Annotated in this window: 48 protein-coding genes (1 of these 48 running past the window's edge); 15 read left to right on the top strand and 33 right to left on the bottom strand. The window is 34.0% G+C overall.

Annotation, left to right across the window (positions count from 1 at the left end; genetic code table 11):
• The 3 genes from DFQ02_RS07790 to DFQ02_RS07780 all read right to left on the bottom strand — a co-directional run.
• Nucleotides 1–346 carry the 5' end (the start) of a M28 family metallopeptidase gene (locus DFQ02_RS07790; RefSeq protein WP_116523869.1) on the bottom strand. Its footprint begins 707 nt before the window's first position, so only the first 346 of its 1,053 coding nucleotides appear in the window; the start codon lies at nt 344–346; the stop codon falls past the left edge of the window.
• Between the two features lie 102 nt (nt 347–448).
• Nucleotides 449–817, bottom strand: coding sequence for an FUSC family protein (locus DFQ02_RS07785; RefSeq protein WP_116523868.1), 369 nt, complete (start codon nt 815–817; stop codon nt 449–451).
• Nucleotides 818–821: 4 nt separating this feature from the next.
• Nucleotides 822–1,586 (bottom strand): DUF3108 domain-containing protein, encoded by a 765-nt coding sequence (locus tag DFQ02_RS07780; RefSeq protein ID WP_245940228.1) that lies wholly within the window; start codon nt 1,584–1,586, stop codon nt 822–824.
• A 181-nt stretch (nt 1,587–1,767) separates the two neighbouring features.
• Between DFQ02_RS07780 and DFQ02_RS07775 the strand changes: the two genes are divergently transcribed.
• A complete protein-coding gene (locus DFQ02_RS07775) occupies nt 1,768–2,613 on the top strand; it encodes a universal stress protein (RefSeq protein WP_116523866.1) in 846 nt (281 codons plus the stop codon).
• 229 nt (nt 2,614–2,842) lie between these two features.
• Nucleotides 2,843–6,073, top strand: a complete 3,231-nt coding sequence (locus tag DFQ02_RS07770) for a tetratricopeptide repeat protein (RefSeq protein WP_147297748.1) — start codon at nt 2,843–2,845, stop codon at nt 6,071–6,073.
• Between the two features lie 23 nt (nt 6,074–6,096).
• Here the strand turns inward: DFQ02_RS07770 and DFQ02_RS07765 are convergent, their stop codons facing one another.
• The 4 genes from DFQ02_RS07765 to DFQ02_RS07750 form a co-directional block, all read right to left on the bottom strand.
• Complete coding sequence (locus tag DFQ02_RS07765; protein WP_116523864.1) at nt 6,097–7,425, bottom strand: adenylate/guanylate cyclase domain-containing protein; 1,329 nt, start codon at nt 7,423–7,425, stop codon at nt 6,097–6,099.
• A 167-nt stretch (nt 7,426–7,592) separates the two neighbouring features.
• Entirely contained in the window at nt 7,593–11,078 is a 3,486-nt protein-coding gene (locus tag DFQ02_RS07760) for a 4Fe-4S binding protein (RefSeq protein ID WP_116523863.1), read from the bottom strand.
• 78 nt (nt 11,079–11,156) lie between these two features.
• Nucleotides 11,157–11,711: an OsmC family protein gene (locus DFQ02_RS07755; RefSeq protein ID WP_116523862.1), complete on the bottom strand. Its 555-nt coding sequence runs from the start codon at nt 11,709–11,711 to the stop codon at nt 11,157–11,159.
• 185 nt (nt 11,712–11,896) lie between these two features.
• Nucleotides 11,897–13,744: a sigma 54-interacting transcriptional regulator gene (locus DFQ02_RS07750; protein ID WP_116523861.1), complete on the bottom strand. Its 1,848-nt coding sequence runs from the start codon at nt 13,742–13,744 to the stop codon at nt 11,897–11,899.
• Nucleotides 13,745–13,888: 144 nt separating this feature from the next.
• Between DFQ02_RS07750 and DFQ02_RS07745 the strand changes: the two genes are divergently transcribed.
• On the top strand, nt 13,889–14,227 hold the full coding sequence (locus tag DFQ02_RS07745) for a DUF4870 domain-containing protein (RefSeq protein ID WP_116524137.1): 339 nt from the start codon (nt 13,889–13,891) through the stop codon (nt 14,225–14,227).
• Nucleotides 14,228–14,307: 80 nt separating this feature from the next.
• Here DFQ02_RS07745 and dnaN read toward each other — a convergent pair whose 3' ends face one another.
• The 7 genes from dnaN to DFQ02_RS07710 all read right to left on the bottom strand — a co-directional run bounded on the left by dnaN (nt 14,308) and on the right by DFQ02_RS07710 (nt 20,431).
• Nucleotides 14,308–15,426 (bottom strand): DNA polymerase III subunit beta, encoded by a 1,119-nt coding sequence (gene dnaN / locus DFQ02_RS07740; protein ID WP_116523860.1) that lies wholly within the window; start codon nt 15,424–15,426, stop codon nt 14,308–14,310.
• Between the two features lie 87 nt (nt 15,427–15,513).
• Nucleotides 15,514–17,181: a gliding motility-associated ABC transporter substrate-binding protein GldG gene (gene gldG / locus DFQ02_RS07735; RefSeq protein ID WP_116523859.1), complete on the bottom strand. Its 1,668-nt coding sequence runs from the start codon at nt 17,179–17,181 to the stop codon at nt 15,514–15,516.
• Nucleotides 17,165–17,659 carry a hypothetical protein gene (locus DFQ02_RS07730; RefSeq protein ID WP_116523858.1) on the bottom strand — a complete coding sequence of 165 codons (495 nt, stop codon included), beginning with the start codon at nt 17,657–17,659 and terminating at the stop codon, nt 17,165–17,167. The genes gldG and DFQ02_RS07730 overlap by 17 nt, the downstream gene beginning before the upstream one ends.
• Nucleotides 17,660–18,373 carry a gliding motility-associated ABC transporter permease subunit GldF gene (gene gldF / locus DFQ02_RS07725; protein ID WP_116523857.1) on the bottom strand — a complete coding sequence of 238 codons (714 nt, stop codon included), beginning with the start codon at nt 18,371–18,373 and terminating at the stop codon, nt 17,660–17,662. It lies immediately after the preceding gene.
• Nucleotides 18,373–19,203: a class I SAM-dependent methyltransferase gene (locus DFQ02_RS07720; RefSeq protein ID WP_116523856.1), complete on the bottom strand. Its 831-nt coding sequence runs from the start codon at nt 19,201–19,203 to the stop codon at nt 18,373–18,375. The genes gldF and DFQ02_RS07720 overlap by 1 nt, the downstream gene beginning before the upstream one ends.
• A gap of 90 nt (nt 19,204–19,293) precedes the next feature.
• Nucleotides 19,294–19,590: a putative quinol monooxygenase gene (locus DFQ02_RS07715; RefSeq protein ID WP_116523855.1), complete on the bottom strand. Its 297-nt coding sequence runs from the start codon at nt 19,588–19,590 to the stop codon at nt 19,294–19,296.
• Complete coding sequence (locus DFQ02_RS07710; protein WP_116523854.1) at nt 19,580–20,431, bottom strand: SAM hydrolase/SAM-dependent halogenase family protein; 852 nt, start codon at nt 20,429–20,431, stop codon at nt 19,580–19,582. Before DFQ02_RS07710 ends, DFQ02_RS07715 begins: the two co-directional genes overlap by 11 nt.
• Nucleotides 20,432–20,617: 186 nt before the next feature.
• On the opposite strand from DFQ02_RS07710, the gene DFQ02_RS07705 reads away from it, so the two are divergent.
• Nucleotides 20,618–21,571: a PhoH family protein gene (locus DFQ02_RS07705; protein ID WP_116523853.1), complete on the top strand. Its 954-nt coding sequence runs from the start codon at nt 20,618–20,620 to the stop codon at nt 21,569–21,571.
• Nucleotides 21,572–21,839: 268 nt separating this feature from the next.
• On the top strand, nt 21,840–22,787 hold the full coding sequence (locus DFQ02_RS07700) for a phosphoribosylaminoimidazolesuccinocarboxamide synthase (RefSeq protein WP_116523852.1): 948 nt from the start codon (nt 21,840–21,842) through the stop codon (nt 22,785–22,787).
• A 178-nt stretch (nt 22,788–22,965) separates the two neighbouring features.
• Here the strand turns inward: DFQ02_RS07700 and DFQ02_RS07695 are convergent, their stop codons facing one another.
• On the bottom strand, nt 22,966–24,285 hold the full coding sequence (locus DFQ02_RS07695) for a coiled-coil domain-containing protein (RefSeq protein ID WP_116523851.1): 1,320 nt from the start codon (nt 24,283–24,285) through the stop codon (nt 22,966–22,968).
• A 254-nt stretch (nt 24,286–24,539) separates the two neighbouring features.
• Here DFQ02_RS07695 and DFQ02_RS07690 point away from each other — a divergent pair, with 254 nt between their 5' ends.
• Complete coding sequence (locus DFQ02_RS07690) at nt 24,540–25,169, top strand: 2OG-Fe(II) oxygenase (RefSeq protein WP_245940227.1); 630 nt, start codon at nt 24,540–24,542, stop codon at nt 25,167–25,169.
• A gap of 59 nt (nt 25,170–25,228) precedes the next feature.
• Here the strand turns inward: DFQ02_RS07690 and DFQ02_RS07685 are convergent, their stop codons facing one another.
• The 11 genes from DFQ02_RS07685 to DFQ02_RS07635 form a co-directional block, all read right to left on the bottom strand.
• Nucleotides 25,229–25,576 carry a hypothetical protein gene (locus DFQ02_RS07685; protein ID WP_147297747.1) on the bottom strand — a complete coding sequence of 116 codons (348 nt, stop codon included), beginning with the start codon at nt 25,574–25,576 and terminating at the stop codon, nt 25,229–25,231.
• Between the two features lie 63 nt (nt 25,577–25,639).
• Nucleotides 25,640–27,274, bottom strand: coding sequence for a hypothetical protein (locus DFQ02_RS07680; RefSeq protein WP_116523848.1), 1,635 nt, complete (start codon nt 27,272–27,274; stop codon nt 25,640–25,642).
• A gap of 9 nt (nt 27,275–27,283) precedes the next feature.
• A complete protein-coding gene (locus tag DFQ02_RS07675; RefSeq protein WP_116523847.1) occupies nt 27,284–28,942 on the bottom strand; it encodes a SulP family inorganic anion transporter in 1,659 nt (552 codons plus the stop codon).
• Nucleotides 28,943–29,111: 169 nt separating this feature from the next.
• The gene (locus DFQ02_RS07670) at nt 29,112–29,759 is read right to left on the bottom strand and encodes an HAD family hydrolase (protein WP_116523846.1); all 648 of its coding nucleotides are present in this window, start codon (nt 29,757–29,759) and stop codon (nt 29,112–29,114) included.
• 9 nt (nt 29,760–29,768) lie between these two features.
• A complete protein-coding gene (locus tag DFQ02_RS07665; RefSeq protein WP_116523845.1) occupies nt 29,769–30,554 on the bottom strand; it encodes a carbonic anhydrase in 786 nt (261 codons plus the stop codon).
• 185 nt (nt 30,555–30,739) lie between these two features.
• Nucleotides 30,740–33,898, bottom strand: a complete 3,159-nt coding sequence (gene ccsA / locus DFQ02_RS07660; RefSeq protein ID WP_116524136.1) for a cytochrome c biogenesis protein CcsA — start codon at nt 33,896–33,898, stop codon at nt 30,740–30,742.
• A gap of 93 nt (nt 33,899–33,991) precedes the next feature.
• On the bottom strand, nt 33,992–35,488 hold the full coding sequence (gene nrfA / locus DFQ02_RS07655) for an ammonia-forming cytochrome c nitrite reductase (RefSeq protein WP_116523844.1): 1,497 nt from the start codon (nt 35,486–35,488) through the stop codon (nt 33,992–33,994).
• A 27-nt stretch (nt 35,489–35,515) separates the two neighbouring features.
• Entirely contained in the window at nt 35,516–36,121 is a 606-nt protein-coding gene (nrfH, locus tag DFQ02_RS07650; RefSeq protein WP_245940226.1) for a cytochrome c nitrite reductase small subunit, read from the bottom strand.
• 242 nt (nt 36,122–36,363) lie between these two features.
• Entirely contained in the window at nt 36,364–36,735 is a 372-nt protein-coding gene (locus tag DFQ02_RS07645; protein ID WP_116523842.1) for a TfoX/Sxy family protein, read from the bottom strand.
• A gap of 136 nt (nt 36,736–36,871) precedes the next feature.
• Nucleotides 36,872–37,762, bottom strand: coding sequence for an alpha/beta hydrolase (locus DFQ02_RS07640; protein ID WP_116523841.1), 891 nt, complete (start codon nt 37,760–37,762; stop codon nt 36,872–36,874).
• Nucleotides 37,763–37,784: 22 nt separating this feature from the next.
• The gene (locus tag DFQ02_RS07635) at nt 37,785–38,879 is read right to left on the bottom strand and encodes a heparan-alpha-glucosaminide N-acetyltransferase domain-containing protein (protein ID WP_116523840.1); all 1,095 of its coding nucleotides are present in this window, start codon (nt 38,877–38,879) and stop codon (nt 37,785–37,787) included.
• 512 nt (nt 38,880–39,391) lie between these two features.
• Between DFQ02_RS07635 and DFQ02_RS07630 the strand changes: the two genes are divergently transcribed.
• Entirely contained in the window at nt 39,392–39,649 is a 258-nt protein-coding gene (locus DFQ02_RS07630) for a DUF4212 domain-containing protein (RefSeq protein WP_116523839.1), read from the top strand.
• Between the two features lie 16 nt (nt 39,650–39,665).
• Nucleotides 39,666–41,363, top strand: coding sequence for a sodium:solute symporter family protein (locus DFQ02_RS07625; protein ID WP_116524135.1), 1,698 nt, complete (start codon nt 39,666–39,668; stop codon nt 41,361–41,363).
• A gap of 54 nt (nt 41,364–41,417) precedes the next feature.
• Here the strand turns inward: DFQ02_RS07625 and DFQ02_RS07620 are convergent, their stop codons facing one another.
• Complete coding sequence (locus DFQ02_RS07620; RefSeq protein WP_116523838.1) at nt 41,418–42,005, bottom strand: outer membrane beta-barrel protein; 588 nt, start codon at nt 42,003–42,005, stop codon at nt 41,418–41,420.
• Nucleotides 42,006–42,130: 125 nt separating this feature from the next.
• Here DFQ02_RS07620 and tgt point away from each other — a divergent pair, with 125 nt between their 5' ends.
• The 6 genes from tgt to DFQ02_RS07590 all read left to right on the top strand — a co-directional run bounded on the left by tgt (nt 42,131) and on the right by DFQ02_RS07590 (nt 49,376).
• Nucleotides 42,131–43,261 carry a tRNA guanosine(34) transglycosylase Tgt gene (gene tgt / locus DFQ02_RS07615; RefSeq protein WP_116523837.1) on the top strand — a complete coding sequence of 377 codons (1,131 nt, stop codon included), beginning with the start codon at nt 42,131–42,133 and terminating at the stop codon, nt 43,259–43,261.
• A 6-nt stretch (nt 43,262–43,267) separates the two neighbouring features.
• Nucleotides 43,268–44,344: an LptF/LptG family permease gene (locus DFQ02_RS07610; protein WP_116523836.1), complete on the top strand. Its 1,077-nt coding sequence runs from the start codon at nt 43,268–43,270 to the stop codon at nt 44,342–44,344.
• A gap of 72 nt (nt 44,345–44,416) precedes the next feature.
• Entirely contained in the window at nt 44,417–45,328 is a 912-nt protein-coding gene (locus tag DFQ02_RS07605) for a DMT family transporter (protein ID WP_116523835.1), read from the top strand.
• Between the two features lie 67 nt (nt 45,329–45,395).
• Complete coding sequence (locus DFQ02_RS07600) at nt 45,396–46,349, top strand: acetyl-CoA carboxylase carboxyltransferase subunit alpha (protein WP_116523834.1); 954 nt, start codon at nt 45,396–45,398, stop codon at nt 46,347–46,349.
• A gap of 167 nt (nt 46,350–46,516) precedes the next feature.
• Entirely contained in the window at nt 46,517–48,058 is a 1,542-nt protein-coding gene (gene dnaB, locus DFQ02_RS07595) for a replicative DNA helicase (RefSeq protein ID WP_116523833.1), read from the top strand.
• Between the two features lie 133 nt (nt 48,059–48,191).
• Nucleotides 48,192–49,376, top strand: a complete 1,185-nt coding sequence (locus DFQ02_RS07590) for an asparagine synthetase B (protein ID WP_116524134.1) — start codon at nt 48,192–48,194, stop codon at nt 49,374–49,376.
• Here the strand turns inward: DFQ02_RS07590 and DFQ02_RS07585 are convergent.
• Nucleotides 49,373–49,816 (bottom strand): hypothetical protein, encoded by a 444-nt coding sequence (locus DFQ02_RS07585; protein WP_147297746.1) that lies wholly within the window; start codon nt 49,814–49,816, stop codon nt 49,373–49,375. The two genes, DFQ02_RS07590 and DFQ02_RS07585, sit on opposite strands and share 4 nt — an antisense overlap.
• Before the next feature lie 99 nt (nt 49,817–49,915).
• Here DFQ02_RS07585 and DFQ02_RS07580 point away from each other — a divergent pair, with 99 nt between their 5' ends.
• The gene (locus DFQ02_RS07580) at nt 49,916–50,338 is read left to right on the top strand and encodes a secondary thiamine-phosphate synthase enzyme YjbQ (RefSeq protein WP_116523831.1); all 423 of its coding nucleotides are present in this window, start codon (nt 49,916–49,918) and stop codon (nt 50,336–50,338) included.
• A 13-nt stretch (nt 50,339–50,351) separates the two neighbouring features.
• On the opposite strand, the gene DFQ02_RS07575 is transcribed toward DFQ02_RS07580, so the two are convergent.
• The 5 genes from DFQ02_RS07575 to thrS all read right to left on the bottom strand — a co-directional run bounded on the left by DFQ02_RS07575 (nt 50,352) and on the right by thrS (nt 57,032).
• Entirely contained in the window at nt 50,352–53,639 is a 3,288-nt protein-coding gene (locus DFQ02_RS07575; protein WP_116523830.1) for an amidohydrolase family protein, read from the bottom strand.
• A 147-nt stretch (nt 53,640–53,786) separates the two neighbouring features.
• Nucleotides 53,787–54,131: a 50S ribosomal protein L20 gene (gene rplT, locus DFQ02_RS07570; protein WP_116523829.1), complete on the bottom strand. Its 345-nt coding sequence runs from the start codon at nt 54,129–54,131 to the stop codon at nt 53,787–53,789.
• Between the two features lie 103 nt (nt 54,132–54,234).
• Nucleotides 54,235–54,432, bottom strand: coding sequence for a 50S ribosomal protein L35 (rpmI, locus tag DFQ02_RS07565; protein ID WP_102754533.1), 198 nt, complete (start codon nt 54,430–54,432; stop codon nt 54,235–54,237).
• 73 nt (nt 54,433–54,505) lie between these two features.
• Nucleotides 54,506–55,024 (bottom strand): translation initiation factor IF-3, encoded by a 519-nt coding sequence (infC, locus tag DFQ02_RS07560; RefSeq protein WP_116523828.1) that lies wholly within the window; start codon nt 55,022–55,024, stop codon nt 54,506–54,508.
• Nucleotides 55,025–55,097: 73 nt separating this feature from the next.
• On the bottom strand, nt 55,098–57,032 hold the full coding sequence (gene thrS / locus DFQ02_RS07555) for a threonine--tRNA ligase (RefSeq protein ID WP_116523827.1): 1,935 nt from the start codon (nt 57,030–57,032) through the stop codon (nt 55,098–55,100).
• Nucleotides 57,033–57,671 lie beyond the last annotated feature (639 nt).

Genomic DNA, 57,671 nt, shown 5'->3' with positions numbered 1-57,671 from the left:
CTGTGTCCTTGGCTTTATTGGATAGAAATTCAGACGGAATGGTTTGAAAATAATTGTTACCTCCGTAAGCAGACTCAATACTCTCATTTTGATAATATGTCTTCAAAAAATTAGCAGCTAGCACATGACCTTTTTCACCAGCTTTTCTACCCTCAAATTTATCAGAAGAAAATGTATAAAGATGTGTTTTTAGCTCACTAGCTGTTATGGTGTTGGCATATTTTATAACAGCAGCACTATCTACAAGTTGAATACTATCTTTTAAATTTTTAATTTTGGTAGTGTATTTTGGGGTAGCACAAGTACCTACAAGGGTTAGCATTGAGAGGATGCATATGATTTTCATCTGTGTATAATCTGTATGTTTTTAATCAGATGTATTAACACGCTAAAACGTGCTAATTTTTAGTTTGCTCAAAGATACAAATAATAGCGAAAAAACTTACTCCTATAGTTCTATATCTTCTAATTCGGAGGTGTCAATATCTATATCCTCAATTTCTAAATCTTCAAGTTCTTCCAGAGCTTCTTCTTTTGATTGTGATTCTGTAGCTTTTAACTCCTGGGTGTCAGCTACTTCAGTTATTGAAAATAACGCTTTATATGTAGTGATTGCCAGAGCTATGATGGTTAAAAAGAAAGTAAATTGAATTATTTTTTTTACTTGTCCGGTTTTTTTTGAAAGGTAAAAAGCCAATAAACCAAATACAAGTGCCAAGATTGATGGTATGATTGCTAAATTGGAAACAGGTAAAACAGCTAGTATAATTGCTAAAAACGAAGCGATAATTGCCAGTACAGTGAATAGTTTTTTCATTTTATTAATTTTTTAATCCAGAAGCTGATTTTATTTTTAGCTCCCCGTTACCAACAGGAATTTTAAATTTTCCAAAGACTATAATTTTATTGGCATCTGCCGTAAGCCATAACAAATTGGAGTTACCGCCCTCTAAGGCCTTTGAATCACTTCCAATTGAAATCTTGTAACATGTTTTTGTCCCAATTGCGGTATTTAAAGTCTCTTTACCTAAATAGGTAATGTATCCTTTGGTTTCTTTTCTATCAAAAATAACATGAATTGTTTTTTGTTGCCCAACCCTCATGGTTTCGTAGTCTAGCGTTCTTAACTTATATAGTGTTGAAACAATATCGTTAGACCCGGCATTAAAAGTGAAATCTTTGTTTTGAACCTGATTATTCTTTTTAGTTTGAACAGACTTTATAGTATTTGTTTTATGACTGTAAGTATACTTCATAGCTTTGAAATAGCTCCCTTCATTAATATTTCGTTTATATAAATAGGGTGTTAAGGTTTTGGGGTTTACGTAGCTTTCATATAGGTCTCTAATCTTAAAAAAATTATCCCATTTACTATAGGTTGCAGCGGTACACTTTAATCTTAAAAGTGTAGCTTTAGAGGTTTGCACATTACTAGTTTCCATGGTTACTTGTGCAATATCATTAAGTATCCCAGACATATTATAAGATGCTGTGTATACTAATTTTTCTCCTGGGGCTATGGCAGTGTTTTGAGCGTTACATGTAAATGACCAACAAAGGATAACTAAGAAAAGAAAACGCATCATAAAAAGGTGTTTTTAGATTATAAGAGTAAGGGGTACCATTTATTGTGCCGAAAATACAATGCTTTGATATATTTTACTAATTTTTATTTGTAATACTGTAACGTGTTGTACAACTGATAATTGTCATAGTTTTTATTATATCCTAGATATATATTTACGTATCATCAAAGTTTTTGTAGCAATGAAAACCATACTATTACCTACAGATTTTTCGAAGAATTCCATAAACGCCATTAAGTATGCTACCAAGTTGCTTAAAAATGAGGAGTGTGATTTTTATATTCTTAATGTTCAAAAAGCATCCTCATTCATTTCCGATGATATGATGTCGGTGTCGTCATCTACCACAATCTATTCTACCTTAATAGATGCTGCCAAAAAATCTATTACAAACATTATATCTGGTCTTAAAATAAAGCAACATAATGATAAACATCAATTTCATTCTATTGTTGATTACGACAATTTTATAGATTCTATAAACCAGATTTCAGACAAACATCAAGTAGATTTAATTATTATGGGAACCAAAGGAGCTTCTGGTCTACAGCGCGTTCTATTTGGAAGTAATACAGCAAGAGTTATGCAACGATGCCATGTGCCTGTTTTGGCAATACCTGATGGTTGTAGATATACCTCTTTAAAGAAAATAGCTTTTACAACCAACCATATAAACTTGTTTTCTATTGAAGAATTAAAGATACTAAAGGATATTTTAGTGCTTAATAATTCTAAACTTTATATTTTACATGTAGCTGATGAACATCATTTGGCACAAAAGCAATTACAGAATATGGGTTTCTTTAATACGTATTTTCCAGAGGCAACCCATGAATTTATTGATGTAAATAAGAAAGATATGTTTGAAATAGTGCATCAGTATATTTTTGAAAATAATATAGATATGCTATCTATGATTAGTGAAAAACACTCATTCATAGATAGATTATTTACTAGGCATGCGCTTGAAACCTTTGCTTTCAGTATTGATGTTCCCTTCTTGGTGGTAGAGAGTTCTAATGAATAATATGTAATAGCGCCATCCCTTCCGTTCAAAATTTTATTTTACATACCTTTATAAAATATAATCAACGGTTTTATCTTACTTGACGAAATACAAACTTACATTATTAGTCTGCATTGTTTTTTTTAATTTTTCGATTTGTCAAATCGAAAAATTAGATAGCCTAAAGACTATTTTTGAAAATCAAAAAGAAATAGATTCAATTCGATTTGAAGCTGGGTTAGATGCTTTTATGGTACTTTTTAGGAAAGATCTAGATTCAGCTAGGGCTTTTGGTAATAAAGTTTTAAAATTTTCTGAAGACAAAGAAAACAAGAAATGGGAAGCCACTTCATTACGTTTTGTAGGTAATACATATGCCATACAGGGAAGATATAGAGAGGCATTGAAATACTTTACTAGGAGTCACGAATTGCATGCTCAATTGTCTGATGAAAAAGCAATGGCAACTACTTATAACAATATTGGTACTGTTCATTACGAGTTGGGTAATTTTACAGAGGCTTTAGATAATTTGTTGAAAGGCTTAAAAATAGCAGATAAAATTGATGATAAACCCAATTTAGCAAGGTTGTCTAATAATTTAGGAAATGTTTATATCAGACAAAAAAATCAGGAAAAAGCCTTAGAATATTATTATTATAGTTTAAAATTAAAAAAAGAATCTGGAAATAAATATTCTATTTCGCATGCGTACAATAATGTAGGATTAGTATATACTAACTTAAAGGATTTTGATAAGGCTCTCGATAATTTGTTAAAATCAGCAGAACTTGCTATTGCTGTTGAAGACAAAAGAGGGCAAACACGTGCTTATGGTAATATAGGCCAATTATATAACATGTTCGGTAAATTTCAGGAGGCACTAGAGTACCTTAATAAATCTATTAAAATAAAAGAAGAGATAGGTGATAAAGAAGGATTAATTTCAAATTATTTATATAGGGGAGGAGGTAATTATTTCTATACCAATAATTATCAGTTAGCGAAAGCAGACTGTGAAAAGAGCTTAAAGTTAGCTCGAGAAATGAATGTGTTGATTGCAGAGCAAGAAGCTTGCGAATGTTTAAGCCGAGTTTGGGAAAAATTGGGGAATTATAATAAATCATTACAATATTTTAAACTTTCAGCAGTAGCAAAAGATTCATTATTTAATAATGAAAAATCGCAAGAGATTGCACGTCAAGAATTACAATATCAATATGAAAAACAGCAATTAGCAGATAGTTTAGAATTTAATAAGCAAAAGGCAGCGCGAGAATTACAATTTGTAAATGATTTAAATAAACAACGTAATAAAGTTAATTGGGTCATTTTTGGAACACTGGGACTACTTGTAATAGGAGGTGTTTATTGGAGGTCTAGACAAAAAAGTATAAAACTAAGGCAAGAACGAAATGTTATAAATAAGCTTAAGCAAGTAGATAAACTAAAAGATGAATTTTTAGCAAATACCTCACACGAACTACGTACACCTTTAAATGGTATCATAGGGCTATCTGAATCATTAAAGGATGGTGTTGCTGGTAAATTACCTTCAAAGGCCATAGAGAACTTAGACATGATTGCTAATAGTGGTAAACGTTTATCTCATTTGGTGAATGATATTCTGGATTTTTCAAAACTTAAGAATAAAGATATTACCTTGTCTTTACGACCAGTAGATTTGTATACAGTTGTAGATATGGCATTGAAAATTTCTGAGGTATTTGTTAAAGACAAACCAGTAAAGTTGATAAACACCGTGCCAAAAGATATTCCTTTGGTTGATGCTGATGAGAATAGACTACAACAAGTTCTTTATAATATTATAGGTAATGCCATCAAGTTTACTGAAAAAGGAAACATTGAAATTAGGGCTGAGGTTAATGATAGGTTTATAAAGACTTCTATAATAGATACGGGTATAGGCATTCCAGAAGAAAAGTTTGAAACCATATTTAAGTCTTTTGAACAAGTTGACGGTTCGACAGAACGGGAATATGGAGGTACGGGATTAGGTTTATCGGTTACCAAACAATTGATAGAATTACATGGCGGTGAAATTAAAGTAAATTCAATAGTTGGAAAAGGATCTACATTTAGTTTTACAGTTCCTAAGAGTTCGGAAAATCGTGGTGACTATTCATCTTTTAAACCAACCAATGAAAATCAAAAAGTTCAGTCTTTAGTGAATCAGGATTCTTCAGAATCTAAAGAGGAAATACCTCAATTAAAAGCCCATATAAATATTTTAATTGTTGACGATGAGCCTATCAACCGTCGTGTTTTAGAAAATCACCTCACAGTAGCTGGATATAAGGTTCACGAAGTTGGAAGTGGCAAGGAAGCATTAGATCTTTTAGATAAGGGCTATGTATTTAATTTAGTGTTACTAGATATTATGATGCCTAATATGTCTGGTTATGAGGTATGTGAAATTATTAGGACACGTTACCTAAGTAGTGAACTACCAATAGTATTATTAACTGCAAAGAACAGGGTAAGCGATTTGGTAACTGGGTTTAATGCTGGAGCTAATGACTATTTAACAAAACCTTTTTCAAAAAATGAATTGTTGAGTAGAATTAAAACGCATTTACGATTATGTAGTATTCACAGAGCGACGAGTAAGTTTGTTCCCTATGAATTTTTAAAATCAGTTGGAAGGGAGGCTATAACTGATGTGGTTTTGGGAGATTATACCGAAAAGGAAATCACAGTTTTATTTACAGACGTGAGAGATTATACTCGCTTGGCAGAATCTATGACTCCTGAACAGAATTTTAAATTTGTTAACGCCTATGTGGGTAGGATGGGACCTGTGATTCATGATAATAATGGGTTTGTAAATCAGTATTTGGGAGATGGCATTATGGCGTTATTCCCCAATCATGCCGAAGACGCACTTAAAGCATGTATAGATATGCAAAAAGTGATACAGCAATATAACGAAAGAAGACAAGGCGAAGGTTATGAAACTATTCAAGTGGGTATGGGCTTGCATACTGGTCAGTTGGTAATGGGTATTATTGGAGACCCTAACAGAAATGATACAGCCATTATTGCAGATACAGTTAATACGGCGTCTCGTATGGAAGGAGTGACCAAGTACTATGGTGCTAATATTATTTTAAGTGAAGCCAGTATTGATACTATCACAAATAAAAAAGATTTTAATTTTAGGTTTTTAGGAAAAGTCATGGTTAAAGGAAAGCAGAATGCTATGCGCATTTATGAGTGCTTTGATGGTGATGATTCAGAACAAATAGAACTTAAGAAGAAGACGTTTGAAAATTTTGAAAAGGGTTTGAAATGTTTTTTAAACAAAGAATTTCCTAAGGCCTCAGCCATGTTTGATAAAATAATACGTGTTAACCCTAAAGATGAAGTGGCTCATTATTTTTTGACTAAATCTGCCGAATATACTTTTTCTGGTGTACCAGAAGATTGGGAAGTGATTAATAAAATGGATATGAAATAGCTTAATAAAATATGTGTTTAGTTTTATTTGGCATATCGTTTCATTTCAGAGGTTACAGTTTCCAGAGCTTGTTTCCAAGCCTTTAAAAGTTGTGGGTTACTCATGCTTCCCAATTCTTCCTTAATGGTTTCCATAAGACACTCTAAAACAACAGGATAATGTTCTTCATGAACACCATATCGTAAATGACTTTCTCCTAAGAGTTTGAGTCCTAAAGTAAGATGTTCTGGTCTGCTCATAGAATAAACAATACCTCCCAGCATGTGGGTTAGAAGTCTTCCTTGCGAAGCCATATTGTTTTTAAATAGCGCTTTAGCATCTGGAGCTTTAGTAAATACTTTATCGTAGAATTTGCTTGCAAAGGCATCTTCATTTCTCAGTAAATAATCAAGAGACTGTTGTAATTCCAATTGAATATCCATCTCCTTAAAACTTAGCAGTTCATGTAATACAGTATCATAATCATGACCAGCCATTTGGTTAGTAAAAGTTCTACCTATTTTTAAGGTGTTGAGAGGAACACTTTTAAAAACAGAATCTGATATAAGGATATTAGTTTTTACTTCTTTATTAAATGACTGAATTCTACTGGCCGTATTTACAGGGTCTCCAACCACAGCAAATTGTTTATGTTTTGGGTGACCTAAATGCCCTATGTAAGCCCTTCCAAAATTAATACCTATTCCTAATTTTAGATTAACATTAAAGTCAACCAATTCAATATGATTAAGTCTTTCTACAGCATATTGCATGCCTAGTGCAGCTCTAACAGCATCTTTACAGTTTTTATGTTTCATACCACCTGAAACTCCAAATAAGCCAATAATCTCATCACCAACATATTGGTAAATGACACCATTATTAACCAAAATAGGATCTCCTAAAACCGTGTAAAACCTGTTTAAAATATGAGCTACATCAAAAGAGCTATTTTCAGAAGCTAGTTTTGTAAACCCTCTAATATCACAGAATAAAATGGCAATAGGACGTTCTTCAGCTACTCCTTCAGGAATGGTTTCAAGTTGTAATCTGTTAACTTCAGAATTAGTCCAAACCAAGCGTTGAATACTTACAGGACCTTTAGCGTAGCATTGACAGGCTAAACGAATGGAAGGGTCCCATTTGCGCACTCTTGCAACTTCTTGTTCCTTTAAGGTGCGAGGGTTTAAATTACTATGGCCGTCCATCACTCTAATACGGCAGGTTGTACACAAACCATTGCCTCCGCATTCATGAATGTGTGGAATTTGGTTCATTATAGAACATTCCAAAAGCGAAGCATCAAGATCATGATGTTCAACTTGTTGGTTAATTCCCGTATAAGTTATAATAGGCGCTTTTACTTCAGGCATATCAAAAGATTGAAGTTAAAGTTACTAAAAAACTTTTTTGGGTTAATGATTAAACGCAAAATGTGTACAATAATGCTTTTTTTGTAATGAGTTAACCATTAAAATTAAGCCTATGAGAACATAAATAATTATCTAAAGATTATTATCATTAGTGTAATCTACTGTTTTTATGATTCATGTCTCAAAACCATTTGAAATTTTTTATTTTGAATAAGCTTTGTTCTATTATTGATATTTGATGAAGCAAGTGCTAAATATTTATTATACCTAGTATCAATGTGTTTTTGAATTTGCCACATTAAAGTTAGAAAGTCCGCAGGGTTATAGTTTAATAGTTTTGAAAAGCGTTGTTCTTTTTTTAGATAGTCTTCAATTTTCAATGAAGGCACTTTAGAATCTAGCTGTAATGCATTAAGTCTGTTTTCTGCTCTTCTAGGATCATTTCTGTATAATAACCATTGACCAGAATTTACCGCCGCTTTATGATATTGACTTGGGTTTTTCATGTCAATACCATGTGATTCACTATGGCAATAGGCAATGATTATTGAAGGGCCATTAAAACTTTCAGCTTCATTAAAAGCTTTTAAAGTTTGCTCTTGATCTGCACCTATAGCTATAGACGCTACATATACATTATCATAATTCATAGCTAATAAACCTAAATCTTTCTTTTGCTTTTGTTTTCCCCTAAAAGCAAATTTAGCTTGGGCACCATAAGGCGTTGCTTTTGATGCTTGCCCTCCAGTATTGTCATAAACTTCATTGTCTAAAACTAAAATATTAACATTTTCACCTGATGCTAATACATGATCTATACCGCCAAATCCAATATCATAAGCCCATCCGTCGCCACCAACAATCCAAACACTTTTTTTAACAAGGGCATCGCTAATCAAAATTAAATCTTTCGCTTTAGGAGTATTTAGTTTTTGTAGTTTGGCATTAAGCTCAGCAACTTTTTGTTTTTGTTGATTAATTTGTTGCTCTGTATTTTGAGTGTTATTAAGAATATCAAAAGATAACTCAAGGCCTACTAGAAATGATAAATTTTCTAAGAGCTTTTTAGCTTGTTGTTCTTGTTGTTTGATAGATAATCTAAACCCTAAACCAAATTCGGCATTATCCTCAAATAATGAGTTAGACCAGGCAGGACCTTTACCTTTATTGTTTTTAGACCAAGGTGTTGTTGGTAAAGCACCTCCAAAAATAGAACTTGCACCAGTGGCATTAGCCACTAAAAGTCTATCTCCAAACAATTGTGACATGAGCTTTAAATAGGAAGCCTCACCACAACCTTCAACACCAGTTGAATATTTGAATAAAGGTTCTTGCAGTTGTTGTTGACTCACCTTTGATGTGTCGATTAAGTTTCTGTCTAATTCAGGAATGGTCTCAAAATACTCCCAATTAGATTTTTGTTCATTATAAATGCTTTCACTTTTTTCTAGTTTCAAAGCTTTTACGGGGCAAGCATCCACACAGCTATTGCAACCATTACATTGGTCTGGATTAATTTGAATGGTATAATTCATTGGATCGAAATCTTGAGAAACCATATGATTTAAAGTTTTAGGAGCCTCATTTAAATGATGATTACTAAAAACTTTTATTCTTAATGCAGCTTGCGGACACGCCATACTGCAAGCACCACATTGGGTACAGGTGTCTGTGTTCCATTTTGGAATAAATTCAGAGTTTTGTGCAGGATTGTATTTTGAAGTGTCACTTTCAAAAGTGCCATCTACAGGAAATAGGCTTACAGGAATATCATTTCCTTTGTTATTTAATAATCTGCCTAAAAGAGAGTGGTTAAAAGATTCGTCATAACTATCCAAAGTAGGTTCTTTTATTTTGATATGAGTAGTGTCTACTTTGTAAATAAAATCGTTTAAATTATGTATGGATTCTGAATAAATTACATCTTTTTTTAGGGCTAGAAAGCAAGCGTGTAATTCAGAGATAGTGTCGTTTTTAAATATTTTTAGTTTCTCAATATCATTAATATTTACAATGAGTAAATTGATACGATTTTTTTTAATTTCTCTTTGAACATTTACAGATAAAGATTGCCAGTATGTTTTAGATGTTAATGAAGAGTTAGCCAGTAGCGTACCGCCGGGTTTTAGTTTTTTTAACGTGTTGTTGTTTAAAGTGAAATTAGCTTGCTGGCAACCAATAAAATTGGCTTGTTCTATTAAGTATGGTGCTTTTATAGGGTTGTTGCCAATACGTATATGCGCTATGTTATAGGAGTTAGACTTTTTATAATCTAACTGTATGTACCCTTGAATAAATGTGTTTTCTTTTTTTGAAATACACTTTAAAGTGTTTGTGAAACTTTCAGTTTGCTTAATGTTTTTTTTCTGATAAAATATAGCTTGATAACTGTTATTGTCTATTTGGATAGATTCTGAAACATCCAAACTCAAATTCAATACATCATCATTAATTCCAATGGTAAAATTATTTTTAGGATAGTCTTGTTTTAAATTTTCAAAAATAGCATGTACCATACTTGGCATGAATTCTTTTGAAGATAATCCATATCTACCGCCAACAATTTTTGGTAAAGTGGTTAATTGATTGTTTTGATAGGCTTCGGTAACCGATTTTAAAATGTCTAAATACAAAGGTTCTCCATTAGATCCTGCTTCTTTTGTTCTGTCTAAAACAGCAATGGATTTTATGGTTTTTGGTAAGGCTTGTAATAAATGTTTAGTGCTGAATGGACGGAATAATCTAACTTTAATTAAACCGTATTTATTTCCTCTTTTATTAAGAAGCTGAACGGTTTGTTCAATAGTTTCTGTTGAAGAAGCCATCGATACAATAATATGTTCAGCATCTTTTGCACCTATATAATCGAATAGGTTGTATTGTCTGTTGGTTAAGGATGCGAATGTGTTCATTTTATTTTGAACAATATCAGGGCAAACCTGGTAAAGTGGGTTGACCGCTTCTCTACTTTGAAAGCATACATCAGGACCTTGAGAGGTGCCTCTAATAACAGGACTGTTAGGGTTTAAAGCATTTGCTTTATGGTTTTTAATAGTTTTTTCATCCATCATAAACTGGATAACACTATCAGGAATTGCTTGAATGGTTGCAATTTCATGCGAAGTTCTAAACCCATCAAAAAAATGTACGAAAGGAATGCGTGATTCCAAAGTTGACGCTTGAGCAATTAGCGCAAAATCTTGTGCTTCTTGTACAGATGCACTACCTAACAAAGCATATCCGGACTGGCGTACCGCCATGATATCACTATGGTCGCCAAAAATGGATAGAGCATGCGTAGCAATACTTCTGGTGGCAACATGAATAACGTTAGGTGTTAATTCACCTGCTATTTTATACATGTTGGGAAGCATTAACAATAAGCCTTGGGATGCTGTAAAAGTGGTTGATAGCGAACCTGTCTGTAAAGCACCGTGCATGGCTCCTGAAACCCCTGCTTCACTTTGCATTTGATATACTGTTGGGATATTGCCAAAACAGTTTGGTTTATTTTCAGCACACCATTGCTCTACTAATTCACTCATTTCTGAAGCAGGAGTGATTGGGTAAATAGGAAATACCTCATTAGTTTGATAAGCTATTCTGGCTACTGCTTGATTAGCGTTGGTAATGTGCTGTGTAGAAGTTTTCATTTTGGTGATGAGTTAACTTTACTGAAGGAATGAGAAAAGGCTACTACAAAAGGGTAGTAGCCTTTATTTTAGTGTTTACTACTGTTTTATTATTTCTATCTTAACAGGAGTTGGATTGCTTATCATATCGAATACCGGAGAAAATTTTGCTAGTCTCTCAAGTTGTTCTGCAGTAGCATCCGATTTAACTTTTAATTGCATGGTGATACCATCAAAACCAGTTCTTACTTCAGGATCTAATCCTAGGAAACCGTGTAAGTCTGCAGTGCCTTTGATTGTTGATTCTGCACCTTCAATATCGATACCATTAGCGGCAGCGTGATATACCATAGCGCCAGTTAAACAAGAACTTAAGGCGTGCAATACTACTTCTGGAGGTGTAGCAGCTTCATCTGCACCAAGTAACACTTGTGGGTGGCTACATTCCATAGTGAATGTTTCTTGACGCGTGGTGTCTTCTTGACCTGCTCCATAGAATTCTTTAACACTAGATACACAGTGCCCACCATCAATCCAATTGTTTTTAGCTCTAAATTCAAATTTTGCTAATTCTGGTTGCTCTTGAATGTGGTTGATGGTTTCTACTAATTGATCAACGTTTACGCCGTTTTTTACATTTGCTGTTGTAATCATGTTTTCTAAAATTTAATTGTTAATATTGATTTTTTTAAATGTTTGACTTGTATAAAGCTATTGGCGTGCCAAACTTTACAAAATATTAATAATCAAATAGTTACATGTATTTTACATCAACAAAATTATTACGAAATATCGTGAATTAGCGACATGTCGTAAATAAATTGACGATATATCGTGAATTAGATTGGGCGCTCTATACCTAAGGCTTTTATTCTGGAAGTTAAAGTAGTTGGGGGTATTTGTAGTAGTTGTGCAGCACCATTTTTACCGGAAATTTTCCATTTGGTCTGCTTTAGAGCCTTTAGTATGTTTTCTTTCTCTAGTGCATTCAGCTCCTTTATTGTTAAGATATAGCTTTCATTGTTTTGAAGATTAACATCTTGGTGTATTGAACTATTAGGTATTATGGTATGCCATTGGATTGATTTGTTCTTAGAGATAATAACGGCGCGCTCAATTAAGTTTTGAAGTTCTCTAACATTTCCAGGCCAATGGTATGCAGATAAAAGTACCTTGTCTTCATCGGTTAAATTAGCAATGGGTTTATTAAGTTTTTTTGAAAATTGCCCCAACATTTCTTCGGCAATTAGGTGCAGGTCGTTTCCTCTATCACGAAGCGCGGGTACTTCAATGGGAAATACATTTAAACGATAGTACAAATCTTCTCTAAACTTTCCTTGTTTTGAAAATTCTAATAAGTTACGATGGGTAGCTGCAATAATTCTAACATCTACCTTCATGGTTTCTGAGCTTCCAACAGGGTCAAATTCGCCTTCTTGGATAACACGAAGTAGTTTGGGTTGTAATTCTATAGGCATCTCTCCAATTTCATCTAAAAAAATGGTGCCATGGTCTGCTAATAAAAAGCGTCCTTTCCTCTCTTCAGATGCTCCTGTAAACGCCCCTTTTTTATGTCCAAATAACTCACTTTCAATTAAATTTGCTGGAATTGCTCCACAGTTAATACGTATTAGTGTCTTATCGTTTCTATTACTTTCTTTATGAATGGCGCGGGCAATCAATTCTTTTCCAGTACCTGTTTCGCCATGAATTAATACGGTGGCATCGGTTTTGGCAACTTGTTGTATTAAATTCAATACCTGTTTCATGGCTTTGTTTTCAGCAATAATGCCGTAGCTACTGGTCAATTCTTTAATTTCTTCTTCTAAATACTCGGTTTGTTTTGTGAGCAAATTAATTTTATCCTCAGCAATAAGACGCTCTTCAATATTGCGAAGAATAAGCGTAAAAAAAGTTTCTGAACCACTGCCATATTTGCTAATAGTGCCTTCGTTTAAAGTTTCGGTATTGTTAGAACCTATAACCTTTACAATACGAGGTAAATATTTATTTATGGATGTATTATCACTCAATCCAGATTTTACAATGTCTTCTATTAAATTAGCACTATCATCATCAAAAAAGAACAAAACATTTCTTTGTAATACATCCTCATTCTCTAAAAGTGTATGCGCGGAAGGATTGGTAAGTACAATTCTAAACTCACCATTAAACATAATAATAGCATCCATAGCGCCATTGATAAGTCCGCTCATTTTATGGTTAGCAATTTCAAGGTCTTGTTTAGAATTGGCTAACCGTTCTTGAATGGTATCCAATTCTCTGTGGCGTTTAATCATTACCGCCAAAATGCCTTGAGCAAAACCACTATCATTAATCATTAAATCTAAAAACTGTTCACGCTCAATGATTAAAACTTCGGTTTTTTCTAAAGCAGTAATAGATGCTGATCGTGTTTCATTATCAATTAAAGCATATTCTCCAAAACAATCTCCACTAGAAAGTGTTCCGTAAATGTGTTTTTTATCATGAACTTTAACTTTCCCAATTATAATGGCATACATAGAATTGCCTACCTCATTTTTATTCACAATAACATCATTCTTAAAGTATGAAGCTTTTTGGGAGTTTTTACATAGTTTGGATAACGATTGTGAAGTTACTTCTGAAAAAAAGGGAATTTCAGATAAAAATTCGATTAAATTATCGGCGGTTGACTCAGACATACAAAAAATCTTATGCTAAAGATATTAATATTATGGCACAATTTAAGAGATGACAGCAATTTGCAATTATTTGAAAGTTTAAACTGTAACATTTTTATAATAAATACGTCATACAGTTAATCAATCAAAACAATCAATACAATGATGCGTAAGGACAATCAATTAATCGTTTTAACACATTTAAGTCAGCTAATATCTTTGGTTATAGGCTTTGGCAGCTTAATAGTACCCTTAATTTTATGGGCTACTCAAAAAGAGAAAGTATATCAAATGGATGAGCATGGTAAGAATATTATCAATTTCCAATTAAGTTTATTGGTATACTTTATCATTTGTATTCCGTTAATATTACTTTTTGGTTTAGGTATATTAGGTTTTATAGTTTTAGGAATCGTATCATTTGTATTTCCTATAATAAATGCCATTAAGGCAAACAACGGAGAAGTGCCTAAATATCCCTTAACTTTTAATTTTATATCTTAGTTTTATTAGTTAGTTTATTTAGATATAAAAAACGCTCACCAATTGGTGAGCGTTTGTAGTTTTGTATAATTAGTGTTTGTTTACGAGTTTAGCATCACAGGCATTACAAGCATGGTTACTTGTTCACCATTGTCTAAGCCATCAACAGGTGTTAAAATACCGGCTCTATTGGGCATACTCATTTCTAATTGTACTTCATCAGAGCTAAGATTGTTTAACATCTCTGTTAAAAAACGAGAGTTAAAGCCAATTTGTATATCATCACCTTGATAATCACATGTTAAACGTTCCTCTGCTTTGTTACTGTAATCTATATCTTCAGCAGAAATATTTAGTTCGGCACCAGCAATTTTTAATCTTATTTGATGTGTGGTTTTATTTGAGAATATGCTAACACGTTTTACAGAGTTTAAGAACTGTGTTCTGTCAATCACTAACTTATTAGGATTTTCTTTAGGAATTACAGCTTCGTAATTTGGGTATTTTCCGTCAATGAGTCGGCAAATCAATACTGAGTTTTCAAAAGTAAATTTCGCATTAGACTCGTTATACTCAATGCTTACTTCATCTTCACTGGCTGCTAAAATACCTTTTAATAAGTTTAAAGGTTTTTTAGGCATAATAAATTCTGCTACTTCATTAGCTTGCACATCTTCACGCGTATATTTTACCAATTTATGAGCATCTGTAGATACAAAGGTCAATCCTTGTTGTGAGAACTGAAAAAACACACCACTCATTACAGGGCGTAAATCATCGTTTCCTGCCGCAAAAATCGTTTTACTTATGGCCGTTGCCAGTACATCTCCCATAACCACTGTTTTACTTGGGTCTTCAAGTTCCACCGCTTTAGGGAACTCATTACCATCAGCATAGGCTAAGGCATATTTACCGTGATTTGAGCTTATTTCTACCGTATTATTATCCTCAATAACAAAAGTTAAGGGTTGTTCTGGAAACGTTTTTAAAGTATCAAGTAACAAACGCGCAGGAATTGCAACACTTCCGCTGCTACCACTTTCTACATCAAGGGTAGAAGACATCGTAGTTTCTAAATCACTGGCAGAAACGGTAAGCGTATTATTGTCTAATTCGAATAAAAAATTATCTAAAATAGGTAAGGTGTTTGAGTTATTAATAACACCACCTAAAACCTGTAGTTGTTTTAATAGATACGTACTAGATACAATAAACTTCATGAATTTATGTTGGATTTTAATTTTTGAATAATGCTATCTACAAATATATTCTTTACCGCTAAATATAGGAAACAAACTTATTAACATTTAAGACGCATATTTTTTCTTTCTAATGAAATTAAATACGAATCCAAAGAGCGCTAATAACACCAATGGTAATGTGGTGTTTATAAGTTGCCATTTGGTTTTTTCTGCTACAATTTTTTGTTGGTTTAAAAAGGCAACAGCTATTTCTTTAGAACGAATGTTTATAAGTCCGTTATCGTCAAGTAGGTAATTTACGGCATTCAGTAAGAACTCCTTATTTCCTACTTCTTGGTTACTGGAACGATCAAAAGCTAAATCGGTCGGACCATTTCTATCTACATTATTTCTTATAATGTCGCCGTCGGCAATTACAATCATTTTGGTTAGAGGACTTTGGTCTTTAATATCTTCAAGCTTCAGAGGCTTAATAAGGTTTTTATAAGCCGAATTAAACTCTCCTTCCAATAACACCGCTAATATTTGATTGCCTTTGTTGAATGATGCTGTTTCTGGTTCTTTGGTCGCTATTTCCAAATTAATTTCCCTAGGTACACCTTCTAATTTAGACAACTCAGAACTTCGTAAAAGCACGGTTTTTTTTACTGAATTTTTTAGCGTGTCTATTTGGTTTGCAAAATCGAATTTAACCAGATTTAAATTGTTGGTTATGGGATGATGTGGATTGCCTTTAGCTAATGGCGAATAAGGCCATCGTAAACGCATGAAACGCGTATCATTGTCTTGACCCGTAGCCAGCATAATGGGAGCCGAATAAAGATCTGCTACAAGGCTAGGGTTAATTCTAATACCGTATTTAAAGAAAAAATCGGTGAGGTTTAAATCTCTAGAAACGGCATAATTTTTACCCGCGTCGTTGTATAAACTGTCTTTTTCAATAGCCACGGCATCCAACAACCATAAACTTTTACCGCCGTTCATAGTAAATTGGTCTAATACCAATTTTTCTTCTTCACTAAAGGCCTCAGTAGGTTTAGCAGAAATAATTAAATCAAATGTGTTTAAATCGTTTAATGTTTTTTGGGCATTAGTGGCTACACTGTCTAATGTAAAAGGCGCTATATAATAATATTCCCCTAGTTTTTTTACAAAATCGGCAATATAGATATCATCTAATTGTTGGTTGCCTTTTAAAATGGCTATTTTATTGCGTTTGGGTTTAGTAAGTTTGCTAAAACCATCTGCAAAGGCATATTCTAAGTGTTGTACCGAATTAGAAACCAATTCCTGCTGTGAGGCTCCAATTTTGTTTTTTATAAGCGGAATGCTTACTGTTTGGTCATGAAAACTAGCCAAAGCCCATGGAAAAATAATAGCTTTAGATGATTTGCCACTTTCATTTACACTTAATTGCATGGGGGTTAACCCTCTGTTATTTAACTGCTTGATATTTTGATCGTGGGTAGCTTCGTCCTCCAACGGATTAATAAAACTAAAAATAATATTGTTGTTAATATTTGAGAACTCCTCTAACAATTGTTTGGTTTCAGCTTGTAGCCTTCTAAATTCAGAAGGGAAATCATCACCATCTAAAAACACATCAATTACAATGGGAGCATCTACATTTTCTATGATAGTAATAGTAGATTCACTTAAGGTGTAGCGTTTATCTTTGGTTAAATCGAAACGTTTAAAAACCCCATTTCCAATAACATTTACTGCTATTAAAACTATTAAAGTAATGGCTATATGTTTAATCTTCTTTTTCAAAAACTTGTCGTAATTGATATGCTCTAATTTGGTTTACTTGGTCATCTTTAAAAAAGATTTCTATGCATTCTTGCATGTTATTAAAGGCACCGGGTTTAATGCCTAAGTTATAATTCCATTGTTCTTTAGAGTTTGCTTTTATACTATCATTCCACCCATACCATTCACTATCACCTAAAAGGGTTTTTACGTCTTCTTTAGTTTTATTTATTAGTAAACTATCTTGTAACAAATTGCCAACCATTTCATATCTAAACGCTGGTTTTTTCTTCCAAACCTCTGATGCAAAATATTTTTCATGGTGATAGGAACTAACAATATTCATAATAGCATATACCACATAAAAGTATAAAAAGGGCGTTAGTACCAAAGAAATTAAAAACGATACCCATTTACGTGAGTCTATAGTAGTGGCAAACCACCAAACCAATACAAAAACTACCAAGATGGATATAATAAATACGGGCGTTATAATCATTTAGTATTTATTTAAGTTTAGCTTGGTTAACACCATAAAAAATACGGTTACACTTACAAAGTAAATAATGTCTCTAGTATCAATAACGCCTCTACTCATACTTTTAAAATGATAGCTCATGCCCAATTTCTCTATGATGGTACTGGAGGTAAAATCTGCTATACCTTCAAAACCTATGTAAAATATAAAACACAAAAAGACCGATATGATAAACGCTACAATTTGATTATCTGAAAGTGTAGAGGCAAAAACGCCAATAGCAGTGTAAGCAGCTACTAAAAATAGCAAGCCAAAGTAGGAACCCAAAGTGCTTCCCATATCTAAATTTCCAACAGGATTTCCTAATTGATACACGGTGTAAACATAGAGTAGGGTTGGTAAAAGTGCCATGATAATTAAAATAAAAGCTCCTAAATATTTACCCAAAACAATTTTAAAATGACTTATGGGTTTGGTTAACAGGAGTTCTAAAGTACCTTGTTTTTTTTCATCTGAAAAACTGCGCATGGTCACGGCAGGTATCAGGAAAATAAGAATCCAAGGCGCTAATAAAAAGAAAGACGATAGGTCTGCAAATCCGTAATCTAGAATATTGAATTCGCCTTTAAAAATCCATAAAAACAATCCGTTTAAAACTAAAAAAATGGCAATCACCAAATAACCGATGGGCGATGCAAAAAACGAATTTATTTCTTTCTTTAGTATAGCAAGCACTACAGTTTTTTTAAAATTAATATATCTTGAGATGAAAACGTATTGCAGGTTGTTTTTCGCCCAGACCAGTTTCCCTCATGGAAACTCTCAATCTCGAATCCATTATTATTTATCATTTCAAATAAAAACTCCTTTTTGTAAGCAACGTTCGCTTCTTTCACTTTCTTGTCCATCAGGGCATAATTTTCAAAATTATGTTTAAAATTTTTCTCAGAGTTTATCATTAAGTTTGAAGAAATTGTGTCTAAAATAAAAAAAGTTGCAATACATTTTTTGTTTTGCTTAAGAACTCTATTAATTTCTTTTAAATAATTATTAACATCATTTGGTAACATATGAGTAAATACAGATGTTAAGAAAACAAAATCAAATTTATTATTCTTGTATGGAAAGGTAAAATTATTAGCCGTGTTGTTAGAGGCTGTATTGTACAAATCATTTTTAAGAGAAACATACTCAAATTTAAAATTAGGATATTTACTCGATATGTTGTTGGTACACCAATTTACACCTTGTTCTACAATATCAAATCCATAGTAACGCCCTTTTTTACTTAGGTATTTGCTAAAAGGGATGGCCACTCTGCCAATGCCAGAACCAACATCAAGTATAGTAAAGTTTGGATTAATTTCTCCATGCTTTTTAAAATATTCAAAAAATGAATTTCCAATTTTTACAAAATCGCCACTTCCAGTATAAATCATACCTTTTGGAGGTATCAATGTTTTTTTATCTCTAAATAAATCTTGTGGAAAATGGATTAACTTACGAACAGTATATCTTTGTTTAACAGAAAGCCTATAATATAATTTTCTTAAGATTGCCAACATTACAATAGAATTGGTGCTTTTAGGTTTATTTGTTTCATAGTATTTAAAATTGCCATTTTACAAACGTTAAATTTTGGATGTTTTCTTAATTTATTCAAGAGTTTCCAACTTATCAACACTCCAAGCTTCGGGTTTTTTATTAAATAACACTTTGGTTTTATTCCAAACAGAGGTAAACAAGCTAGATTGCCTGTATTGTTCCAAATGGTTTTCAGATTCCCAATAGCTATAAGTAAAGAATATGGTAGGGTTATTTTTATCTCTGTAAAGCTCTAAAAACTTACAGCCTTCAAAATGTCTAATTTTGTCTTTGTACACATTAAAATGTTCCAAAAAGGTATCAATATGGGCGTCATGAAATCCCATTTTCACTATTCTAACCAACATATACTTCTTCTTTTATAAAATGAATGCTTACGGTATCCATAATGCGCATTCCCATTAAACTACTAGCACTACCAACGGTGGCAGTATTACTTTTGTAAACGGCAATTTCTAAAAAATCACCCGAGTTGAAAACCACCATACCTTTGCCTTCGTCATGACGTTTCTCTTCTGGAATTTCAAAGTTTACAATATCGCTGTACTTGTTAAATATTTTCTTAAACTTATAACTACGTGCCGAAATCTCAAACGCACGACCTTTTTGAATGGTTTCAAAAAAGTTTCGTTTAATATTGGTTACCACATTTCCGTAATTATCAATATAAATAACGCTGCCAATAATTTGAGTTTTATCGTCATTAACATAGGGCGCAATATGCTTTATAGGTTTAATGGTATCAATGGTTTTTCCTATCACTTCTAAAGTACCACCACGGGCAATGTGGCAAGCTACCTTAACAAACACATCTAAAACCGGAAAACTGGTTTGAATTTTGTCATGAATGTTAATTTCAACAATTTTTTCAGGAGCAATTTCAGAGCAAATCATACTCATAATGCCATTATTGGCACAAACAAAGTAATGGTCGTCTAGCTTAATGGCAATATGTTTGTTTTCCTGATTAATTTCAGAATCTATCCCAATAATGTGAATTGTCCCTTTTGGGAAACTGCGGTAAGCATTTTGGATAATATAAGCGGCCTCTGGAATGTTAAACGGCGATACCGAATGCGAGATATCAACAATTCTAACATTGGGGAGTTCACTGTAAATAGCGCCTTTTGTAGCGCCAGCAAAGTGGTCTTTTTCACCAAAATCTGTCGTTAAAGTTATGATTGCCATTGGCAAAATTGTTGATATGTTTTTAGCTTAAGGTCGTTCAATTTGTGTATTTTTGAACTATTCAAAAGTACAGGAAATTTTTCATTTTGAAAATGGAATTAAGCGAAATGAATAAATATAATGTGCAAAGAATAAAACCGTATTTGCAATTAATTTAAGAAGTTATTTAAAAACAAGACAAGGCCTTTGAACGAATTAATTTTTGAACTTGAAGAAATCTCTCCAAAAGAATTTTTTGGAGCCCACAATGTAAACATTGAACTTTTAAAAAAGTACTTTCCAAAACTTAAAATAGTAGCTAGAGGTAATAAAATAAAAGCCTTTGGCGATGAAGAATTACTAGAGGAATTTGACCGTCGTTTAACCATGCTACTAACCCAATACGCAAAATATAACAAGCTTGATGAAAATACCATAGAACGTGTTTTAACAAGCGTAAGTAGCGAAGACTATAACACCTCTGAACAAAGCGGTGAAGTTATTGTTCACGGGGTTGGCGGCAGAACCATAAAAGCGCAAACGGCCAACCAGCGCAAGTTGGTAGAAAGTATGCGAAGAAATGATATGGTTTTTGCCATTGGGCCTGCAGGAACAGGTAAAACCTATACAGGAGTGGCACTTGCGGTTCAAGCCTTAAAAAATAAAGAAGTTAAACGTATTATTTTAACACGTCCGGCGGTTGAAGCAGGGGAGAACCTAGGGTTTTTACCTGGCGATTTAAAAGAAAAGTTAGACCCCTACATGCAACCATTGTATGATGCCCTGCGCGATATGATTGCCCCCGAAAAATTGGCACATTACCTTGAGAATGGCACCATTCAAATTGCGCCATTGGCATTTATGCGCGGTCGTACCTTAGATAATGCTTTTGTGATTTTAGATGAGGGTCAGAACACCACCCATGCACAAATGAAAATGTTCCTAACACGTATGGGTAAAAATGCTAAGTTTCTGTTAACGGGAGACCCAGGGCAGATAGATTTACCGCGCAGAACCATTTCTGGACTAAAAGAAGCCATGCTCATATTAAAGAACGTTCAGGGGGTGGGTATGATATTTTTAGATGATAAAGATGTGATTCGTCACAAACTGGTTAAAAAGATTATTGAGGCTTACGATAATATTGAAAATAGAGGGTGAATTCATTGAACAGTATAAAGTAGGCATTTGGCAGTATGTCACACGGATTGCAGTTGAAGTGTCTTAATCAGGGTTAAAATAATCGTCATTGCTAGACAAATTTTTAGATTTGTCGTGGCAATCGCTTCATTATATAAGAGAACCATACAAATCAAAATCATTCGAACTGACGAAGCAATAATAATTATATTCCTGCGTATTCCAATAGCTATTGGGAAGGAAACCAAAACAAATAAACAAATACACGCATCAACGAATTAACATTACAATGAGTAACACCATAATAGACACCAATTTTAATTTTCCCGGGCAGCAAAGTGTCTACAAGGGCAAGGTAAGAGAAGTTTATAATATCAATAACGAGCAGTTGGTTATGATAGCCACAGACAGGTTATCGGCCTTTGATGTGGTAATGCCCAAAGGTATTCCTTACAAAGGGCAAATACTAAACCAAATTGCCACCAAAATGATGGCTGCCACCCAAGATTTAGTGCCTAATTGGCTGATGGCTACCCCAGACCCTAACGTGGCCGTGGGGCATTTATGCGAACCGTTTAAAGTAGAAATGGTAATTCGTGGTTATATGTCTGGGCATGCAGCACGCGAATATAAAGCGGGCAAACGTACGCTTTGTGGTGTGCCTATGCCCGAAGGTATGAAAGAAAACGATGCCTTTCCAGAGCCTATCATAACCCCTGCTACCAAAGCAGAACAAGGCGACCATGACGAGGATATCTCTCGTGAGGATATTTTAAAACGCGGTATTGTGTCTGAAGAAGATTATCTGGTGTTAGAAGATTACACCCGTAAACTGTTTAACCGTGGTACTGAAATTGCTGCAGCACGCGGATTAATTTTAGTAGATACCAAATACGAATTTGGTAAAACTAAAGACGGACACATTGTGCTTATTGATGAGATTCACACCCCAGATTCATCGCGATATTTTTATGCCGATGGTTATCAAGAACGCCAAGAACAAGGCGAGCCACAAAAACAACTTTCTAAAGAGTTTGTACGCCAATGGCTTATCTCTAATGGGTTTCAAGGGTTAGAAGGACAAACCGTACCCTTTATGAGCGATGCATATATAGAAACTGTTAGCGACCGCTATATTGAACTTTATGAAAACATTACTGGCGAAACTTTTGTAAAAGCCGATGTGTCAAATATTCAAGCGCGTATTGAAGCCAATGTTTTAGCGTATTTAAAATAAACCTTGCTTTAGCTTGGTTTGATAGTCTCAATTAAAGAAGGTATTAAAAAATTATTTTTGTGTCAATCTAAACTGGTTTCAGATTCTAAAATGTCTGCCTGCTGCTAAGTAGGAATTCAGAAAGACAGTTTTCTACTTTTTTAACATTAGCGAGCATTAGTATCCAGCGTTAAGCAATTTATATTTTTATTTCTTTTAATTCTTTCACAAGTTCAATTAGTTCTTTTAAGTTTGATTCAGATTGGCGAGAGTTCTTTGATTTTAAAATTTTATTCGTTGTTGGAGATTCATATAGTTTATTTACAGTTTCATGAATCAGTTGATCTTTACGATTAGGATCTCCTTTAATCTGGTCAGCATACGCCATTAATGAAGTAGCAATACTTTCTCTAAATGCATACTCTTCTTCGAGATTCCTTGTTTTGTTAAATTGTCTTATTGTAAAATACAAGACAGTTACTATTGGCAACAAGCGTAAACCTGCAACTATAACTTTTTCTATTTCAAATGAAAAATCTTTGCTATCAAATAACTGATAAACATACCAAGCTAAAAACCATGTGGCTCCAATTGAAAGTACTAGCCAAACGATTGTTGATATAAAAAGCCATTTTTTTCTTTTCTTAAAAGTGGATTGTAAATCACGTGCGATTGCAGGTGAGAGCAGTTTATCTAATTGCTTTTGTATTCTCTGAGCCTCTTTTGAAAGTTTTGTTAGATTCTCAGATTCAGTGGAGTTTGAGCTTGCAAGTGCTTTAGCTTTTTTTTCCTCCTCCACAATTCTATTCTCTATACCTTCAATAGTAGAAGTATGTTTTGTAATTTGTTCATTGTATAATTTAATAGAAGCTTGAACTTCAGCTAATTGTTTATCTATGCTAGATTTAATGTTTGAAATACTTGTGTTTGTTTGTTCTATTTGGTTCTTGGTCTGGTTCGTACTGTTTAAATTATTTGTAATCTGTGTTAACTCCTTTTCTTTTGCAGATTTGAAGGTTTCAACCTCTTGTTTTAAACTCTCAAAAGATTCTTTTAGTTCTTTTGCCTTATTAAAATTAATTCTTAACTCTTTGTTTAGATTTTTATTTTCAGTTCTAAGTTTTTTTAGTTCAGTTAAAACCTCTGGTTTTTCATTTTTAACTAACAACGAAAATATACCTGATTGTAGAATATACGTTTGAACAAGTAACGCCCAAGATTCAATTCCAGTGAGATTCTTATTTTTAATGACCTGTACAAGATTTTGGATAACTCCGTTAATATCTAGCATGGAATTGTTTTCCCTCCTGATAAAATATCTTGAACAAGCATACAAAATATTTAATTCATCAGCTTCTTTTAGGGCAGTTATACTTTCTTGTATTACAGAAATTAATTCAGATGCTGTTAGACGTTGAATGATATTAGTTCCATCTTTCTCTTTTATAATAAAGCTTAAGTCTTCATTGTCAACTTGTTCAATAAAAGTTCTTAGCTGATTAATTTCATTTATTTCCATCTACTATTTTTTATGCCCAACCAGATTATAAATTACGCTTAAATAGCTTTTATAATCAGATAAGCTGAGTTAGGTTTTATGTTTTTAAAAGTAAATATTTATGTCTTGTTTTGAAAGAAAAGTTATAAACACTAAATTGTTAAAATATGACAGCATAATTAAAAAACCCTTGTTTTTTATACCCTTTTTTAAAGGCGTTTATTTTTAATGTTCTATTGAGAAATAGATTATATTTACCCACTTTTTAAAACTATTTGAAACAGTGCCATACCCTAGAGAATTGGCTTTCCTGGATGGATGCCCTTTCTTTACATGATTACGTAATTATCGATAATTTTTTAGATGCTGGTAGGTTACATACGGTGCAATCGTTTTTTCAATCGCATCTAGATGTATTTACGAAAGCCGGTATTGGCGCCTTGGGAGACCATACCATTCGTAAAGATATTCGGGGAGATTTTACTTACTGGTTAGACAGACAACGAGATACTGAATTGCAAGATATTTGGAGCTTGATTGATGAAACCATCTACATTTACAATCGTTACTGTTATTTGGGTTTATCTGGTTATGAATTTCACTTAGCACATTACCCCAAAGGCGGACACTACGATAAACATCTTGACCAGTTTAACAACAGAAACAACCGTACCATAAGTATGGTTATTTACCTCAATAAACATTGGCAACAAGGTGATGGTGGTGAAATGGAGATTTTCTTAAGCAATGGTTCTTCATTGTTGGTAGAACCCATAGAAGCAAGGTGTGTTATGTTTAAAAGTGGCACGGTGCCCCATGCGGTACTAGCCTCTCATAAACCACGGTATAGTTTAACGGGGTGGTTATTGCAACAACCCTCGGCATTGGGGCAGTTTTTGGGGTAGCAATTTTATGCTTGTTTACTTTATTGATACAAAACCTCCCTTGTCGGTTTTATGTCATTTTAATCAGCAAACCATTCTATAACTCCAGATAGAAAGAGTGAAATGGCACAAAATTGTCCTAATGCACTTATAAGTATTGGTTTCCAGACAATTTGCTTTCTTTTTAAAATAATGTAAACCACCGATGATAATAACCAAAACGCAAGAGAAAATACCCAGATATTTCCAGTGAAATTAATGATTGGTTCATAAAAAAAGTATATTTCAAGTTCTTTAGGGTCTGGTTGGTTATACCTTGGAAGTCTTCCAAGAATTAGTCCTGCATGAAAATAAAATGTTAGTAAAGACACACTAAAAATAATAGGGATTATCCCCAGTACATAAAAATAAGTTTTCCATGATTTCATAGTGATTGTTCTTTTTTTCATTTTCCACTAAAGTCAAATCTAGTTATAGATTCATTATACTTTTTAATAATTATAAATCACTGCAACCTCGTTAAACATAAACAAATTAGGGCTTAGTTTGAGTGTTTTTTTACTTGCAATGTTTAGTTCATTAACGAATACTTGTTTGGTTTTGGTATAAGGATAGGTTTCCTTATAGGTGTTGCTGTTGTATTGATAATTAAAATTCTTAAAAATAAAGGGTCCTCTGTACGTAGGGGTAAGCTGTGAGTCGTCAATATACAGGTTGTCCATAATGATAGTTTTGGGCATAAAACAGGGGTAGCCAAAATCATGTTGACCTGTGTTAGTGCCAGCAATGAGTTCTAGTTGTTTTAAGTCTTTTTTTAGGGGTTTAAACACGCAATCTTTAATGTGTATTTGTCCGTTCCAGGTGCTGCCATAATCTTCGCGTAAGCTTAAAAAATGATGCGAATACACAGTAGTATTTTCAACTATAAAGTGGCCAGAACCTATAATGCGCAATCCCATATGACCAATATTACAGTTCTTTAAAGTGGCATTGTAAACCCCTTTATGGGCATCAAACCGAGACCATGAGCAATTTTCTAAAACCATATTTTTAGAATAGTTAGAAGCCATAATACCCCAGTAGTTTCTATCATTGATATCATTAGTTTGAGAACAGTTTATAAAAGATATATTGAGTGCTCGGTTTACCGTAATATCATAAGTTCCTAAAGGGTTTTTACCGTTTTTGTATATTTTATGTCCCGTTAAAACGGTATTTTTTACCGTAACATTGGCACAAGATCTTATATGTATAAAACCAGAATAGGGAGCTCCTTGGTCGCCTTCGCCATCAACAAAATGTTGTAAGCCATCTATAATCACGTTGCTTCTTTTTACTACTAGGTTTCTACTGTAATAATTAAATCTTGGTATGGTACTGTTAGCCATGGTGGTAAAACGCCCCCCTTTAATATAAAGCGTATCTTGGTCTATAGGTTGTGCAATGATGGACGTTATTTCATCAAAATCCCAAATAATAGGAGTGTTGGCATCTACATAACCATTTTCATCCACCATAAAAACATCGGTTTGTGAGGCACCTTTATCTACATAATTAATACCTTTTCTAATGTAATTTTTCTTTTTAGAATTCACGACGGTTATCATACAGGGGTGTGAAAGCGTGATATCTAATTTCGATTGATTTTTTTTTAGACTTGAAACCGACGTTATAGGAAAAGCTTCAAAATTTGACTGTACTAAAAACACTGGTGTTTTTCTATTTTCTACTTGGGTATCGTCAATAATAAAGGCGGCATTACCAAAATGTGTATTGGTTTTGATTATGACGGTATGAGATTTCCCGGAAATGTAATAGGTAGCACTATCTTTGGCTTTCACGCGTTTATGGTGTGCATTGGCAAAGGTATGTGTAGCTGCAATGGCTAATATATCATCTGTTTTTCCGTTGCCAATGGCTCCAAAATCTTCGTAGTTTAATGTTGTTTTATTCAGTAATGCAGTAGAATCATCTTTGGTAACGTTGAGATGTAAAACACCTTTGGTATCTACGAAGACGGATGTTTTAGAAGCATCATAATTTATAACGGCTTTAGGAGATAGGTCTTGTGCATGAGTTTTATTAAAAAAAGCGAATGCCGCAATTATAAGAAATAGATGTTTCATAGTTTTATTTTACTGCGCCTTTAACTTTTGCTTTAGGTAAACAAAAGCCTCGTCAATATGTTCAAAAACATCATCTGTTGGGACTAAATCTGGAATAATATCTACGGCTTCTAACATATCTTTGGGTTGTGCTTTTAACCCCACCAAAAGCACTTCAATATCTTCATTATTTAAATCGAAAATAATATCCTCTAAAGCATATAACCCAGATTGATCCATGTAAGGCACCCGATCCATTCTTAAAATAACTGCTTTAATTTCATTGGGCAATGCTTTAATTTGATCTTTAAAATAAGAGGTAAACCCAAAAAATAAAGCGCCATACAAGTGTTTGATAATAACTTTGTCTTTGTATGTTTCGTAAAATTCAATTTCGTCTTGCCATGGTTTATTACCATCAATATCGGCAACCGCTCCTATCTCTAAGCCTTGCTCACTAATATCTCCAGATTTTTTCATAAACAACAAACAGGCCAAAGCTACACCAATACCAACGGCTTGTATTAAGCTTCCGAAGGTGGTAATTAAAAGCACCAATATTAAGACCACCGCATCGGCTCGGGGTACTTTTAGTAAATGTTTTAAACCTTTAAAATCTACAATTTTAAAACCAATAGGAATTAACAACCCTGCCAACACACACAGCGGAATGTGTGCTGCCAATTGCCCAAGACCTAAAAGCACTGCTAATAAAAAAACACCATGTAAGATACCCGATAAACGTGTTTTACCACCAGCATTGATATTAACCACTGTACCTTTGGTGGCACCTGCTCCGGGAATGCCTCCTATAGCCGCAGCCAACATATTACCTATACCTTGGCCTATTAACTCCCTGTTACTATTGTGTTTAGTTTTGGTCATATTATCGGCAATAACCGATGTGAGCAACGAATCTATACTACCAAGTACAGCAAAAACAACCGCATATTCTAGAATGGTGCTGTAGGCGCTAGCATCTATTTCTAAAATACCTCCTAATTGAAAAGAAGGTAATCCAGAAGGAATGTTACCAATTAGAGGAACCTCTAATTTAAAAAAGAAGGCGATTAGTGTGGTTATAATTAGCGCTACTAACGCACTAGGTATGGCTTTGGTTATTTTAGGAAATACAAAGTAAATTATAATGGTAATGGCACCCAAAAGCAGTGCATACACATTAGCTTCGCTAAAAAGTCTTGGAAACTCTTGAATAACTTTTACAGTAGATTTTGCGGAGTCTAGTCCAGCAAACGGAAAGAGCTGAAGTATGACAATAATGAGACCAACACCACTCATAAACCCCGAAACTACTGGGTAGGGAAAATATTTTACATAACCCGCTATGTTCAAAAACCCAAAAATAACCTGAAATAAACCACCAAGTAAGAAGGCTGCTAATATAATGCTTAATCCATTTTCAAGGCTTCCAGTCATTTCAATGGCAGCGGCTACAAGGGTTGCCGAAACTACTGTCATGGGGCCTGTTGGTCCGCTAGCCTGAGTTTCCGTACCACCAAACATAGCAGCAAATATACCCACAGCAATGGCGCCATATAATCCTGCAGTGGCACCCATACCAGATTGCACACCAAAAGCTAAAGCTAACGGAAGTGCCACCACTCCGGCTACTAAACCACCAGTGAAATCTCCTTTAAAATTTTTAAAATCGTAGAATTTTGAAAGCATATTTTTAAGTTTTTTAGATTTTGAAGATACTAAAAAACACTAGTAAACTGCTTATGCTTTCTTGTTATGTTTTTATGAAGTTAAACACATAATAAGATTACTACTTATTTAACGAATACCACTAAAAGAAGGATAGTGTTTTTATTAATAGTAAAAAGTGATGACAGACTTATAGAATTTCAAGCAGATCTGCAGGTGTGTTTATAATAAAATGAGCGCCTTCTTTCACAAGCTCTTCTTTATCTCTAAAGCCCCAACTAACACCCACCGCAACCATATCGGCATTTTTTGCCACTTGAATATCGGCTTTGGTGTCTCCCACATACATACATTCTTCTGGTGTAACATTAAGAGTTTTGCAGAGTTCCAGTAAAACTTGAGGGTTAGGCTTTTTCAGTGCTTCTTCAACCAAACCCAAAGTAGGGTAAACGTAATCTGGAAGTATTGCTTTGGCTACCTTTTTTGTTAAAGAGTCTTCTTTGTTAGAAAGTATGGCAAGCTTAATATTTTTTGATTTTAAATCATCTAAGAGCTTCAAAACACCGGGATAAGGCGCTGTTTTATCGGTGCAACAACTACTATAAATATCTAGCATTTCTGTTAAACATACATCAACAAGTTTAGCCTTTTCAGGTGATTCTGGAACTGCTTGCAGTATTAAGCTCCTAACACCATGACCCACAAAGGTTTTATAAGTTTCGTAATCATAGGTGTTAAAATTGCGTTTACGCAACACGGTATTCATGGCATCGGCTATATCATAAATAGAGTTCACCAAAGTGCCATCTAAATCAAAAATAACGGCTTTGTATTTCATGCATCAAAGCTAATAATTAAACTCTACAATTCTATTGTTAACAGATTGTTCGTTTCTATAATTATTAACAGGCATGTTATTTCTGAGTTTAAGAACTTCTTCAACTGATAGTATGATAGGATGTTTAAACACCACCCAACTAACATTTTCTGTACAAGGAGGGGTGGTTAAAGACCCTCCGTAGGTATAGTAGTCATCGCTATGTTTGAATAAGTCTGAAAGATCTAACTTTTGATGAATGGTTTTGGTTTCTCCGTTTTTAAGCGGTAAAAAGCTTTCTAAAAATTCAAAAAGTTGACTTTCATCACCTTCTTCTCCTAAAATACCTAAAACAGTAATGTTTCCATGTTTGTTTACATGTACCAAATGAATTTCAATGGGGTAAATAACCCCGTTAATTTTATGTTCTGATGGTTCGTGAAAATGAATTTGCTTTAAAAAGTAGGTGTCATTTTTATAGTGAATAGAATCACCAGCTTCAAAATTAAATTGTATGGAGTGTCCGTTGTTTTCAACTTTTTGAATAAATGTTGAAGGTGAATAATGTATTTTTAAATCAGACTTACCATGAACTGAATCTGTTAATTTATGAATGATATTTATGGGCGATTGCCTATTACCGTCACAGTCTGAATTCTTTTCAATTTCTGCCCAGTGAATAGGTGAGGTTTCACCTTCATAACTCCAGTGGGTTTCATGGGAACTGTGTTCTGCAATTGTTTTACTTTTTGAGTTATTACAGGCTGTTGTGAATAAGAATACAATGCAAAACAGCAATTTCAGTATCGTTTTCATTTAGGTATAGTTTTGTTTATAACAACAAAATTACTTCTACAGGATGTATTAAAACCTAACCTTTGTCAGTTTTTAAGAATTATAAACAAAAGTTATTAACTATTGCGTTTTCTTAAGGCTAGTTAACGAATGCACTATGCCAAAATGAATCACGGTTAGCAGTTTTTGGCTGTAACTGGTAAACATCATGCTTCTACTTTTCTTTGCCTTAGGGCAACTAATAGGGTAATTAAAACCATACTAAAGAAAATCACGTAAACGAATTTAGGAACAGGAACGGGATCACCCGAGGCATAACTATGCAAACCAGATAAGTAATAGTTAACCCCAAAGGAGGTCATGATAATAGACCAAAATGCAAACATACTGGCAGCATTTAATGTAAAAACGTTGTTTAGTTTGGGTACAAACCTTAAGTGCAGTACAATAGCATAGACAATAATACTAATGAGCGCCCAAGTTTCTTTAGGATCCCATGCCCAATAGCGCCCCCAACTTTCGTTGGCCCAAACACCACCTAAAAACGTTCCAATGGCCAAAGTAAATAACCCAATGGTCATTGACAGTTCATTAATATAAGAGAGCTCTTTTATTTTTATCTCTATGATCGATTTGGTTTTTTTGGTTTTAAACAACATAAGCAACAATGCCATAATCCCCAATACGGCTGATAAGGCTAAAGGGGCATAACTACTTACAATGGTGGCTACATGTATTTTTAACCAATACGATTTAAGCACTGGCATTAAATTGGTTATTTCAGGATTTAACCAATCTAAATAACTCACAAATAGCAGGGCGCCACTAAAAAGGGTTGCAAGGGGTAGCGCAAAGTCTGATTTTCTAAATGTAATCAATCCACTTAATAACAAGCACCACGCTACAAATACCAACATTTCATAGCCATTACTCCATGGTGCATGTTGTGCTACATACCAACGTAAAATAATGTTGAACGTAAATAATAAAAATGAAATTAGAGTCAGTAATATAGAGCCATTCCATAGTATGTTTATCAATTTATTTTTAGAAAACATTCTAATAATAGACATGATGAGAAGTATAAAACCAAGGGTGAAAAAAACCTGAAACAACCAGAAATTAATATTGGCTTTGTTATACCATAATTCAGCTTCAATGCGCTCTGAAGATGGTATAATAGAGGTTCCAATCACCTCCTGGTACTTTTTGATATAATTCAATTTTTCATAAGCTTCATTAAAGTTTCTTTGGTTGAGATCTTTAAAATAGGCTGGTAAAATGGTTTTTGCAAATCTGCCATCCTCCTCGGTAAAATCTTTAAAATCATATGTATAACTGTACCATGTATTGTTGACGTCCTCTTTATTTGGAAAGATTTTTAAGTAATTACCTGAAAACAGATTATACAGAATATTGAAACGCTCATCAATTTTTAAAACTTCTTTATCAAACTCGTTACGTTCGGCAGGTTTCTTTTTATTGGCATTTTCGGCGGCTTCAGAAAGCAAGTAATTACCATTGTTGTCAATAAAGCTTATAAAGGCATACAAACCATTTTTACCAACGGGAATATTATTTAATAAATTGCCAGTTTTCTCAGTATCAGCCTTTATAATTGGTATTTGCTGCCAAACGCCAGGGGCCATATGCATGCCAAGAAAAACTTGATTAACATCTAATTTTACGATGTCTTCTTGAATGGGATATTTAAAATAGGCTTTACGAGATATTTTTCTAATGCATTCCGAAGCCAATGTATTTATCGGCTTAATACGTCCGTCTAAATCTTGTACTAGTAGTCTTCCAAAAAAATTGGCTTGTTGTTTATCAATTTGCTGCGATTGTACTAAGGCCTCTATAGAAACCCTTGGAATACTATCTTGTTTTGTTGAGGCATACAAATTTTGGAAACCAAAAAACAATACTAATATGGCGGTTGTCATAGCCGCCTTGGTTTTTAACTTTTTCAACTTTTTATTGATAATTTGAAAACGCGAGGTTTTTCCAAAAAAAGTAAAAAACATACCAAGACCCATTAAAAAATAGCCTAAGTAAGTAATCCAAGTTCCTATGCTATCGTGATTTACAGATAAAACGGTTCCCTGTTCATCGGTATCATAACTAGCCTGAAAGAATCGGTAGCCTTTATGGTCTAATATGTTGTTCATAAAGATTCTATACGGAATTTGATCATCTCCATCCAAAATCATAACCTCACTGGCATATGCTGATGGACTAGATGAACCTGGGTAACGCTCTAACTGAAAATCATTTAGTTTTAATGAAAATGGTAATTGGATGGCCCCAGAGCCATAGGATAAAATTATTTCTAAATCATCATTAAAATTTGAAATATGTTTGATAGGTAGAAAACCTTCGCGGTAGAGTAGGTTAGTTTCTTGAATAGGTTCATTGTCAACCTTAACGTCTACAATAAGTGCATCGTCTAGAGTGGCATCATTATCAGTATTTGTGGCTGCTGAACTTTTAAGTTTAAAGGTGCCATTTGGGTAAAAAGCGGTTGGGACAAAGGAAAAGTCGCCAGAACGGAACAAGGTTTTTAAAGAGATGTCTTGCAGTGTATCTTGCTTAATTTTACCGGCTTGCTGACTCGCCATAATAAAAAAGTCTATAGGGTGATGCGGCGATTTTATTTTAAACTGCCCATCTTCCTCATGGATATTGATAATGTCTTTTTTGTTAGATTCAAAACCAACTTCGTGTTGGTGTGTGCCAATACGTTCAATTTCACCTTTTTGCAGGTATATGGTATTTCTCCCATCACCAGCGGTTACTACCATTTCTAAAAGAGGCTTACCTTTTAGGTTGTCGGTTACTACTTCTGGAGCAGCATCTGGAATATAATCCTTATATGAAATACGAATGTGCTTACCGTTAAATTCTGTATCTATATCAAAATGATTATTCTCTAGTGGAGAAAAGCTTAATTTTTTATGAATGGTCTTTTCAGACTTACCATCGCTTAAAGTAGCTGTTAGAAGTTTGGTGTCAGAAATAATGATGTTTGACGAAGCACCTTCTCTAATTCGCATAATACCACTGTAAGCGGTATACCGGGTAATTCCAGCGCCAAGAATAATGACTATAAATGCTATATGAAATAGGAAAATAGCCCACTTTTCTTTTCTATATAGTTTGTATTTAAAAATATTGAAGAAAAAGCTAATGGCTAATCCTACCATAACAACTTCAAACCACCAAGAGTCGTATATACTAGACCAAGCTACAGCGGTTCCATAATCGTTTTCAACAAAAGTAGCTACGGCCATAGCTATTGCAAAAACCAATAATAAAATCAATGCTAATCCTGAAGAGGAAAAGAATTTGTATAATTTGCTCATACCATTTGATTTAAAAAAGATAACCTCTGAAGCACACTTCAAAGATTATCTTTTTCTACCTGTAAAAGGTGAAAACTATTAACTTAATATAATCTATTGTGCTACGGAAACTTGCTTACTACCATAAGTAGCTTCTCGTTTTTTTGCTGCTTCTAGCCACTTTGGAAGCAGGTTTTCTTTAAACTCCTCTTTCTCTTTGTTTAGTTTTTCCATATCTAAACCAATGTATTCTTGAGCTTTTTCTTTAGATGAAAGGTCTGGCATTTCAACAGGTTTATTATGCCCTAAATCTGCTAATAAACGTGCTAATTTTACACGACCCTCTATTGCCTTATCTAAACCACTGCTTAATACGCGTGCTGTTTCAACAGGAGAGTGGAATGAAGCCCCATGTGCAGCGGCAGCATAATCCCAACGCCATTGCGCATGACGGATATCCATTAAGATATCTTGCATTTGCGCCTCGGTAGCACCCAAATCCCAACATTTTTTGGCTTCAACATGCATTTTTACCAGAGCATCTTCTAATCGTAGTCTGCTTTCTGCTGCTTTTTGTTGGCGTTCATAAACATTAGTTCTAAGTTTTTCGGCTTCCTCACGGTGACATACTTGGCAAGAATTAGCTATGTTGTTAAGAGGTGATTGAATATGGTGGTCTGTGAATTTCTGTCCACCTTCACTTTTATAAGGCATATGACAATCGGCACATGAAACACCTCTGTCAGCATGAACTCCTGTTAAATAAGTTTCATAACCAGGATGTTGTGCTTTAAGCATAGGTGCTTTACTTAATTTGTGCGTCCAGTCTTTGAAGTTCATATCGTCATAATATTTTTCCATAGCTTCAACCGACATACCATCTTTCCACGGAAAGGTTAAATAAGGAACACCTTCTTTACCAGGGGTATTTTTATTGAAGTAATATTCTACATGACACTGTGCACAAACTAATGAACGCATTTCTTGATGGGTTGCTTTGTTGATATCTTTACCCATAGCTTCAAAAGCTTCTACCAAAGCAGGTCTGGTAATGGTTAATTTCATAGTTTTAGAATCATGACAATCTGCACAACCAATTGGGTTTACTACCTCTTCACCTTTATCGGCCCATTTTCCGCTGTAAAACTCGGCAATTCCAATTTCGTTCATTAAACGCGGTACATCTGGAGATTTACATGTCCAACAAGTGGCTGGCATGGGACCATCTCCTTTTCCTTTTGGTCCGCCAGTTCGTAAAGAATTATGAATATCCTCTACAGCGTATTGATGCCCACGACCTTGATTGTAATCTTTAGCGAATCCATAACCTGCCCAAAGTACTGCTAATCGCGTATCTTCCTCCAGCATATCTCTCATAGCATTACCGCCCTGAAATGATACAAAGTTACCTTGCTCAGTTTGTAAAAACGATTGATATTCGGCTGGAAAATTTTTACCCCATTCCTCATTTCTAGGTTCATTTTCATTTATTTCTACTTGAGGAACATATTTGTATTTAGCCTCATTTTTTCTATTTACAATGCTGGATGCTAGCAAACCTAGTAGGAACACTACAATTACAGTTACTATAAATAATACCTTGTTTTTCATTTGTTTAATATTTGTGGGTCGTGTTAATTAATTTTTACTACTTATTTTATTGTCTAACCATTGAGGGATAACTGTTGTTAAAGTATCGGTTGGTATAGGCGCAATATTATTTCTTATGGTTGAGATACCATGAACGGTACCATGTGGGACTTCTTGATGACATTCCCAACATTTTCTTTCTATTCTATTGGCGTTGTGGTCATTTATCCAACCATCGTATTTAGTTTGGGTAACTTGTTGTACGTGACAACGGATACAGTTATTTTGTACCACTTCTATAGAGGCTTCTCTCATAAACATTACCTCGGGCTCCATTCTAGCAGTAAAAATGGAGGCATGAAATAACCCATCTTTTGCTTTAAAATAATATTTGTTAAAAGTATTATCATGTGGTACATGACAATCGTTGCAATTAGCATATTCTCTATGGGAGCTATGCATCCAACTATTATACATAGGTGTCATAACATGACAATTAACGCAAGCCTCTGGTTTGTTGGACATATAGGAAACTAATGATGCTTCCTTAGCCATAAAAAAGCCCAAGCCAACAAGTGATGCAATCATTACAACAGCCACTGGACGCCATCTGGACTTTTTGTTTGGGAGAATTTCTTTTTTCTTTAAGTTCAAGTTATTACTAATTTAAAGAGTTTTTTATCTTAAATGTTTTAGTGTCAAAAATACAAGCAGAATAAAAACTAAAAACTAACATTTATCATGTTTGTAATTTTTTTTATTCATAATAATAATTTAAAACTATTCTAAATAAAAGATATAAAACTCTTTTTAAGTAATATATTAATTTGAATAATTAAAAAGGTATCAAAATTTAATAATGATTTTTTTATGTTTTCTTTATGAATGCAACGTAATTAAGACTTCTTCTTTTTAGGTTTGCTCGCTTTTGCTAGGGGATTAAATGCGATACATAAATCTAACCAGTAGCTCAAATCGTCTTCAGAATCAAAGCCCTCAGGAGTCACGAATATATATCCTTTCATGGGTCGACCAGTAAAATCCATGGGCAAGCAATAGGGTTTTTTTAGTTCCTTTTCATAAACAGCCTCACCAATACGTGCCATGAGTAAACTATCGCCATATTTCTTATCAATATGGATACCACAGAGCATTTTACCATCCATTTTAAATAATAAACCTCCCATCATTTTTTGATCTGTAAAGTTGGCTTTTTTTTCTTTGAGATTAAGCCTAATGCGGTCTGCTAAATATTCATCGTATGCCATATTGTGATAAATTCATTAAGATAATCTTACGGAATTAAAAATACGTTTTTATATTTTTAGAGAGCATAATCAACTAAAAGTAGGAATAAAAAATAAAGCAAAGGCCTATTGGAAATAAAATATCTATTTAGCAAAGTTAAAAGCCCAAGACACGCTCGGTTTGTCTGATGTTATTATTTATAACGTCATGATTGAGAAAATCTAATATGTCATTGAAATGATTGTGCATGGGAACACTCGATCTTTGATGTGGTTCTGCAATAAACGACGTTAAGAAATAGCTTTTACCAAGTCCTTTTAAGCGGTCTGCAATGGCCCGAGAACCATATAAAAGTAAATAACCAGAATCTGCTTCTTCACAAAAATGATGCGCTGCAATGTAATACGGTACTAAGTTATCATTGGTTCCATGGAATAATTGAGTAGGTATCGCAGTAGAAGCATTGATATTATCAAGTGATGTTAAAGCCCCCGTTAAGCTAATAACACCCGCAAATTTGTGGTTTTTTGGTAAGATATTGTTATCATACAGATAGACTAGATTTAGGATAGCTTCGGCTCCAGAACTGGTACCGGCTAAAACTATGTTGTCTGTATTTATTTTTAAGTCTTTACTATTTTTCATTAAGAATTTAGTGGCATAACTAATATCTTCCGAAGCTTTATCAAACGCTTTTAATTTTTCTTTAGCCTTTATATCACAACCAAAACCTTTATTTTTCATTGTTAATCTATACGAAATTGAGGCAACGGGAAAGCCATGTTCTGCTAGTTTGGTACAAAATTGAATGGTATGAGATTCATCTCTTGAACCACTGGCAAAACCGCCTCCATGAACGTAAATGACTAAAGGTTTTGAATCATTGAAATGTTTAGGTTTATATAAATCTAATTTTAAGGTGTCTTTTTTTATTACTTTATAGGCGAGTGTTGTGTTGGTAACGGTGTAAAGACTATCTGTTGAGTGTATTTGTGAAAAACCAATTTGAAATACAGAGGTGATGATAAGTGTTTGTAAAATTTTCATAACTATATAGTCGAAACAAGTACTAATTACTTTTCACCTTATCAATTAAAAATTTTATTTTGGAATATAAAAATGCATTCGTTTTAGCATAATAAAACGCAATTATACACACAAACATCACAAAGAGTAGGGCGCCAATGACAGCTTCTTGTGGGTTTAAAATTTTACTTAAATATCTTTTTAACCCATAACCTGTAAAGCTACCAAACAATAGAATAAAATGAAATACGTAAATAGAAAGTGTTTTTTGTCCAATTTTTGTAATAAACGAAGCTTTAAGAAACCGTTCTAGGCTATAAAACAATCCAAATAAAACAAGAACATTACCAAATCTGGTAAATAAATAATTGTAATTGGCACTTTGATAAAATAACTCTATACCAGAAATATAGAATAGCTTATTCAAAAACCATGAAGAATGATAAATGAGAAAATAACCAACCATAAAAAAAACAACTATAGTTAATAATTTGAATTTATACCGGTGTACGTGTCTGAAAAAAACGGTGGCTGTAAATGCACCAAATGCAGAATAACCAAACCATGGTAGTATAGTAAAAACAGAACCATTACTTTTTGAAAAGTAATTGGCTAGAACGAATGGTGTATTAGTTAAGCTTAAATCTCTATAAAGTGGTTCAGTTAGAAAGCACAAAAAACCAATAGTAAATAAAACTACTGAAAATAAATAACTGTATTTTCTTAAAAGTACATGTAATCCTATCAAAAGAATTAAAGAAAGACCAATACATTGCAACACATCAACTACAAGAAAATTGGTATTAAATTCACCAGATAACCAACTCAAAAAATTAATACGTAGTACATAACCTGTAAAAATAAGGAACAAACTTCGTAATAATCCTTTTTTAATTCGGGGTTTGTCATCATTTTTAGCATATGCTTTTAGAAGCAAATAAGTGAATACTAAACCAGAAATAGTGAAAAACACAGGAGCAGTGATACCTCTAAAATAGAGCCAAACGGAGTAGGCTATGTTGGTGTTGTCTCTATAAATAGGATTTAAAAGCGTGTCAATGAAGTGCCCTTGAAGCATCATCAGAATCGCAAAAGCCCTTACTGCATCTATAAAATATAATCTGTTTGTTTTATGCATAAAAAAAGCAGTAAAGATAAATATAGGCTTAAAAATTTAAACTAACCCTTTAAGTTGAATAAATTTTATTTGAATTTATTATTTTAGACCATCATATTTAATCAACTAACTAATGAGTAACTACCACATCAAACATTTAGAAGAGTATTAAAAAGCCAGAGGTAAAATGGTAGAGGGAACGAAATTAAATATTACTATCAAATGTATTGACAGACTTTTAATAACAAACTCAAATAAAACGGTGTTTATTTGAGACTAACAACCCAGAGGAATAGACTCAACAAATCACTTATAGGCAACTACATAAACGTGTTTGTCAGTTTACCATATATCTAAAACAATAAAACTAACATCATTTTTTGGTCAGTAACATTTATTCTTTTTTCTCTGAGTTACTTTCTAATGTAATCTGCTAAATATTCATCTTATACTATGATATAAGCGATTGATTGCATAAAAATTATGGTATTAAAAATGCGTTTTTATATATTTATGAATTTAACCAACTAAAAATGACTAAAAAAGATAAGGCAAAGGCCTATTGGAGAGAGAATATTAAATATGTTTTAATTCTATTGGCTATCTGGTTTCTGGTTTCTTACGGAGCTGGAATATTATTTAAAGACGAATTAAATACCATTAAGGTTGCCGGGTTTAAATTGGGGTTTTGGTTTGCACAACAGGGCTCTATGTATGTATTTGTAATCCTCATTTTTGCGTATGTGCACCTTATGAATAAACTGGATAAAAAGTATGGTTATGATTCTTGATGCTATAATGACTGCTATAGGCGTTCAGGATTGGACCTATATTTTAGTAGGGTTAACTTTTGCACTATACATTGGTATTGCTATTTGGTCTCGGGCAAGTTCTACTAAAGATTTTTATGTTGCTGGAGGCGGTGTATCACCTTGGGCCAATGGAATGGCAACAGCCGCTGATTGGATGAGTGCAGCATCCTTTATATCTATGGCTGGTATTATTTCTTTTGCTGGGTATGACGGTGCCGTATATTTAATGGGTTGGACAGGAGGGTACGTATTATTGGCACTTATGCTAGCACCTTATTTGAGAAAATTCGGGAAATTTACAGTACCCGATTTTATAGGTGATCGATATTACTCAAATACCGCTAGAATTGTTGCCGTAATATGCGCTTTATTAGTGTCATTTACTTATGTAGCCGGACAAATGCGCGGGGTTGGAATCGTATTTTCTAGATTCTTAGAAGTCGATATTAATGCTGGTGTCATCATTGGAATGTTTATTGTGCTGTTTTATGCCGTTTTAGGTGGTATGAAGGGCATTACTTATACGCAAGTAGCACAATATTGTGTGCTTATTTTTGCGTTTATGGTCCCGGCTATTTTTATATCCTTTCAAATGACAGGAAATCTTATTCCTCAATTAGGGTTTGGTTCTGAATTAACTGATGGTTCAGGATATTTATTAGACAAATTAGATGGATTGAGCTCAGAATTGGGGTTTTCTGAATATACAGAAGGTTCTAAGTCTACCATCGATGTTTTTGCAATTACTTTGGCACTTATGGTTGGCACTGCTGGACTACCACATGTTATTGTCCGCTTTTTTACTGTTAAAAGGGTTAGAGATGCTCGTAAATCTGCTGGAATTGCCTTATTGCTCATAGTATTACTTTATACCACAGCTCCAGCAGTAGCGGTCTTTGCTAGAACTAATATGATAGAAACCGTTTCAAATAAGCCTTATGCCAATATGCCAGAATGGTTTAAGAAATGGGAAACTACTGGGCTCATAAGCTTTGAAGATAAAAATGATGATGGTAATATTCAATATGTAGCTGATGCTACAAAAAATGAACTTACAGTGGATAGAGATATTATGGTCCTTGCAAACCCCGAGATTGCAAAGCTTCCTAATTGGGTTATTGCTTTAGTGGCGGCAGGAGGATTGGCAGCGGCATTATCGACAGCAGCAGGATTGTTATTGGTGATTTCGGCATCGGTCTCTCACGATTTGATTAAAAAAGTAATTAAGCCTTCAATTTCTGAAAAAGGCGAATTGGTAGCAGCTCGTTTGTCAGCAGTTGGAGCGGTAGTAGTAGCGGGGTATTACGGTATTCATCCTCCAGGATTTGTGGCGGCCGTAGTAGCTTTGGCCTTTGGTTTGGCGGCAGCCTCCTTTTTTCCAGCGATTATTTTAGGAATCTTTTACAAACGAATGAATAAAGAAGGCGCCATTGCTGGTATGGTGATTGGCATTGTAGCAATGCTGCTTTACATGATAAAGTATAAGTTAGGTTGGTTTGATGACACACTACCCGATAAAAGCGAGTGGTGGTTTGGAATCTCGCCAGAAGGTTTTGGTACTGTGGCCATGGTATTGAATTTTGTAGTGTCAATTACAATTATGAAATTTACAAAAGCTCCTCCAGAAGGGGTTCAGGAAATTGTAGAAAACATTAGAATACCTAGCGGAGCTGGGGAAGCTAGCAGTCATTAATAAAAAAGAGGTCGTAATACTAACGACCTCATATAGTATATATATTAGGCTATATTATAGAATAAAAGACAAACTCAAAATGAGTTGGTCTGGTCTGGTGTCTAACCTATCATTGATATTATTGATATTGTTGTTTAAGAATGTGGCTTCATTGTTGTTAAACCCTCTTTCGTACCTAATATCAATACCAATTTTTTTTAGGTTAAGTCCTATTCCAAAATTTAAACCAACTGAAAAGTCATTTTCGATATTATTAATAGAAATATTATCAAATTCAGAATCTAAAATAAATTGAAATGATGGTCCACCAAAAACACTTAAAGGACCAATAACTTTGGCACCAATTAACATAGGGACATCAATTTTTTGCATTTTAAAAGTGCCATCATCATAATCACTTTTTGTACTAGTAAAAACAGCTTCGGGTTTAAAATATATTTTGTTTCCAACTTTTCCAAAAAGTCCAAAATGGTATCCAATGTTTCTGTCAGGGTGTTTGGCATTTTCACTTACAGAATCAAAATAGTTACCATTAGCATTATAGTTTAAGCCGGCTTTAAAACCAAAACCGGTTGCTGTTTGTGCTTTGGATGTAGTAGTTAGAAGTAACGCAAACAATGCGATTAAAAATACATGTCTCATAATTGTTCGTTTTTAAGATTTGTTTAACATAATCAAAAACGCTGCCAAAACTAAATTATTTTCTTTTTAATACAAACGTTATCATTTTTCAGTTAATTATATTTGCCCATTGAATAAGTATAAAGATGAAGTTTCAACTAAACGCTCAAGATAACCAAAGTAAAGCCAGAGCAGGAAAAATAACTACAGACCACGGGGTGATTGAAACCCCTATTTTTATGCCTGTAGGTACAGTGGCAACTGTTAAAGGAGTGCATCAACGAGAGTTGAAAGAAGAAATAAACCCCGATATTATTTTAGGTAACACTTATCATTTATACTTACGTCCGCAAACCAATATTATTGAAAAGGCGGGGGGACTTCATAAATTCATGAATTGGGATAGAAATATTTTAACCGATTCTGGTGGGTATCAAGTGTATTCGCTTTCGGCTAATAGAAAAATTAAGGAAGAAGGGGTTAAATTCAAGTCTCATATAGATGGAAGTTACCATATTTTTACACCTGAAAATGTTATGGAAATTCAACGTAGTATTGGAGCAGACATCATTATGGCCTTTGATGAATGTACGCCTTACCCATGTGATTACAATTATGCTAAACGCTCCATGCACATGACTCATAGATGGTTAGATAGATGTATGAATCATTTAGAAAAAACACCTTTTAAGTACGATTATAGTCAAGCCTTTTTTCCAATTGTTCAAGGTAGTACTTATAAAGACTTGCGCATACAGTCAGCCGAATATATAGCCAATGCCGGAGCCATAGGAAATGCTATTGGCGGCTTATCTGTTGGAGAACCTGCCGAAGAAATGTATGCCATGACCGATGTTGTTTGCGGTGTTTTACCTGAAGATAAACCTAGATATTTAATGGGGGTTGGTACACCAATCAATATTTTAGAAAATATTGCGTTAGGTATAGATATGTTTGATTGTGTTATGCCAACACGTAACGCAAGAAACGGGATGTTATTTACGGCACATGGTACCATCAATATTAAAAATAAAAAGTGGGAGGATGATTTTTCGCCCATTGATGAAATGGGTATTACTTTTGTAGATACTGAGTATAGTAAAGCTTACTTACGTCATTTATTTTCAGTTAATGAATTGTTAGGAAAACAAATAGCCACTATTCATAATTTAGGTTTTTATTTGTGGTTGGTTCGCGAAGCAAGAAAACATATATTAGCTGGAGATTTTAGAATATGGAAAGACACAATGGTAAAGCAAATGGATAAACGTTTGTAATTGTTAATGAAGATATTAGACTGGTACATATTAAAGCGATATCTGCTCACATTTTCAATGATGCTGTTATTATTTATTCCTATAATGATAACAGTGCATTTAGCTGAAAAGATTGGTAAAATTCTTGAAAATGAAGTGCCTCTTTCAGAAGTTTTGTTATATTTTTTAGATTTTACTATCTATTTTACACATTTATTATTCCCACTATTTTTATTCATATCAGTAATTTGGTTCACTTCAAAACTAGCTAATAATACCGAAGTCATTGCCTTTTTGAGTTCTGGTGTTTCTTTTACTCGTTTTTTAAGACCCTATTTAATAGGAGCTTGCCTTATAGCCGTTTTTTCTATGGTATTAGGTATGTTTTTGGCTCCCAAAGCTAGTGAAGGCTTTAACGATTTTACTTATAAGTATTTAAAAAAGGGAAGAAAAGCAGTTAACAATACCAATGTGTTTAGAAAAATAAATGACAACGAGATTATCTATGTAAGCAGTTTTGATATGAAAACCAACAAGGGCTATAATTTTACTTTAGAGCATTTTGAAGATAATAAGCTTTTATATAAGATAACTGCTGATAATATCAGATATATTGAGGAAGATACCACGTATAGGTTAACAAATTATGTGAAGAGAAGAATTCTTGAAAATGAGGATGAATTAGAAAGTATAAGAACCAAGGATACACTTTTTGATTTCACGGTAAAAGATTTAACCCCGCCTATATTCGCTGCAGAAGTTTTAAGCTATGGTGATTTAACAAAATTTATTAAAGAAGAAGAAGCTCGGGGTTCTTCAGAAGTGGGAAGATTTAAATTAGTTTTGTATCGAAAGTGGAGTTTACCTGTTTCGGTATTTATCTTAACCATTATAGCGGTGGCAGTGTCTTCAATAAAAAGAAGAGGAGGTATGGGGGTTAATTTAGCCTTAGGTATTTGCATTGCTATGGTTTTTGTTTTTTTCGATAAGGTTTTTGGGGTCATGGCTGAACAATCAGACTTTTCTCCCCTCACAGCTGCTTGGTTTCCTAATACTCTTTTTGGTATCTTAGCAATATACCTTTTAAACAATGCCAAACGCTAGAGAGTATGTACAGCTTTAAGATGATTAGAAGACCTGCTATACCTTATAGTTTGTAAAAGAACAGAAAGTAAAATGGATAGATTATTTCATAATAAATCCCATCTTAAAAATTATCTTCATTTACATTTTTTAGTTTTCATTGCTGGGTTTACGGCTATTTTAGGAGAGTTAATCTCAATTACAGCTATTCCTTTAGTTTGGTTTAGAATGGTCATGGCATCAATTTTAATGTTTCTTTATATTAAATTGGCAAAAGTTAAAATAAGAATCAAACCTAAGTCTATTTTAAAATTATCTATAGCAGGTGTTATAATTGCAGCACATTGGATTTGTTTTTTTGGAGCAATTGATGAAGCTAATATTTCCATAGCTCTAGCTATGTTTTCAACGGGTGCATTTTTTGCATCTTTTATAGAACCCATTGTTTATAAACGAAAAATAATTTGGTATGAAATTATTTTCGGAATCATTGTGATTATTGGTATTTTTATTATCACACAAAGCGAGATAAAGTATCTCAAGGGGATTATTTTAGGTATAGTATCAGCATTCTTTTCATCGCTATTTGCTGTGTTGAATGGTAATTTTTTAAAACAACATACAGCTACCGTCATATCATTTTATGAATTTTTAAGTGGAGTTTTTTTTATATCACTATATCTTATTTTTTTTACTGATGGTTTTAGTCTAGAATTTTTCAATTTAAGCAAATTAGATTTTATTTATTTATTCATTTTAGCTTCAGTTTGTACAGCTTATGCATTTATAGCATCAATATATGTGATGAAATTAATTAGCCCATACACAGTTGTATTAACTTATAATTTAGAACCTATTTATGGGATATTAATGGCAATAATATTGTTTCCAGAGAAGGAAATAATGAGTAATTCATTTTATTATGGAGCTATTGTTATAATAGTAACAGTATTATTAAATGGTATACTTAAAAATTCTAAAAAACTAAAAAGTAAATATTCTTGAGGCTTAATCAAGATTAAAGTTTTTATATTTGTAGCCTAACCAAAATTAATAGCCAAAAGGAATTCTTATGGAATATTTAGAATTTGAACTCCCCATAAAAGAATTAGAAGAACAGCTTCAAAAGTGTAAGGTCATTGGAGAAGAAAGTGAAGTTGATGTTACAGAGACTTGCGAGCAAATAGAGAAAAAATTAAAAGCTACCCAAAAAGATATTTACAAAAAGTTAACGCCTTGGCAACGTGTTCAGTTGTCACGTCATCCTAACAGACCCTACACTTTAGACTACATTAAAGCTATTTGTGGTGATACTTTTTTAGAGTTACATGGCGATAGAAACTTTAAAGATGACAAAGCCATGATTGGTGGTTTGGGAAAAATAGGCGACCAGAGTTTTATGTTCATAGGGCAACAAAAAGGATATAATACTAAAACCAGACAGTACAGAAATTTTGGAATGGCTAATCCAGAAGGTTATCGAAAAGCACTTCGCTTAATGAAAATGGCTGAGAAATTTGAGATACCTGTGGTAACATTGTTAGACACTCCAGGAGCGTATCCAGGTTTGGAAGCTGAAGAACGTGGACAAGGAGAGGCTATTGCTAGAAACATCCTCGAAATGACAAGGCTAGAAGTACCTATCATCACAATTGTTATAGGAGAAGGAGCTTCTGGTGGTGCTCTAGGAATTGGCGTTGGAGATGTAGTTTTAATGCTTGAAAATACTTGGTACTCTGTGATTTCTCCAGAGTCTTGTTCTTCTATTTTGTGGCGCAGTTGGGAGTATAAAGAACGAGCAGCAGAGGCTCTAAAATTGACGGCTACAGATATGAAAAAACTAAAATTAGTAGATCAAATTATCAAAGAACCTCTAGGAGGCGCACATAGAGATAGAGAAAAAACATTCACATCTGTCAGCAATACTATTGTAAAAACTTATGAGTCTTTAAAAAACTTATCACCAAAAGAATTGGTTGCAAAACGTATGGATAAATATGCTAATATGGGCGTGTTTAAAGGCTAATCCTTTTAAAACCAAAGATTACAAAATCTGGAGTTTAACACTTCAGGTTTTTTTTATGCTTATTCACAATATAATTAAGTTATTAACATTTAAATTGTTAACTGTTAGTTGAAATCGAATATTACTCTATTGTCAATTCAATCTTCTTTTTAATTACTTTCGTAGCTATGAAACAACCCAACCAAATTCAAGGATATAAAGTAGATAAAAGTACGTTGATTACCTTAGAGAAAGGTAAAATACCTCCTCAAGCTATTGATTTAGAGGAAGTTGTATTGGGAGCAATGATGATTGATAAGAAGGGGGTTGATGAGGTAATAGATATTTTAAGCCCCGATGCATTTTATAAAGAAGCACACCAACATATTTTTGAAGCTATTTTTGAGTTGTTTGAAAGTAGTGAGCCTATAGACTTATTAACCGTTTCAACACAATTAAAGAAGAATGCGAAATTGGAAATGGTTGGTGGCGATTTTTATCTCATTTCTTTAACACAAAAAGTATCATCTTCAGCGCATATTGAGTTTCATGCACGCATCATTTTACAAAAGTTTATTCAGCGCAGTTTAATTAAGATTTCAAGTGAAATTATTGAAGATTCTTATGATGAAACCAAAGATGTTTTTGACTTATTAGATAAAGCCGAGGCTAAATTATATGAAGTTACACAAGGCAACATAAAAAAGTCTAGTGAATCTGCTCAAGATTTGGTAATTCAGGCCAAAAAGAAAATCGAAGAAATTTCTAATAAAGAAGGGTTAAGCGGAATTCCAACAGGCTTTACTAAATTAGATAAATTAACCTCTGGTTGGCAACCGTCAGATTTAATCATTGTAGCGGCACGTCCTGGTATGGGTAAAACAGCATTAACGCTGTCTATGGCTCGAAATATTGCTGTTGACCAAAATATTCCGGTAGCTTTTTTCTCGTTAGAGATGTCTTCGGTACAGTTAATTACACGTTTAATTTCTAGTGAAACAGGGTTATCTTCAGAAAAACTTCGCACTGGTAAACTAGAAAAGCATGAATGGGAGCAATTAAACGTTAAAGTGAAAGGGTTAGAAAAAGCCCCACTTTTTATTGACGATACCCCATCGTTGTCCATTTTCGATTTAAGAGCTAAAGCACGCCGTTTATCCTCACAGCATGATATAAAATTAATCATGATTGATTACTTACAGCTTATGACAGGTGGAAGTTCGACTACTGGTAACAGAGAGCAAGAAATCTCTATGATATCACGTAATTTAAAGGCATTGGCAAAGGAACTAAATGTTCCTGTAATAGCTTTGTCTCAGTTATCACGTGCTGTTGAAACTAGAGGAGGCAGTAAGCGACCTTTATTATCAGATTTACGTGAGTCTGGAGCCATTGAGCAAGATGCCGATATTGTGAGTTTTATTTACAGGCCTGAATACTACAAAATTGATGAATGGGATGATGAAGAACGTTCACCAACCGAAGGTCAAGCAGAATTTATCATAGCAAAACATAGAAATGGTGGTTTAGATAATATTAGATTAAAATTCATTGGGCATCTTGGTAAGTTTGATAACTTAGATGATTTTGATTCACCTTTCGAGTTCCATTCAAAAATGAATGCCGCTGCTAATGATGATACTTTTAAGCCAGATAGTTTTACTGCAAGTCCAGATCAGGCATTTGGTAGTTCGTTTAATGAAGATGATGATAACGAGGTTCCTTTCTAGCAATTAATCTTCTGTTAAATACATTTATAAAATCACATTTTTAAGTATCTTTCGGTCTATGAAAAATGCTTTAGCCTTTGCACTATTTTTTTTACTATCATTAAAAGCCTTTGCATCTTATGTGCTTATTCCAATGGATGCTGATAGCCAAAAAAATCATTTAAAAGCTTATGGAATTACATATTGGACTTTAGAGAAGCAGCTAAAAGTAAAATGGCTTCTAAATTATCGAGGAGGTTCTTTTCTGTTGCCAGATACGGAAAGTATCCAAAAAGAATGTCAAATACGTGGTATTTCTTTTGAGGTAATTTCTAATACTATGGCTGAAACTATTCTTGAAGACATTAGCAGCCCAAGTAAAAATATGGAAGCAGTGGTTTTAGAAAAAGCGCCAAAAATTGCTGTTTATACACCTAGTGGAAAACAACCTTGGGATGATGCAGTAACTATGGTTTTACAATATGCCGAAATCCCTTATGAGACGGTTTATGATGAAGAGGTATTAAACGATAACTTACTGTTGTATGATTGGTTACACTTGCATCATGAGGATTTTACAGGACAATACGGTAAATTTTACGGCATGTATAGAGCAGCTTCTTGGTATATAAATGAAAAGAAATCGGCTGAAGCCTTAGCTTCTAAATTAGGATACGATAAAGTATCACAAGCAAAATTAGCAGTTGCTTTAAAAATTAGAGATTATGTTATTGGAGGTGGTTTTATGTTTGCTATGTGTAGCGCCACAGATAGTTTTGATATAGCATTATCTGCTGAAGGTATAGATATTTGTGAACCCATGTTTGATGGTGATGGTAGTGAAGCTGGATACCAAAGTAAAATAGATTACAACAAAACGTTTGCCTTTAAAGATTTTATTTTAGAACGAAGTCCATTAATTTATGAGTTTTCTTCAATCGATATGACTAGAAAGCGAAATGTGTCCAAAACCACAGACTATTTCTCTTTAATGGAGTTTTCTGCAAAGTGGGACCCCATTCCAACCATGTTATGTCAAAATCATACAGCCTTGGTAAAGGGCTTTATGGGACAAACAACATCTTTCACCAGAGATGAAATAAAATCTAATGTGTTAATAATGGGTGAAACAAAATCAAATGGTGAAGCAAAATACATTCATGGTATAAAAGGAAAGGGTTTTTTTACCTTCTATGGAGGACATGATCCAGAAGATTACCAGCATAGAGTAGGTGATGCGAAAACAGAACTTGATTTGCACCCCACTTCACCAGGATATCGTTTAATTTTGAATAATGTTCTGTTTCCTGCTGCAAGAAAGAAAAAGCAAAAAACCTAAATATCCACTTCTTCCGTTACTTTTTTAAAAGTATATACAAACCCATCGGCTCCAGTGCCACTTGTAGTAATATTTTGGTCAATTATTAGCTCTGTATCGCTAATTGAATACGAACCAAATTCAGCCCCGTCAATATATATAAAATAGCTGCCGCTGTTTAGAGAAACGGAAAATGAATAGGTGCCAGACGGCAAACCATCTTGTTTAGTGTCGTCTGTGTTGTTATTTTGAATGATTAAAGTACTGTTCACTTCATTAAATGACCAAATAACTTTATCCAAATCAAATTGGTCGTCAACACCAGCCAGACCACCACTTGTATTTGTTAAGTGCCAAAAAACTATGGTTATCGTTCCGCTTTCACTGTTACTTCCATTGTCTAAAGAACAATTGGAAAGCATAAAAAGGCAAACCATTATTTTAATGAAATGATGTTTCATGGAAGTTATTGTATTTAAATAATAGATGATGTAAGTTGAAAATGGTTGCGTAATAGAATTACAAAATAACTTTGATTATTTTTGAATAAAAAAAGGAGCATGTTATTTTTTCAAAAGGAAATTAAGTTGACGTCTTTTTCAAGAGGATTTCACCTCATTACAGATGACATTGTTAGGGCTATACCTGAATTAAACGATATAAAAATTGGGCAATTGCAGGTGTTTATCAAACATACTTCGGCCAGCTTGACCATAAATGAAAATGCCGATTATACAGTAAGGATAGATTTTGAAAGTCATTTTAATAAAATGGTACCGGAAAATGCACCTTACTACAAACATACCTATGAGGGTTCGGACGATATGCCAGCCCATATTAAAAGCTCATTGCTCGGCGCTTCGGTACAAATACCCATAACTAAAGGTAAACTTAATTTAGGAGTTTGGCAAGGCATATATTTATGTGAGCACAGAAATTATGGCGGTTCAAGAACGTTAGTGTTAACTGCTTTTGGAGCATAGTAAGTTAATGTTCTTAATGTGCGCCACAACTACAGTGACCGTAACTGGTTGTACTTTCATGCCAAGGGAAAGAAGTATTATATTTATTGTTTTCCCAATAAAATTTGGTTCGACTTTTTGGTTCGTTTCCAATCTCATTCATAGTTTCTGTGTCATATAATCGGCCATTTACCATGGTATATATAACACTTTCAGTATTTCGAATATTTTCCAAGGGATTTTTATCCATTACAATTAAATCTGCTAATTTGCCAACTTCGAGGGAGCCAATATCTTTACTTGCTCCAATATAATCCGCACCATTTATGGTTGCAGCTCTTAGGGCTTCCATATTGGTCATACCACCTTTAGCCAACATCCATAATTCCCAATGGGCACCTAAACCCTGTAATTGGCCATGTGCACCTAGGTTGACTTTTACACCAGCATCAGTCAGGGCTTTGCAAGTTTTGGAAACCAAAATATGCCCATTTTCGTATTCTTCTTGAGGTATTTTCATTCGATGCCTAGAACGAGAATCGATAATACTTCGTGGCGTATATTTTAACAACTTTTCGTTTTCCCAAACATTATCATTTTCATAAAAATAAAACTCCCCATTAAGCCCTCCATAATTAACTATTAAGGTTGGGGTATATCCTGTTTCGCTTTTTCCCCATAATTCCAACACATCTTTATATACTTTAGTTACGGGGATGTTATGCTCAATTCCAGTATGCCCGTCCATGATCATGGACATATTATGAAAGAAATGTGAGCCGCCTTCGGGCACAACAAAAATGCCTTCTTCCCTTGCTGCTTGAATGATTTGTTGCCGCTGATTACGCCTAGGTTGATTATAACTCTTGACGGATAAGGCTCCAAACGCTTTTGTTCTTCTTACAGCAGACCGGGCATCATCCAAATTATTGATTACAGCTTTAAAATCACCATCGGCACCATATAGAATAGCTCCTGTGGAGAAGAGACGTGGCCCTACCATGTTGCCGCTTTTTATAAGTTCAGAAAAGGTGAAAATTGACTCGGTATTTGCAGAGGGGTCGTGCGAAGTCGTAACACCAAAAGCCAAATTTGCATATAGTTGCCAATGCTTTTGAGTTGTAATTCCCGATCTAAAACCACCAACATGGGCATGAACGTCTACAATACCTGGCATGATGGTCTTTCCTTTAACATCAAATATTTTTGCATCCTCTGGAATTTCAATTTCAGAAGTCCCTATGGCTTGGATTCTATTGCCTGATATCACTATAGTGCCATTTTCTATAACCTTGTCACCATTCATAGTAATTATGGTTGCACCAGTAAAAGCTAATGTCCCCTTAGGCTTATCAGTTAGGGCAATTAAATTAATTTTAGTGCCTTTTTCTATGATAGGCGGGATAGTATCAGGCGATCCTTTAAGGAATGTAAATCGCTCGGATAGGGTATTTGTAAAATATTCGTCACCTATTGTCCAATGAATTTTATCACTCTCCTTAGACCAATGGATACTAATGCCAGCGTCTTTCGATACTTGGGTAATAGGAACAAACTCTTTAGCTCCCTTTTTTAAATCAAAAGTCACTGTTTTTCCAGTTTTAGGCAAAGGTGCAACATAGGCTTTGTGAAGGTTTGAAAACGCTATCCACTTATTATCCGGGCTTAAAACTAGGCGATTGGCATATTTTAGAGACACCAAGATTTGTTCGTCTTTCCCGTTAAGATCAACGCTTTTTAATGTTTTGGTTAAATCCCCAAAGAACTCGCCTCCCGTTTGGTATACAATTCGGTTTCCTTCTGTGTTAAAAACTGGATAAGCTCCTTCTTTAGTTATAAATTTATTGTTGTTTCCATTAGAGTCCATAATATAAATACCCGTTTTTTTGGAGTATATATAGCCTTGATCGCTATTTCCTGGTTCTTTTTGATAGGTTATTTTGCTGCCATCGTTTGAGTAAACAGGGGTTCTAAATATACCCTTGGATGTATTAAGCTGTATGGGAGTGCCTCCATTACTGTTTATTTTAAAAATGTTGCCTAGATTTTCGTCATTCCAACTCACATACACTATGTTTTTTCCATCGGAAGAAAATGAAGGTTCGAACTCATAATCCGAAGAATTTGTTAGTCTTTTTGGCGTTCCGTTAGGTAATTTTTTTACCCAAAGATGTCCCAAAGCACTAAATACAATGGTTTTTCCATCAGGGGAAGTAACCGTATTACGAATCATTTTAGCAGTAAAATTCTCTGGAGCAACAGGGGTTTCAAATTCCAAAGCTTGGGCGATTTTAATTGTGGTATCAATTTGAAAAGGAATGTTAGTTAGCTTTAATGTATTGATGTTGATTTTATTAATCTTTCCCCCAGACCAAAACACAAGTTCTTCATTATTTGGCATCCAACTATAATCGGGGTAAACGCCAAATATGGCCCAAGCTTCTTGTTGGTCTTTATCCAGCGCATCATATATAGGCCATTCCTCGCCAGTTTCTAAATTATGGATATAGAGTACGGATTTTGCCCTAACACGTTTAACAAAGGCTATTTTTTTGCCATCCCTTGAAACTTGTGGTCTTGCAGCACCTCCAGGACCGCCAATAATCCTTTCTGTTTTACCCGTACTAAATTCGTAACGGTTAACAACATAGATTTGATTATTGGGGTCTTTATTGTATTGAAAAGAGCCGCCAGGATACACATCTTCGCTATAATATAAATACTTCCCATCTGGTGATAACGAGGGCTCGTTAACATCCTGTTGGTCATTTTTACGTTTGGTTAGTTGTAAACCAACACCACCAGTAATATGGTACATCCATAACTCCCCGGCTCCTGCAGAGCGTTCAGAAGTAAAGTGTTTACGTGCAATCAGGTAGTTGTTGTCTGGTGTCCAAATAGCATTATTAAGTAATCTGAAATCTTCTTTTGTTATTTGTTTGGCGTTAGCACCATCAATATCCATTGTCCAAATATTGTCTCCACCCCCAGCATCACTTGTAAAGGAAATTTTTGAACCGTCGGGGCTAAATCGGGGCTGTACTTCAAAAGGCAATCCCTTCCTTAATATGTTTGCTTTACCTCCTTCAATGGGCATGATGTAAATATCTCCTAATAAATCGAATGCTATTTGGGAGCCATCTGGACTCACATCTATATTCATCCAAGTGCCCTCATTGGTCGAGAGTTTCAAGTCTTTGAAATTCCAATTGCCTTCTGGGTTGGAAACATCCCAGTTATTTTTTGCTTTATCCTCTGTTTGGGCTTGAATGGATACGGTTGCGATTAGAATAAAGATAAATAAGGATTTGATTTTAGACATGACTGATTAGATTAATTAGGAAATTGATGACAGAAAGATAACCAATATTCTAAGGATATCAATGATAGGATTGGGCAAAAAAAATCCGATTCTTTTGGAATCGGATTTTCATTAAGCGAATAATATGTTTTACAATAGGCAAAAGCCTTATTTTACTTTCTCTACGATAGCTTTAAAAGCTTCTGGGTTATTCATAGCTAAATCGGCCAAAACCTTACGGTTTAGTTCGATGTCGTTAGCTTTTAATTTTCCCATGAATTGAGAATAAGATAAACCGTGTTCTCTGGCTCCTGCGTTGATACGCGTAATCCATAAAGCACGGAATGTTCTTTTTTTGTTTCTGCGGTCTCTGTACGAGTATAGCATCGCTTTGTCAACCGCATTTTTTGCTACTGTCCAAACGTTTTTACGACGTCCGAAGTAACCTTTTGCTTGTTTTAGAACCTTTTTTCTTCGGGCCCTTTTTGCTACAGAATTTACTGATCTTGGCATAATTTTAATTGTTTTTGTAGCGGGCGTTCTGAACTTGTTTCAGAATCTTTGTATTAGCCACGCTCCAGGGTTTATAAATTGTTTTAACCGATTAAAACTTGTGTTACTTTAAACGTAACATGGTTTTAACATTATCTTCGTCACTCTTATGTACTAAAGTATCATGAGTTAACGCAAGCTTACGCTTTTTAGATTTTTTTGTCAAAATATGACTCTTAAAAGCGTGCTTTCTTTTAATCTTACCAGTACCCGTTAACTTAAAACGTTTTTTGGCACTAGACTTTGTTTTCATTTTAGGCATTTCTTTTCCTAGTTTTTAATTATCTCGCTTAATTATCTTTGTTATGCTGAACTCGTAGTTTCAACATATTATATTATTTCTTTTCTTTTTTAGGAGCTATGAACATCGTCATACGTTTACCTTCTAGTTTTGGCATTTGTTCTACTTTACCAAACTCTTCTAAATCTTGAGCTAAGCGTAATAACAAAATTTGTCCTTGCTCTTTAAATATGATGGAACGTCCTTTGAAAAACACAAAGGCTTTAAGTTTTGCACCATCTTTTAAGAACTTTTCAGCATGTTTCTTTTTAAATTCGTAATCATGGTCATCAGTTTGTGGTCCAAACCTAATTTCCTTAATAACTACCTTACTGGCTTTGGCCTTTAAGGCCTTATCACGTTTCTTTTGTTCATAAAGAAACTTTTTATAATCCATAACCTTACACACTGGAGGATCTGCTTTTGGCGAAATCTCAACCAAATCTAATTCTTGGTCTTCAGCAATTGCTAATGCTTCTCTAACTGTGTAAATACCAACTTCAACATTATCACCCACAATACGTACCTTTGGTGATGTTATTTTAGAGTTAATTCTGTGTTTATCTTCTTGTATAACTCTTTGAGGCTGTCTTCTTCTTCTAATTGCTATGGCTTATCTGTTTTAAATTAAACTTTGTTTCTTTACTTTAGAACGATTTTAACGTTTTACTAATCTCTTCTTTTATAATTTTTGAGAATGATTCTATGGTCATCACACCTAAATCTTCTCCTCCATGTCTGCGAACAGTCACTTTGTTTTCTTTTTCTTCTTGCTCACCAATTATGAGCATAAAAGGGTGTTTTTGCATTTCGGCCTCCCGAATTTTCTTCCCTATAGTCTCATTTCTATGATCTACAAGGGCGCGAATTTCGTCATTTTCTAGCAAATTTAAAACTTTTTCAGAGTATTTTTCATATTTCTCGCTAAGAGACAAGATAATACATTGCGTTGGTATTAACCAAAGCGGAAAATTACCTCCAGTATGTTCTAGAAGTAAAGCCACAAAGCGTTCCATACTTCCAAAGGGCGCTCTGTGTATCATTACAGGGCGGTGTAATTCGTTGTCACTTCCTTTATACGTAAGATCAAAGCGCTCTGGTAAATTGTAATCAACTTGAATGGTTCCTAATTGCCACTTTCTTCCTAAAGCATCCTTAACCATAAAGTCTAGCTTAGGACCATAGAATGCAGCTTCGCCTTCTTCGATGTTATAATCTAAGCCTTTATCGTTTGCCGCATTAATAATGGCTTGTTCTGCTTTTTCCCAATTTTTAGTATCACCTATATATTTGTCTGGGTTTTCAGGATCCCTTACAGAAACCTGTGCTGTAAAATTTTCAAATCCCAAAGAACCAAACACATACAATACTAAATCAATAACATTTTTAAACTCTTCATCTAATTGGTCTGGTGTGCAAAATAAGTGGGCATCATCTTGAGTAAATCCTCTAACTCGAGTTAAACCGTGTAATTCTCCACTTTGTTCATATCTATAAACCGTACCAAATTCGGCATATCGTTTTGGCAAGTCTTTATAGCTCCATTGAAAACTATTATATATTTCACAGTGGTGTGGACAATTCATGGGTTTTAACAAAAACTCCTCATCCTCTTTGGGTGTTTTTATAGGCTGAAAACTATCTTCGCCATATTTAGCATAATGACCGGATGTAACATATAGCTCTTTTTGCCCAATATGAGGAGAGACAACCATTTCATACCCAGCTTTCTTTTGTGCGGCTTTTAAAAAGTTCTCTAAGCGTTCACGAAGCGCAGTTCCTTTAGGTAGCCATAAAGGCAGCCCTTGTCCAACTTTTTGTGAGAACGTAAAAAACTCCAATTCTTTCCCTAATTTTCTGTGGTCTCGTTTCTTCGCTTCCTCAAGTAAGTCTAAATACTCGTTAAGCTCTTTTTGTTTAGGAAATGAAATCCCGTAAACTCGTGTTAATTGAGGCTTAGTTTCGTCACCACGCCAGTAAGCACCTGCAACACTTAAAACTTTAACTGCTTTTATAATACCTGTGTTAGGTATATGACCGCCTCTACACAAATCAGTAAAGCTAGAATGATCACAAAATGTTATGGTGCCATCTTCTAAATTTTCAATAAGCTCTGTTTTAAATTCATTATCCTTATATAAGGAAAGAGCTTCAGATTTAGTGACAGAACGCATTTTAAAATCATGTTTACCCCGGGCAATTTCTAACATCTTGTTTTCAATAGCCTTAAAATCTTTTTCAGATATTACATGCTCACCAAAATCAACATCGTAATAAAATCCTCTTTCAATGGCAGGACCAATAGTAAGTTTTACACCTGGATACAATTCCTCAATAGCCTGCGCTAAAACGTGAGCAGAAGAATGCCAAAAAGCAGTCTTTCCTTCATCATCTCTCCAGGTATATAATATTAATGTACCGTCGGTGGTTAAAGGGGTAACGGTTTCAACAGTTGTTCCATTAAAACTTGCCGAAATTACATTTCTAGCTAACCCTTCGCTAATACTTTTAGCAACATCCATAGGTGTAACGTTTTCCTCAAACGTTTTTACACTACCATCTGGTAAAGTAATATCTATCATCAAACAAAATTAAAATCAGGCTGCAAAGATAATAGTATAAACAAATCCACACAATATATATATAGGTATAATTTAACAGCCATAAATCAGGTAATGATTTTTAGCGTTACCTTCGTCCCTCGGTCCGGGCTTTCACCACGCAATCTTTTTGCCTTCGCCAAAAAGGATTTTACAAAGGTCGTTCAATCTCTAACGCATTAATAAGCTAGAAAACATAACACAAACAAAAGATGATTGTATGTGTTGATTCCAATAATAAGTATTAGTGACACAAGAGGAAGCGCAATTTTTCAAAATCAGTTTTATAGCTAGAATATTAAACTCAGACCTTTTGTCTTTTAAAGAGATTTTCCGTATATTTTATATTCCAATTTTGTCCCACTCATTTATTTTTTAATTTTTTGCTACCAAAACTATTCAAGTTTAGGGCTTCAAATGTTGTAAGATTAATTTTTCTTATATCTGTAAGTTATTGATAATAAGTATTTAGTGTTGATTAAAAAAAAAGGTTTAAAAAAATGCAAAAAAAGTTCTTGTGGAATGAGAAATAGGTATTATGTTTGCACCCGCAAAACGGGGGATTGTTTTTCGGTTTTGCGTTGTTCACGATAGGTATTTAGGAATAAAGAAAAGTATTAA

Source organism: Seonamhaeicola aphaedonensis (genome assembly GCF_003386195.1).
GTDB lineage: Bacteria > Bacteroidota > Bacteroidia > Flavobacteriales > Flavobacteriaceae > Seonamhaeicola > Seonamhaeicola aphaedonensis.
The sequence above is the reverse complement of the archived record's forward strand: the minus strand, read 5'-3'. Positions and strand labels throughout refer to the sequence as shown.

Excerpts from the sequence above, each read along its gene's own strand:
- DFQ02_RS07750 (WP_116523861.1), bottom strand. The coding sequence starts at position 13,744 with ATGTCTGAGTCAACCGCCGATAATTTAATCGAATTTTTATCTGAAATT.
- DFQ02_RS07620 (WP_116523838.1), bottom strand. The coding sequence starts at position 42,005 with ATGAGACATGTATTTTTAATCGCATTGTTTGCGTTACTTCTAACTACT.
- DFQ02_RS07630 (WP_116523839.1), top strand. The coding sequence starts at position 39,392 with ATGACTAAAAAAGATAAGGCAAAGGCCTATTGGAGAGAGAATATTAAA.
- DFQ02_RS07605 (WP_116523835.1), top strand. The coding sequence starts at position 44,417 with ATGGATAGATTATTTCATAATAAATCCCATCTTAAAAATTATCTTCAT.
- dnaN (WP_116523860.1), bottom strand. The coding sequence starts at position 15,426 with ATGAAGTTTATTGTATCTAGTACGTATCTATTAAAACAACTACAGGTT.
- DFQ02_RS07585 (WP_147297746.1), bottom strand. The coding sequence starts at position 49,816 with ATGAAACATCATTTCATTAAAATAATGGTTTGCCTTTTTATGCTTTCC.
- DFQ02_RS07720 (WP_116523856.1), bottom strand. The coding sequence starts at position 19,203 with ATGTTGGCAATCTTAAGAAAATTATATTATAGGCTTTCTGTTAAACAA.
- DFQ02_RS07645 (WP_116523842.1), bottom strand. The coding sequence starts at position 36,735 with ATGGCATACGATGAATATTTAGCAGACCGCATTAGGCTTAATCTCAAA.
- DFQ02_RS07760 (WP_116523863.1), bottom strand. The coding sequence starts at position 11,078 with ATGAAAACTTCTACACAGCACATTACCAACGCTAATCAAGCAGTAGCC.
- DFQ02_RS07640 (WP_116523841.1), bottom strand. The coding sequence starts at position 37,762 with ATGAAAATTTTACAAACACTTATCATCACCTCTGTATTTCAAATTGGT.
- rplT (WP_116523829.1), bottom strand. The coding sequence starts at position 54,131 with ATGCCAAGATCAGTAAATTCTGTAGCAAAAAGGGCCCGAAGAAAAAAG.
- DFQ02_RS07665 (WP_116523845.1), bottom strand. The coding sequence starts at position 30,554 with ATGAAAACGATACTGAAATTGCTGTTTTGCATTGTATTCTTATTCACA.
- thrS (WP_116523827.1), bottom strand. The coding sequence starts at position 57,032 with ATGATAGATATTACTTTACCAGATGGTAGTGTAAAAACGTTTGAGGAA.
- ccsA (WP_116524136.1), bottom strand. The coding sequence starts at position 33,898 with ATGAGCAAATTATACAAATTCTTTTCCTCTTCAGGATTAGCATTGATT.
- DFQ02_RS07710 (WP_116523854.1), bottom strand. The coding sequence starts at position 20,431 with ATGGCAATCATAACTTTAACGACAGATTTTGGTGAAAAAGACCACTTT.
- DFQ02_RS07680 (WP_116523848.1), bottom strand. The coding sequence starts at position 27,274 with ATGAAACATCTATTTCTTATAATTGCGGCATTCGCTTTTTTTAATAAA.
- DFQ02_RS07575 (WP_116523830.1), bottom strand. The coding sequence starts at position 53,639 with ATGTCTAAAATCAAATCCTTATTTATCTTTATTCTAATCGCAACCGTA.
- DFQ02_RS07770 (WP_147297748.1), top strand. The coding sequence starts at position 2,843 with ATGGTACTTTTTAGGAAAGATCTAGATTCAGCTAGGGCTTTTGGTAAT.
- DFQ02_RS07715 (WP_116523855.1), bottom strand. The coding sequence starts at position 19,590 with ATGTTGGTTAGAATAGTGAAAATGGGATTTCATGACGCCCATATTGAT.
- DFQ02_RS07590 (WP_116524134.1), top strand. The coding sequence starts at position 48,192 with ATGGATGCTGATAGCCAAAAAAATCATTTAAAAGCTTATGGAATTACA.
- DFQ02_RS07745 (WP_116524137.1), top strand. The coding sequence starts at position 13,889 with ATGCGTAAGGACAATCAATTAATCGTTTTAACACATTTAAGTCAGCTA.
- DFQ02_RS07635 (WP_116523840.1), bottom strand. The coding sequence starts at position 38,879 with ATGCATAAAACAAACAGATTATATTTTATAGATGCAGTAAGGGCTTTT.
- DFQ02_RS07685 (WP_147297747.1), bottom strand. The coding sequence starts at position 25,576 with ATGAAATCATGGAAAACTTATTTTTATGTACTGGGGATAATCCCTATT.
- DFQ02_RS07755 (WP_116523862.1), bottom strand. The coding sequence starts at position 11,711 with ATGATTACAACAGCAAATGTAAAAAACGGCGTAAACGTTGATCAATTA.
- DFQ02_RS07670 (WP_116523846.1), bottom strand. The coding sequence starts at position 29,759 with ATGAAATACAAAGCCGTTATTTTTGATTTAGATGGCACTTTGGTGAAC.
- DFQ02_RS07780 (WP_245940228.1), bottom strand. The coding sequence starts at position 1,586 with ATGATGCGTTTTCTTTTCTTAGTTATCCTTTGTTGGTCATTTACATGT.
- DFQ02_RS07695 (WP_116523851.1), bottom strand. The coding sequence starts at position 24,285 with ATGGAAATAAATGAAATTAATCAGCTAAGAACTTTTATTGAACAAGTT.
- rpmI (WP_102754533.1), bottom strand. The coding sequence starts at position 54,432 with ATGCCTAAAATGAAAACAAAGTCTAGTGCCAAAAAACGTTTTAAGTTA.
- DFQ02_RS07675 (WP_116523847.1), bottom strand. The coding sequence starts at position 28,942 with ATGCTTTCAAAATTCTACGATTTTAAAAATTTTAAAGGAGATTTCACT.
- DFQ02_RS07775 (WP_116523866.1), top strand. The coding sequence starts at position 1,768 with ATGAAAACCATACTATTACCTACAGATTTTTCGAAGAATTCCATAAAC.
- DFQ02_RS07785 (WP_116523868.1), bottom strand. The coding sequence starts at position 817 with ATGAAAAAACTATTCACTGTACTGGCAATTATCGCTTCGTTTTTAGCA.
- DFQ02_RS07580 (WP_116523831.1), top strand. The coding sequence starts at position 49,916 with ATGTTATTTTTTCAAAAGGAAATTAAGTTGACGTCTTTTTCAAGAGGA.
- dnaB (WP_116523833.1), top strand. The coding sequence starts at position 46,517 with ATGAAACAACCCAACCAAATTCAAGGATATAAAGTAGATAAAAGTACG.
- DFQ02_RS07765 (WP_116523864.1), bottom strand. The coding sequence starts at position 7,425 with ATGCCTGAAGTAAAAGCGCCTATTATAACTTATACGGGAATTAACCAA.
- DFQ02_RS07700 (WP_116523852.1), top strand. The coding sequence starts at position 21,840 with ATGAGTAACACCATAATAGACACCAATTTTAATTTTCCCGGGCAGCAA.
- DFQ02_RS07600 (WP_116523834.1), top strand. The coding sequence starts at position 45,396 with ATGGAATATTTAGAATTTGAACTCCCCATAAAAGAATTAGAAGAACAG.
- tgt (WP_116523837.1), top strand. The coding sequence starts at position 42,131 with ATGAAGTTTCAACTAAACGCTCAAGATAACCAAAGTAAAGCCAGAGCA.
- DFQ02_RS07730 (WP_116523858.1), bottom strand. The coding sequence starts at position 17,659 with ATGATTATAACGCCCGTATTTATTATATCCATCTTGGTAGTTTTTGTA.
- DFQ02_RS07610 (WP_116523836.1), top strand. The coding sequence starts at position 43,268 with ATGAAGATATTAGACTGGTACATATTAAAGCGATATCTGCTCACATTT.
- nrfA (WP_116523844.1), bottom strand. The coding sequence starts at position 35,488 with ATGAAAAACAAGGTATTATTTATAGTAACTGTAATTGTAGTGTTCCTA.